Source organism: Streptomyces sp. NPDC012466 (assembly GCF_042955215.1).
Classification (GTDB): Bacteria; Actinomycetota; Actinomycetes; order Streptomycetales; family Streptomycetaceae; genus Streptomyces.
On the sequence record NZ_JBIBEQ010000007.1, the window covers coordinates 425,410 to 481,325 of the forward strand.

Sequence of the window (55,916 nt, forward strand, 5' to 3'; positions counted from 1 at the left end):
AGACCAACCCGGCCACCCAGATCAAGTGGGGCCTGAGCTACATGAACGACCGCTACGGCAGCCCCTGTGAGGCCTGGACGTTCTGGCAGGCCAACCACTGGTACTGAGCCGACCGGCCCCACGGCCGATCCCGTTGCCTCACGAGAGCCCCGCACCGTCGTCCGGTGCGGGGCTCTCGCCCTGTACGGTCGGACGGGATCGACTCCCGGGGGGAGTGGTGCGCTGAGACGGGGGAAAAGGACGGATCATGTCGCGAGTGCCAGGGTGGCTCGGCCGGCTCGGTGCCGGGCTGACCGAGATCAGCGAGCGTTACAACGAACGCCGTGCCGAAGCCGAGCGGGAGCGGGACGACTCCGAATCCCCGGCCCTCTCCGACGAGTACGTGCCGCCGCCCCCGGACTACGCGCCCGACGTCGCCGCCCGGCCCGATCCGGCGCTGGCCGTGCCGTGGGGGGTGCGGGTCGCCGCCGAGGCCGGCTGGCGGCTCCTCGTCCTCGCGGGCACCGTCTGGGTGCTGATGCGGATCATCAGCGCCGTCCAGCTCGTGGTGCTCTCGTTCGTGATCGCGCTGCTCATCACGGCGATCCTGCAGCCGACGGTGGCGCGTCTGCGGCGTCACGGCGTGCCGCGCGGGCCGGCTACGGCACTGACGGCCATCCTCGGCTTCGTCGTCATCGGCCTCATCGGCTGGTTCGTGACCTGGCAGGTCATGGAGAACATCGACGACCTCTCGGGCCAGATCCAGGACGGCATCGACGAGTTGCGGAACTGGCTGCTGAACAGCCCCTTCCACGTCACGGACAAACAGATCAACGAGATCGCCAAGAACCTGCGCGAAGCGGTCGGGGCGAACACGGACCAGATCACCTCGGCGGGCCTGGAAGGCGTGACGGTCGTCGTCGAGGCGCTCGCCGGGATCCTGCTGGCGGTCTTCTCGACGCTGTTCCTGCTCTACGACGGCAAGCGGATCTGGGAGTGGACGCTGAGGCTGGTGCCGGCGGCGGCGCGGCCGGGGGTGGCCGGGGCCGGTCCGGCGGCGTGGCGGACGCTGACGGCGTATGTGCGGGGCACGGTCGTCGTCGCGCTGATCGACGCGATCTTCATCGGGCTCGGCATCTACTTCCTCGATGTGCCGATGGCGGTGCCGCTGGCGGTGTTCATCTTCCTGTTCGCGTTCATCCCGCTGGTCGGTGCGGTGGTCTCCGGTGCGCTCGCCGTGGTTGTCGCGCTGGTCACCCAGGGGGTGTTCACGGCCGTCATGACGCTGGTGGTGGTGCTCGCGGTGCAGCAGATCGAGGGGCACATCCTGCAGCCGTTCATCCTGGGACGGGCCGTGCGGGTGCATCCGCTGGCGGTCGTGCTGTCGGTCGCGGCGGGCGGCATGGTGGCCGGGATCGGCGGTGCGGTCGTCGCCGTGCCGCTGGTGGCGGTGACCAACACGGTCGCCGGATATCTGCGCTCCTACTCGCAGAAGGCGGCGCTGCGGCATTCGGTGCGGCCGCGCGGGGCCACGGCGGTGAGTGCGGAGCCCGCCCCCAAGACGCCGCCGGAGTAGCCGGCACCGACACACCAGCAGGGCCCCGTCCACCGGTCAGGTGGGCGGGGCCCTGCGGTACGAGGCGTGCGGCCGGGGATTACTCGGCCAGGACCGCCTCGGCGTCCAGCGTGACGCCGACCGCCTGGATCACGGAGGCGATCTTGAACGCCTCCTGGATGACCTCGCGGTCGAGGCCGGCCTTGCGCAGAACCTGCTCGTGGGAGTCCAGGCACATGCCGCAGCCGTTGATGGCGGAGACCGCGAACGACCACAGCTCGAAGTCGACCTTGTCGACACCCGGGTTGCCGATGACGTTCATCCGCAGGCCCGCGCGCAGCGTGCCGTACTCGTGGTCCGAGAGGAGGTGACGGGTGCGGTAGAAGACGTTGTTCATCGCCATCACCGCGGCGGCGGCCTTGGCCGCCGTGTACGCCTCCGGCGACAGGTTCGCCTTCGCCTCCGGCTCCAGCTCGCGCAGCACGATCGGGGAGCGCGAGGCGATCGCCGTCGACAGCACCGTGCCCCACAGCTGCTGGGCCGGCAGGTCGGAGTTGCCGATGACCGAGCCCAGGTTGAGCTTCAGGTCCTTGGCGTAGTCCGGTATGGCGGACTTCAGGGCATCCAGCGACATGTCAGATCACTCCCCGGAGAGCAGCGCGACCGGGTCGAGGGTCTCGTCGCCCTTCGACCAGTTGCAGGGGCACAGCTCGTCCGTCTGGAGCGCGTCCAGGACCCGGAGGACCTCCTTCGGGTTACGGCCGACCGAGCCCGCGGTCACCATCGAGAACTGGATCTCGTTGTTCTGGTCCACGATGAACACGGCGCGCTTGGCGAAGCCGTCCTCGCCCTCGATGCCGAGGTCGCGCATCAGCTCGTGCTTGGAGTCGGCCATCATCGGGAACGGCAGGTCACGCAGGTCGTCGTGGTCCTTGCGCCAGGCGTGGTGGACGAACTCGGAGTCGCCGGAGAAGCCGAGGACCTGGGCGTCGCGGTCGGCGAACTCGTCGTTCAGCTTGCCGAAGGCGGCGATCTCGGTCGGGCACACGAAGGTGAAGTCCTTGGGCCACGCGAAGATGACCTTCCACTGACCCTCGTAGGTCTTGTGGTTGATCTGCTGGAACTCCTTGCCCTTCTCCAGCGAGACGCAGGCGGTCAGGTCGAACTCGGGGAACTTGTCACCGACGGTGAGCACACACACTCCTTGCAGCGAAGAAACACCCGGATTGCGGGCGTTTCCCATGGGTTGGACTGTGTTGATGTTGGCACAGGCTCGATTGATTACGGAAATAGCTACACTCGGTCGGGTTGATCGGAGGTAGTTATCAGTGACGGTCGGTAATAAGCGCAGGCAGCCCAGCCTGGCCCAGCTCCGGGCCTTCGCGGCGGTGGCCGAGCACCTTCATTTCCGGGACGCGGCCGCGGCGATCGGCATGAGCCAGCCCGCCCTCTCGGGTGCCGTGTCGGCCCTGGAGGAGACACTCGGAGTGACGCTCCTCGAGCGTACGACGCGCAAGGTGCTGCTCTCACCCGAGGGTGAGCGGATCGCCGTACGGGCCAAGGCGGTCCTGGGGGAGGTGGGCGCCCTCATGGAGGAGGCCGAGGCGGTCCGGGCGCCCTTCACCGGGGTGCTGCGGCTCGGGGTGATCCCGACGGTCGCGCCCTATCTGCTGCCGACGGTCCTGCGGCTCGTCCACGAGCGGTACCCGCACCTCGACCTCCAGGTGCACGAGGAGCAGACCGCCAGCCTCCTCGACGGCCTCGCCGGCGGCCGGCTCGATCTGCTGCTGCTCGCCGTACCGCTGGGCGTGCCGGGCGTGGCCGAACTGCCGCTGTTCGACGAGGACTTCGTCCTCGTCACCCCGCTCGACCACCGGCTCGGCGGACGCGAGGGCATCGCGCGTGAGGCGCTGCGCGAGCTGAACCTGCTGCTGCTGGACGAGGGGCACTGCCTGCGCGACCAGGCCCTCGACATCTGCCGGGAGGCCGGCCGCGACGACGTGCCGGTCACCACGACCGCCGCCGGGCTGTCCACACTGGTGCAGCTCGTGGCGGGCGGACTGGGAGTCACCCTGCTGCCGCGCACCGCCCTGAAGGTCGAGACCTCCCGCAGCAACCAGCTCCTCACCGGGTACTTCGCCGACCCGGCCCCCACCCGGCGGATCGCCCTGGCGATGCGGGTGGGGGCCGCGCGCGGCGCGGAGTACGAGGAGCTCGCGGCCGCCCTGCGGCAGGCGCTGCGCCCGCTGCCCGTACGGGTGCTGGAGCAGGACGCCTGACGACCCGTACGGTCCGCGGGGCCCGTTACTCGGTGCGCAGCCCGTCCGGCCGCATCAGCTTCAGCAGGGGCGGCAGGCTGAGCAGCGTCACCACGAGGACGACACCGGCGCCGATGCCCGTCATCGACAGCACACTCGGCCAGTCCACCCGGACCGACGTGTTGGTCATCCGCAGCAGGACCGCGCCCAGGGCCGTGCCCACCGTCGCGGCGAGCACCAGACCCAGCCCGATCGGGATCGCCGTCTGCCACAGCACCGACAGGCTGAGGGTGCGGCGCCGGGTGCCGAAGGCCACCAGGGCCGACAGCAGCTTGCGGCGTTCGCGCAACTGCTCCAGCTGCGAGACCAGCAGGCTCGCTCCGATCAGCGCGAGCACACAGGCGGCGCCCACGGACAGGCCGGTGCGGATGGTGGCGTAGCGGTCGTCGCTCTCGATGCTGTGCCAGGTCATCGGCTGGGCCGTCGGGTCGAGCCGGGCGGCCGTGTTGCGCACGTGATCGTAGGCGTCCGGTACCGAGGGGTCCACGCTCAGGAAGAGCCGCGTGGAGGTCAGCGCCCCGAGCTTCTCGGGCAGCGCGCCGGGGGTGAGGAGGATGCCGCCGCGCTCGTACCCGGTGGGGTCCTCGCGGGACTGGGCCTGCCGGATGTTCTGCGGCACGGTCCAGGACACCGGGCGGTCGCCGGGGCGGTCGGAGTCGTCCGGCTCGGCCCACAGGGTCGTGCCGGGCTTGGCCAGGTGGGTGGTTTCGTTCTCGTACTCCGAGCCGTTGGCCGCGAAGACGTCGCCGTCGTGGCAGGAGGGGAGCGTGGCCACCTCGCGCAGCGACGCGCAGTCGGCCACGGTCACCTGGACGATGGCCTCCGCCTCGCCGCGACGGTCGCCGAGGTGGACGTCGGACAGGGCGGTGACCTTGCGCACGCCCTCGGTGTCACGGTACGTGGCGACGGTGGACGCGGTGTCGCCGCCGTCCGGTACGTCGACGCTCATCTGGGCCCGGCTGACGTCGTACTGCGACGCCCTGGTGTAGGTGCCCTCCACTCCCGCGAACAGCATCTGCAGCGCGATCGCCCCGGCCACCGCCACCGCGATGCCGTTGACCATCCGGGCCGCCGCACCGCTGCTCAACTGAAGCCTGCGCACTGCCAGTTGCCAGGCGATGCCGCCCGAGCCGAGCCGGGCCACGACCGTCTCCACCACCCAGGGCAGCAGGGCCGTGACGCCGACCAGAAGGAGCATCACGCCGCCGACGACGAGGTACTGGTTGAACTCCCCGCCGTCGTCGCCCTGTCCGATCATCGGGAAGAGCAGCGCGAGCCCGCCGAGCGGCAGCAGCAGCCGCCACCACAGCCGGCGCCGCGCGGGCTTGGCCGTGCGGACCACGCCGAGCGGCTCGATGACCACCCCGCGCAGGGCGAGGATCGTCACCACGACCGCGGCCGCCGGCACCGCCAGCGCGACCAGGACGGCCAGCACGGGTGAGGGGTTCAGATAGCTCGGGAACACGCTGACGCGGAACACCTCGACGGACGCCGCCAGTTGCCGCCCCAGCAGGAAGAAGCCGACGCCGAGGACGAGCCCCAGCACCGAACCGGCGAGCGCCTCGCCGGCGGCGATCCGCCGGGTCATCCGGCTGTCGGAACCGACCAGCCGCAGCGCCGCCAGCCGGCGGTCGCGCCGCTCGCCGCCGAAGCGCACGGCCGCGGCGATGAACACGGCGACCGGCATCAGCAGCACCACGAAGACGACCAGGACCAGCAGGAGCAGCACCGGGTCCCAGGGGTCGGACGACCCCGGATCGTCGCTGCCGAAGCTGTCGATCCGGGCCCCGCTGGCGGGGCCCTCCAGCAGCTTCGCGAGCCCCGTGCCGCCCGCGAAGTAGGCGAGTTCCCGCGAGCCGACCAGCCCCTGCTCGCCGATGGTGCCCGTGATCCGGTAGTTCAGCCGCTCCCGCAGCAGCTTGCCGTCGTCGGAGGCGAGCAGCTCCTTCAGCGCGGGGGAGACGACCATCTCGCCCGCGGCCGGGAACCGCGCGACCCCCGGGGGCAGCGGAGCCCGCGGGCCCTCCGCCTCCAGCATCCGGCCGCGCACGTCCTGGTCCCGGAACGTGGTGTCCGAGTCCAGGACCATCAGGGTGTCGTCGGCCTTCGGTATCTTCTGCTGGCTGAAGGTGTGGTCGCTGCGCGCCTCCTCCCGCCGGTCCCGCTCCGCCAGGGCGTTCGGGATGGCGGTGGTGAGCAGCAGCAGCGCCACCCCCAGCCCGACGCCGACGGCCGTCAGCAGCGCCCGGGTCCACCCCTCGCGTCCGCCGGCGAAGGCGAACCGGGCCCCCATGGCCAGGTCCCGGGCCCACTGCCTGACGCTCATACGACGCGCTCCATGTCCCGCGACCTGCCGTCCCGTACGACGATCTCGCGGTCGGAGTACGCGGCCACCCGCGCCTCGTGCGTGACGAGCACCACGGCGGCGTTGGCCGACCGGGCGGCGTCGGTGAGCAGCTCCATCACGCGCTCGCCGTTGAACGAGTCGAGCGCGCCGGTCGGCTCGTCCGCGAACAACACCCGCGGGTTCGTCACCAGCGAGCGGGCGACGGCGACCCGCTGCCCCTGGCCGCCGGACACCTCGCCGGGCCGCTTCTTGCGGAGGTCGTCGACCTCGAGCCGTTCCATCCAGGCCAGCGCGGTCCGCTCGGCCTCCTTGCGGGACGACCCGTTCAGCCGCAGCGGCAGCGCGACGTTCTCCACGCAGGTGAGTTCCGGCACGAGCTGCCCGAATTGGAACACGAACCCGAACTCGGAGCGCCGCAGCGCACTGCGCTCGGCGTCGCTCATCGCGGTCACCTCGCGCCCGTTGTACGTGATCGAGCCCGAGTCGGGCATGACGATCCCGGCGAGGCAGTGCAGCAGCGTGGACTTGCCCGAGCCGGACGGGCCCATCACGGCGACGACCTCGCCCGGGTGGATGGAGAACCCGGCGCCGTCGAGCGCGGTCGTCGGTCCGTACGTCTTGCGCAGGTCCTGGGCGGTGAGGAGCGAACCAGCGGGAATCGTCACCGGGCCACCGCCTCACGGAGCTTGTCCAGGCGCGCCGCGGTCAGCTCCAGCCAGCGCAGGTCCGCCTCCAGGTGGAACAGCGCGTGATCGCAGATGAGCTGGTCGGCCAGATCGCCCTTGCGCTTGCGGTCGGTGAGGATGCGCATGCTGCGCAGGTGCTCCGAGCGCTGGGTGTCGAGGATGTCGCCGGCGTCGCGGTGGGTGAGCAGCGCGAGGACGATCTTGGTGTAGAGGGTCGACTGGAGGTACGGCTCCGGCTTCTCCGGCGTGGCGAGCCAGCGCGCGACGTCGGTGATGCCGGCCTCGGTGATCGCATAGCGCTTGCGCTCGGGCCCGCCACCCGCCTCGATGCCGTCGACCTCGACGAGCCCGTTCTTCAGCAGGCGGGACATCGTCGAGTAGACCTGGCCGTAGTGGAGCGGCCGGTCGTGACCGAACTTCTCGTCGAAGGCCCGCTTCAGGTCGTAACCGTGCCGCGGGCCGGACTCCAGGAGTCCCAGGAGAGTGTGACCGATGGACATGTGATGACTCTACATACCGTGTATACGCCGGATGTATACGCCGAGTGTGTAGGCCAGGGCTGGCGGTACCGCCGTGCAGGTCGGGCCGGGTTGTCACGGTTTCGCAACAGCCCCGGAAGCCGGTCCGTTCAGGCCGGTGGGGATCCGGGGGGCGAGCCACCGGGAGACCCGGGCGGCCGTCCCCGCCGGGGCAGCGGCCCGGTCTCCCGCGGCAGCCGGCCCGCCTCCGCCAGCGCCCTGCGCAGCAGGAACTCGATCTGCGCGTTGGCCGACCGCAGCTCGTCCCCGGCCCACCGCGCGAGCGCCTCGTACACCGCCGGGTCCAGCCGCAGCAGCACCTGCTTGCGCTGCTGCTGCGGCCGGCGCTGAGGGCCCGGACCCTCGGGAGGGACCGTCACTGGTAGAGGGACCCGGTGTTGAGGACCGGCTGCGCGGCACGGTCACCGCACAGCACGACCATGAGGTTGGAGACCATCGCCGCCTTCCGCTCGGAGTCCAGCTCCACGATGTCCCGCTCGGTGATGCGGGCGATCGCGGCCTCCACCATGCCCACCGCGCCGTCCACGATCTGGCGCCGCGCCGCGACCACCGCTCCGGCCTGCTGCCGCTGGAGCATCGCCGAGGCGATCTCGGGGGCGTAGGCGAGGTGCGTGAAGCGGGACTCGATGATCTGCACGCCGGCCGCCTCCACGCGCGCGTGCAGTTCGACGGCGAGCTTCTCGGTGATCTCCTCGGCGTTGCCGCGCAGCGAGAGGCCGTCCTCCTCGTGGGCGTCGTAGGGGTACTCGATGGCGATGTGCCGCACGGCCGCCTCGGTCTGGGTGGAGACGAACTCGATGTAGTCGTCGACCTCGAAGGTGGCCTGGGCGGTGTCCTCGACGCGCCACACCACGACCGCGGCGAGCTCGATCGGGTTGCCGTAGGCGTCGTTGACCTTCAGGACGGCCGTCTCGTGGTTGCGCACGCGCGTCGAGATCTTGGTGCGCGAGGTGAAGGGGTTCACCCAGCGCAGGCCGTCCTGCCGGATCGTGCCCCGGTAGCGGCCGAAGAGCTGGACGACCCGGGCCTCGCCCGGCGCCACCATGTTCAGCCCGCACATGGCGAGGAAGGCCGCGAGCGCGACCAGGATGCCGCCGATGATCAGCCCCGCCTGCGCGCCGGTCGCGTCCACGGAGGTGGCGACCGCGATCAGCCCGGCGCCGGCCAGCAGTCCGAGGAGGCCGAGCAGCAGGGCGAGCCCGCCGCCGATGCTGTGTGCGGTGAACTCCCGCACCCGTGGCGCCGGCATCTCGGGCACGTCGGCCGTGACCTGCGTGTCGTGCGTGGACATGGGTGGTCCCCCGTTCTTCGGTCGAAGCCACTCCTGCATAGCTTCTGTCTAGCTAAGTGATATCACTTTATCGCGTCCTGGCAACCCTGGGCGTGTCTCGTACGTCGGTTCCGTTGGGATGGGTGCTGATTGTCACGTCCGCAAAGGGCCGGATCGGCAGCCCTATCTCTTATCTCCCGGTGTTAGCTTTCTGAGCTGACCTGAGCGGCGAACCTGTGTGACATGTGAGCACACATGAACGAAGCGGAGCGGATCGGACCCATGGGACGAGCGGAAGAGAGACGCGCCCGACAGCGCGGTGGGCGCCGGGCGGCACCCAAGCGCCGCCGTTCGTCGGAAGCGGCCGGGAAGAGCGGCATACGCAGGCTCTTCACCTGGAAGAAGATCCTCGGCACCTTCTTCGGCCTGTGCCTGCTGGGCATGGGGGCCTTCATCGTGCTGTACATGGTGATCGACATCCCCGAGGGGAACGCCGACGCCAAACGGCAGAGCAACATCTACAAGTACAGCGACGGCTCGATCATGGCCCGCGACGGCAAGGTCAACCGCGAGGTCGTCGACCTGTCCAGGGTCCCCAAGGGCGTGCGGCTCACGTTCGTGGCCGCCGAGAACAAGACCTTCTACAAGGACGCCGGCGTCGACCTCAAGGGCACCGCCCGAGGCGTGTTCAACACGCTGTCCGGCCGCGGCGCCCAGGGCGGTTCGACGATCACCCAGCAGTACGTCAAGAACTACTACCTGACGCAGGAACAGACCGTCTCCCGCAAGCTGAAGGAACTGGTCATCTCGCTGAAGCTGGACCGGGAGAAGTCCAAGGACTACATCCTCGCCGGCTACATCAACACCAGCTACTACGGCCGCAACGCCTACGGCATCCAGGCCGCCGCCCAGGCCTACTACGGCAAGGACGCCGAGAAACTCACCGTCGCGCAGGGCGCCTACCTCGCCGCGCTGCTCCAGGCCCCGAGCCAGTACGACTGGGCCGTCGCCTCGGAGGACGGTAAGAAGCTGGTGAAGGCCCGCTGGAACTACGTCCTGGACAACATGGTCGACGAGGGCTGGCTGAGCAGCTCCGAGCGGGCCGGCATGACGTTCCCCGTGCCGAAGGAGCCCAAGCCCGCCCCCGGCATGGAGGGCCAGAAGGGCTACCTGGTCAACTCGGCCAACGTGGCGCTGGAGAGGCAGCTCGTCGCCGACGGCACCGCCGACAGCACCAAGGAAGCCGAGGCGCTGGTCAACGCCGGCGGCTGGACCATCACGCTGAACATCGACAAGAAGAAGCAGGCGGCGCTGGAGAAGTCCGTCAAGCAGCAGCTGACCAGCAAGCTCGATCCCGAGAAGCGCAAGGTCGACGGGGACGTCCAGGCCGGTGCCGCGTCCGTGAACCCGAAGACGGGCGCCGTGGTCGCGATGTACGGCGGCGTGGACTACTTCAAGCACTACATGAACAACGCCACCCGCGCCGACTACCAGCCGGCCTCCACCTTCAAGCCGGTCATCCTGGCCGCGGCCCTGGAGGAGCAGGCGAAGACGCAGGACGGCAAGCCGATCACCGCGAGCACGGTCTACGACGGCACGAGCAAGCGCCCGGTCGTGGAGGACGGCACCAAGGTCGGCTTCGCCCCCGAGAACGAGGACGACCGGAACTACGGACCGATCTCCGTCCAGACGGCGATGAACAAGTCCGTCAACTCCGTCTTCGCGCAGATGGGCGTCGACGTCGGCATGTCCGAAGTGGTGAAGGTCGCCGGCGAGCTCGGCATGAACACCGAGAACATGGAGGCCGTGCCCGCCCAGACCCTGGGCAGCATGGGCGCGAGCCCTCTGCAGATGGCCGGGGTCTACGCGACGCTCGACAACCACGGCAAGAAGGTCACCCCGGCCCTCGTGAAGTCGGCGGAGCACCTGAACCAGGACGTCACCATGCCCGACCCGGTGGGCGGCCAGGTCATCAGCCGCGAGGCCGCCGACTCCGTCACCTCGGTGCTGACCGGCGTGGTCGACGACGGCACCGCCCAGGCATCGGTGGCCAACAACCCCCTGCGCGACGGCCAGCAGGTCGCGGGCAAGACGGGCACGTCCGACAACAACAAGTCGGCCTGGTTCACCGGCTACACGCCCGGCCTGGTCACCTCGGTGGGCCTGTTCGGCGAGGACGCCAAGACCCATGCCCAGGTCCCGATGTACAAGGCGGCCGGCGAGCCCCGGATCAACGGCGGTGATTTCCCGGCGCAGATCTGGGCGGCGTACACCTTCGGTGTGATGGGCGACGTCACCAAGTTCGACCTGGAGACCCGGCAGGGCGCGGCCGTCCAGCCGACCTGGACGCCGACGCCCTCGCAGACGCCGACCAAGGAGCCCACGCAGGAGCCGACGACCGAGGAGCCGTCGTCGTCCCCGCCGCCCACGTCCGAGAAGCCGTCCTCGTCCCCGCCGCCGAGCCCGTCGACGACACCGCCCACCTTCACCCCGCCCACGGCCCCGCAGACGACACCGCCGGGCGACGGCGGCGGTGACCCGTTCGACCCGATCAAGCCGGGCGACGACGACGAGTAGGAGACGCCGAAGGGCGCCCGGTGCACACCGGGCGCCCTTCGGCTTGTTCGTACGGCTGCGCTTCCCACGGCTCCGTCAGCCGTGGTTGAGCTCGAACCAGACCACCTTCCCGGTACTGAGCCGGGTCGCGCCCCAGCGCCGGGCCAGCCGGTTCACCAGGTACAGCCCGCGCCCGCCCTCGTCGGTGGCCCGGGCCTGCCGCAGCCGCGGCAGCTGCGGCACGTCGTCGCCGACCTCGCACCGCAGCACGTCCGTGCGCAGCAGCCGCAGGGTCACCGGCCGGGACGCGTAGCGCACGGCGTTCGTCACGACCTCGCTGACCAGCAGCTCGACGGAGTCGCTGAGCTCCTCCATGCCCCAGCGCTGCAGCGCGCGGCGGGCCAGGCGGCGGGCCCGGCCGGGGGCCGCGTCCTCCGGCTCCAGGAACCAGTACGCCACGTCGCTGGGCGCGATCCCGTCGAAGCGGGCGGCGAGCAGCGCGATGTCGTCGTCCCGGTCGCCGGGGCCGAGCATGTCGAGCACCTCGTCGCACAGCGCCTCCAGGGGCGGCGGATGGTCCGGCCCGGTGAGCTGCGCGACCGCGGCGAGCTTCTCCCGCAGCTGCTCGATGCCGGTCCACACGTCGCGCAGCCGGGACTCGACCAGCCCGTCGGTGTAGAGGAGCAGGGTCGCACCGGCGGGCGCGTCCAGTTCCACGGCCTCGAAGTCCACGCCGCCGACCCCGATCGGGGCACCGGCGGGCACGCGCAGGACCTCCGCGCGGCCGCCCAGGTGCAGCAGGACGGGCGGCGGATGGCCGGCGTTGGCGATGGTGATGCGGTGCGATACCGGGTCGTAGACCGCGTAGAGGCAGGTCGCCATGCGGTCCACGCCCAGACGCTGGGCCTGTTCGTCGAGGTGGTGCAGGACCTCCTGCGGCGGCAGGTCCAGGCCGGCGAGGGTCTGGGCCGTGGTGCGCAGCTGGCCCATGATGGCGGCCGAGGTCATCGAGTGGCCCATGACGTCACCGACGACCAGCGCGACCCGGCTGCCGGGCAGCGGGATCGCGTCGTACCAGTCGCCGCCGACCCGGGCCGTCTCCGCGGCCGGCAGGTAGCGGGAGGCCAGCCGCACCCCCGTCGGGCGGGGCAGCGTCTCGGGCAGCATGGTCCGCTGCAACTCGTCCGCGATGTAGGCCTCGCGGCCGTACAGCACGGCCTTGTCGATGCCGAGGGCGCTGTGCGTGGCGAGCTGGGCGGCCACCAGCAGGTCGTCCGGCTCGAACGCGATGCGCTCGGGACGGCGCAGGAACAGGGCGGCGCCGATCACCCGGCGCCGGCCGCGCAGCGGGGCGAGGATCGCGCGCTGTCCGTCCGGAACGGCGAACTCGCCGCCGTCGCCGAGCAGTTCCGGCAGTGCGGCGCGGGCCGCGGGGGCGTCGGTGAACACCGGGCGCACACCCCGCAGGACCTCGGCGAGCGCGCTGCCGGGCCGCACCTCGCACAGCTCGGCGCCGACCGTGTCCAGTTCGTTCGGCTCGGGCTGCGCGGCCGGCAGGAAGCCGTTCTCCGTGTCGCGCTCCGCCGGTATCCGGTCGGTGCGGCGCAGCCGCAGCACCAGCGGACCGGTGGGCCGCTCGTCGCCGACGGGCAGCGGGTCGCGCAGATAGACCAGGATCGCGTCGGAGAAGGTCGGCACGGTGGCCCGGCACAGCCCCATCACGATCTCGTCGAGGTCGATGCCGCGGGCGATCCGCCGGGTGGCGGCCCCCACGAACCGGAGCCGGTCGCCGTCCCGCCGCATGGGCGTGGGCCGGCCGGGCGGCAGGCTCTGGCCGCTGCGGCGTTCCTGCCCGTCGGCGTTCACCCCCGGCCGGTCCTGCTCGTCGGCCGGCTGGACCGGAATGCCCTCGGGGGCGGGGCGCGGCCGAGGGGTCTCGCGCTCGGCGGTCTGCTCGGCACCCGGCTGGGAGTGCTCGGATGCGGGGTCGCTCACGGTGTCCTTGCCCTTGCCGAACGGCGTGGAGGTGCCCGGCTCCGACGTGCCCGGCGTGCTGTGTGCCGTCGTGACCGGAACGGTGACGTCGCCGCCGGGGCGGCCCTGTACCGGTAAGGTGCCCGCGCCCGGCGCTCGCGCCGGTGTCGGGGTATGCGCGAACGCCCCGCGGGGATCCGCGGGGTCGACGCCCCCCTGGGGGCGTTCGAACGAGGTCGGCTGCTCCGTCACGCGTGTCGAATCCATCCGTCCGGGGCTGCGCGCCGCGCGCGCAGTTGGTCCCGCCGAAACTCCGATACCCGGAATACGTGCCCCAGGAACGGAATTCCCGCGTGGTCAGAGGTTGTTCCTGTGCCACCGGCAGGCCGTCTGCGGCCTGTGGCGCAGGCCCCGCCGGTGTTGCCCTCGTACCCCTCGCTCACGTCCTGCCGCCCCTCGGTGACGATCGGTCAAGCCCAGCGCGTGCTCAGGTAGTTGCCGCCGCGCGCCCTTGCGGAGGACGATCCTACGTTTCTTGCCCGGGGGCGCATCAAGGGTCTCATGAGGACACATGCGCGGTCGTACGATCCCAGTCCTCCGGCAGTGACGGTACCGCCCACGACGGATCCGGGCGCCAGTGCTGCCAGCCTTCCGAGAACGGCGGCCCCCAGGCGCGGATCACCCGGACCGCGTCCCGCCCCGCGGCCCGTACCTTCTCGGCCTGCTGGTCGTCCATCAGCCCGTCCCGGCGGGCCTGGGCGAACTCGTCCTCGTCCCGCCAGTGCCAACTGCGGTCGGGATGCACGGAGATGTCCAGGAAGTGGTCGACGGAGTCGACACCGCCCGCCCAACGGGCCAGCGGCTCCTCCAGGTTCACGTACCAGTTCTTGAACTGCCAGCCGGGCTCCCAGAACAGCCACACCGACCAGGGCTCGCCGGGCCGGGCCAGCTTCAGCACGCCCGTGCCGAACCACCGGTCGCGCTGCACGGTCCGCGGCTTGGTGTAGCGCGACTCCAGCGGCTCCAGGTGCACGGGCGTGCCGTCGGCGAGCACGGGCTTCACGCACTCGGTGCCGGGGGCCAGCCACACGGCGAGCAGGTCGGCGTCGTCCCGGACGACGGTGACGGGACGCGCGATGTGCACATGCGTGCCGCCGTTCTCCCGGTACCGCCACAGGATCCGGCTCCCGGGCGCCCAGAAGCCCGCCGCACCACCCGTTTCCACGCGTCTCATCGCTTCACCCTCTGCCATGAACAGATATTAGGTGCCGTAGGCATACGACGCTGCGGCGCGTGTCACGGTTCACGCGCCGGGCACACGCCTGCGTCCCCTCGTCACGGATGCGTCATCCGCAGGACATCCAGCGCCTCGTCGAGCTGCTCCGCGGTCAGGTCGCCGCGCTCCACGTACCCGCCGTCCAGGACGACCTGACGGATCGTCCTGCGTTCGGCCAGCGCCTTCTTGGCGACCTTCGCGGCCTCCTCGTAGCCGATGTACTTGTTGAGCGGCGTGACGACGGAGGGGGAGGACTCGGCGTACTCCCGCGCCCGCTCGCGGTCGGCGGTGATGCCGTCCACGGTCCGGTCGGCGAGCAGTCGCGTCGCGTTGGCGAGCAGCCGGATCGACTCCAGCACGTTCTTCGCGATGACGGGCAGCATCACGTTGAGCTCGAAGTTCCCGGCGGCGCCCGCGGTGGCGACGGTGGCGTCGTTGCCCACGACCTGCGCGGCGACCATCAGCACGGCCTCCGGGATGACCGGGTTCACCTTGCCCGGCATGATCGAGGAGCCGGGCTGGAGGTCGGGCAGGGCGATCTCGGCGAGGCCGGTGCGCGGCCCGGAGGACATCCACCGCAGATCGTTGGCGATCTTCGTCAGGCCGACCGCGATGGTCCGCAGCTGTCCGCTGGTCTCGACGATGCCGTCCCGGGCGCCCTGCGCCTCGAAGTGGTTCCGGGCCTCGGTGAGGGGCAGCCCGGTCGTACGGGCGACCTCCTGGATCACCGCGGCGGAGAACCCGGGCGGGGTGTTGATGCCGGTACCGACGGCCGTACCGCCGAGGGGCAGTTCGGCGAGCCGGGGCAGGGAGGCCTCCAGACGCTCGATGCCGTACCGCACCTGGGCGGCGTACCCGCCGAACTCCTGGCCCAGCGTCACGGGGGTGGCGTCCATCAGGTGGGTCCGCCCGGACTTCACGACGTCGGCGAACTCCTCGGCCTTGCGCTCCAGGGAGGCGGCGAGGTGGTCCAGGGCCGGCACGAGGTCGCGTGTCACGGCGGCGGTGGCGGCGATGTGGATCGAGGAGGGGAAGACGTCGTTGGACGACTGGGAGGCGTTGACGTGGTCGTTCGGGTGCACGGGCCGCCCGAGCCGCTCACCGGCGAGCGTGGCGATGACCTCGTTGGTGTTCATGTTGGACGAGGTCCCGGACCCGGTCTGGAACACGTCGACCGGGAAGTGCTCGTCCCACTCGCCCTCGGCGACCTCCCCGGCCGCCTCCTGGATCGCCCCCGCGATGTCCTGGTCCAGGACCCCCAGCTCGGCGTTGACCTTGGCCGCCGCACCCTTGATCCGGGCCAGCGCCTCGATGTGCGCGCGCTCGATGCGCTGCCCGGAGACCGGGAAGTTCTCCACGGCGCGCTGGGTCTGGGCACGCCACTTGGCGTGGGCGGGCACCCGCACCTCGCCCATGGAGTCGTGCTCGGTGCGGTACTCGGTCCTGTCCTGCTCGTCGGTCATCGACGATCACCTCCACGTGTCACAGCGTCAGCGCCGCGACCACTGTTCCCCGTGGAGGCGAATCGTCACCGCCCTTCTCAGGCGAGTCCGGGACCGCGTACCGGAATGGAGGTGAACGTCGGCGCCGGCGCCGGGTCCTGGAAGAAGTCGTTGCCCTTGTCGTCGACGACGATGAAGGCCGGGAAGTCCTCGACCTCGATCTTCCAGACGGCCTCCATGCCGAGCTCCTCGTACTCGACGACCTCGACCTTCTTGATGCAGTCCTGGGCGAGGCGTGCGGCCGGGCCGCCGATGGAGCCGAGGTAGAAGCCGCCGTGGGCGTCGCAGGCGGCCGTGACCTGCTTGCTGCGGTTGCCCTTGGCCAGCATCACCTTGGAGCCGCCCGCCGCCTGGAACTGCTCCACGTAGGAGTCCATCCGGCCGGCCGTGGTCGGGCCGAAGGAACCCGACGCGTAGCCCTCGGGCGTCTTGGCCGGACCGGCGTAGTACACCGGGTGGTCCTTCAGGTACTGCGGCATCTCCTCGCCCGCGTCCAGCCGCTCCTTGATCTTGGCGTGCGCGATGTCGCGGGCCACGACCAGCGGGCCGGTCAGGGACAGGCGGGTCTTCACCGGGTACTTGGTGAGCTCGGCGAGGATCGTGTCCATCGGCTGGTTCAGGTCGATCCTGACGACATCGCTCTCGTCGAGGTGCTCGTCCGTCGTCTCCGGCAGGAAGCGCGCCGGGTCCGTCTCCAGCTGCTCCAGGAAGACGCCCTCGGCGGTGATCTTCGCGACGGCCTGGCGGTCGGCGGAGCAGGACACGGCGATGGCGACCGGGCAGGAGGCGCCGTGCCGGGGCAGACGCACCACGCGCACGTCGTGGCAGAAGTACTTGCCGCCGAACTGCGCCCCGATGCCGATCTTCTGCGTCAGCTCGAAGACCTTCTGCTCCAGCTCCTTGTCCCGGAAGCCGTGCCCGAGCTCGGAGCCCTCGGCCGGGATCTCGTCCAGGTAGTGCGCGGAGGCGTACTTGGCGGTCTTCAGCGCGTACTCGGCGGACGTGCCGCCGACCACGATCGCCAGGTGGTAGGGCGGGCAGGCCGCGGTGCCCAGCGAACGGATCTTCTCCTCCAGGAACTTCATCATGGAGGACTCGTTCAGGACGGCCTTCGTCTCCTGATAGAGGAACGACTTGTTGGCCGAGCCGCCGCCCTTCGCCATGAAGAGGAACTTGTAGGCGCCGCCGTCGGTCGCGTACAGCTCGATCTGCGCGGGGAGGTTGGAGCCGGTGTTCTTCTCCTCCCACATGGTGAGCGGAGCCATCTGCGAGTAGCGCAGATTCAGGTTCTTGTACGCGTCGTAGATGCCGCGGCTGAGGGCCTCCTCGTCGCGGCCCCGCGTCAGCACGTTCTGTCCGCGCTTGCCCATCACGATCGCGGTGCCCGTGTCCTGGCACATGGGCAGCACGCCGGCCGCCGCGATGTTGGCGTTCTTCAGCAGGTCCAGCGCCACGAACTTGTCGTTGCCCGACGCCTCGGGGTCGTCGATGATCCGGCGCAGCTGCGCGAGGTGGGCCGGGCGCAGGTAGTGCTGAATGTCGTGGATGGCCTCCTCGGCGAGCTTGCGCAGCGCCTCCGGCTCCACCTGGAGGAAGGTCCGCCCGTCCGGCCCCTCGACCGTGGAGACACCCTCGGAGGTCACCAGCCGGTAGGGGGTGGTGTCCTCTCCCTGGGGGAGCAGATCGGTGTACGCGAACTCAGGCATCTCAGCCCATTCCTCACTCGACGGACGGCGGCCCGCCTCCGTTGGCGAGCGCCCACCAGCGTAGAACCTGCCGCCGACGGCGAGCTTGTGAGGTAAGGCTCAGTTCGTCACACTCGGCCACGCTCCCGGGGGTGTCGCGATCTATCGTGTTTCGGTACGCTGCTGCCGTGGACCTTCAGAAGCAGGACCCTCACCCGCAGGCCGCGCCCGCCGGCTCCGAGCTCCGCGCCTCCGACGCCGAGCGCGACCGCATCGCCGACATCCTGCACGACGCCCTGGCCGAGGGCCGCCTCACCGCGGACGAGCACGCCGAGCGCGTCGAGGGGGTGCTGCGCGCCAAGACGGTCGGCGAGCTGGAGGTCTTCATCCGGGACCTGCCCGCGGCCCACCGCCTGGGCCCCGGCCCGATCCACACCCCGGCACCCCGGCGCCCCACGGCCGGAGCCATCCCGATCGACCCCGACGACAACGTGGTCGCGGTCTTCAGCAGCGCCGTCCGCAAGGGCCGCTGGCGCGCGGGCCGCCGTATCCACGCGTACGCGATCTTCGGCAGTGTCGAGATAGACCTCAGCGAGGCCCTCTTCGACCACCAGCAGGTGGTCGTCAAGTCGTTCGCGGTCTTCGGCGCCGTCGAGATCCGCGTCCCGGAGAACGTGTCGCTGCGCGGCATGGGCGGCGGCGTCCTCGGCAGCTTCGAGGTGGCCACCCTCGACTCGGGCGAACCGGAGGCCCCCATCGTCTACGTCGACGGCTGGGCCGTCCTGGGCAGCGTCGAGGCGCGGCCCCGGCGCGGCAAGGTCGTCGCGGACATCCTGGACCGGGTGCAGCGCAAGGTCGACAAGGGTTTGCGCAAACACCTGGGTCATTGACAGTCGCGAAGCCTCCCCAACCGGCGGTTCGGAACTCAGTGCATAGGCGCGCGCACAGCGGGTAGGCCTTGCTGCATCGTCTCTCGCTCGCGAAGCCGTCGTCAGGAGTAGACCGTGCTGCAACCGCCGCATTCGTCCCTGCAGGTCGCTGCCGTTCCGGCCCCGCGGGTGCCAGCGCGAGACAGGGACCAAGACGCCCCGTGGCACACCGAGGCGGTGTGCCGGCGTGACGAGGCCGGCCTGTTCTTCGCCCCCTCCAAGGAGCCCACCGCCGCGAGGCTCTCCCGGGAAGAAGCGGCGAAGCGGGTCTGTGCCCGCTGCCCGGTGATGGTCGAATGCCGCGAGCACGCCCTGCTCCAGCCCGAGCCCTACGGCGTCTGGGGCGGGCTCACCGCCGCGGAGCGCCGGGTGGTCCTCGCCCGCCGCCGCCGGCGCGACATGGAACTGAAGAAGGCGGTCCGTCCGGAGAGCCGGATAGCGGCAGCAGGCTGACGGCCGAGCACACCGCAAGGGCGTACGAAAAAGCACAGCGAAAAGGGCGTCCCCACCGCACCGGGGACGCCCTTTCGCTGTGCCGGTCCGCTCCGCCTCGGGGCTACTTCCCCTTGTCGAAGTCGATCGCGCTGTAGGCGCGCAGCTTGCTCAGCCGGTGCTCGGAGTCGATCCGGCGCACCGTGCCCGACCGCGACCGCATCACGATCGAGTCGGTCGTGGCGGTCTCCGCCCGGTAGCGAACCCCCCGCAGCAGCTCCCCGTCGGTGATCCCGGTGGCCACGAAGAACACGTTCTCCCCGGTGACGAGGTCCTCGGTCGTGAGCACCCGGTCGAGGTCATGCCCCGCGTCGATCGCCCGCTGCCGCTCCTCGTCGTCCTTGGGCCACAGCTTGCCCTGGATCGTGCCGCCCAGGCACTTCACCGCGCAGGCCGAGATGATGCCCTCCGGCGTACCGCCGATGCCGAGCAGCAGATCGACGCCCGTGCCCTCGCGCAGTGCCAGGATCGAGCCGGCCACGTCGCCGTCGGAGATCAGCCTGATGCGCGCCCCGGTTTCCCGGATCTCCTTGATGATGCCCTCGTGCCGCGGCCGGTCGAGGATCACCACCGTCACGTCCTCCGGCGCGGACCGCTTCGCCTTGGCGACCCGGCGGATGTTCACCGACACCGGCGCGTTGATGTCGACGAAGTCGGCCGCCTCCGGTCCGGTGACCAGTTTGTCCATGTAGAACACGGCGGACGGGTCGAACATGGACCCGCGCTCGGCGGCGGCCAGCACCGCGATCGCGTTCGTCATGCCCTTCGCGGTCAGCGTGGTGCCGTCGATCGGGTCGACGGCGATGTCGCACTCGGGCCCGGTGCCGTCGCCCACGCGCTCCCCGTTGAACAGCATCGGGGCTTCGTCCTTCTCGCCCTCGCCGATGACGACGACGCCGTTCATCGAGACGGTGGAGACGAGGGTGCGCATGGCGCGCACCGCGGCACCGTCGGCGCCGTTCTTGTCTCCCCGCCCGACCCAGCGGCCCGCGGCCATCGCCGCGGCCTCGGTGACCCGGACCAGTTCCAGGGCGAGGTTGCGGTCGGGGGCCTCGGAGGGCACATCGAGTTCGGACGGCAAGTGATGATGCTCGGTCATCGGAGCGCACCTTTCTGTACGACGACGGCCGGATGAGGGTGTTGCTCGCCCGACTCTATCGCCGTGCCCGCAAAATGAGCAGGGGCCCCCACGGATGAGCGCGGCAGGGACCTGCGACGATGGGGGCGTGGCAGGCAAGAACGGCAAGCAGAAGACGGCGCGGGACATGATCCTCTCCATGGGAGTCATCGTCCTGGTGGCGGGCTTCGTGTACCTCTTCATCCCGCACGACGACAGCGCGCCCGACGTCAAGGCCGTCGACTACCGGGTCGAGCTGCTCACGGCGCGGCGCGCCGCCTCGTACCCCGTGGCCGCGCCCCAGGGCCTGCCCGACGCGTGGAAGGCCACCTCCGTCCGCTTCCAGGGGGACAAGTTCGACGCCTGGCACCTCGGCTTCCACGACCCCGAGGGGGAGTACGTGGCGGTCGAGCAGTCCACTCAGCGGCGCCCGGTCTTCCTCGACGAGGCGACGCAGGGCGCGCGGGAGACCGGGAAGGCCGAGAAGATCGACGGCCGGACGTGGACCCGCTACGAGGGCGGCCGGTACGACGCGCTGGTCCTCGAGGGCACCAAGGGCTCGACCACGGTCGTGACGGGCACCGCGTCGTTCGCGCAGCTGACGAAGATGGCGCAGGCGCTGGAGACGAAGTGAGCGCGCAGGAGCAAGGCCCCCGGCGATGACGCCGGGGGCCTTTGTCGTGTTCGTCGCTCAGACGGTCGTGACGACCTGGTCGAACTCCAGGCGCGGGGAGCGCGGGTACCAGGCGTCCGGGCCGGGGCGGCCGATGTTGACGACCATCAGCGGGGTGTGATCGTCGTCCAGGAACTCCTTGCGGACACCCTCGAAGTCGAAACCGGTCATCGGGCCGGCGGCGAGACCGGCGGCGCGGACGCCGACGATGAAGTACGCGGCCTGCAGGGCGGCGTTCATCGCGGCGGCGCTCTCCCGCGCGGGGCGCTCGGCGAAGAAGGCGTCCTTGGCCTGCGGGAAGGCCGGGAACAGGTGCGGCAGCTCCTCGTGGAACTCGTTGTCCGCGGAGAGGATCGCCACCAGCGGGGCGCTCGCCGTCTTGGCCCGGTTGCCTTCGGCCATGTGCGCGACCAGGCGCTCGCGGGCCTCCGGCGAGCGGACCAGGGTGATGCGCAGCGGGGTCTGGTTGAAGGCGGTCGGACCGTACTTGACCAGGTCGTAGATCGCCTGCACCTGCTCGTCGGTCACCGGCTCGTCGGTGAAGGTGTTGGCGGTGCGGGCCTCACGGAACAGGAGGTCCTGGGCGGCGGGGTCAAGAACGAGGGACATCGATGCACTTTCTCGCGGCTGGTCCGGAAGATCGGCTGACAGCTTCGACCGTACGCGAATGAAGTTCAACGTTCAACTAATATGAGGGTGTCGTACGTCACCCGAACCCGAACGGTCCCGGTTACTCCGCCTCCTCGCCCTCCGCGGCCTCCTCCGCCAGCGCCGCGTCCAGCCGCGCCCGGGCCCCGTCGAGCCAGCGCCGGCACACCCTGGCCAGCTCCTCGCCGCGCTCCCAGAGCGCCAGGGACTCCTCCAGCGTCGTACCGCCCGCCTCCAGGCGCCGGACGACCTCGATCAGCTCGTCCCGCGCCTGCTCGTACCCGAGCGCCTCGCTCATGCCCGGTGTCTCATCAACCTCGCTGGTCATCCACCCACCCTATGTGTCCACTCGTACGGAGAACTCGCCCTCGGAGACCCGTGCCCGCAGGGCCTCGCCGGCCGTCACCTCGCCGGGGTCGCGCACGGCGTGCCCGTCCGCCCTCTGCAGCACGGCGTACCCGCGCTTCAGGGTCGCGGCGGGGGACAGGGCCACCACGCGCGCGTGCGTGTGCGTCAGCTCCGAGTCGGCCCGGTCGAGCTGGTGCCGCAGACAGCGCCGGCCCCGGTCGAGCAGGTCCGCCACCTGGTCGGCGCGCTCGTCGATCATCCGGTGCGGATCCTCTATCGACGGCCGCGCGAGCGCGTGCGCCAGCCCGCGCTCCTCACGCTCCACCAGCGCCGCCACACACCGCCGCGCCCGGTCCCGCAGCAGCCGCACCCGCTCGTACTCCTCGCCGACGTCCGGCACGACCTTCTTCGCGGCGTCGGTCGGGGTGGAGGCGCGCAGGTCGGCGACGTGATCCAGCAGCGGGTTGTCCGGCTCGTGCCCGATGGCGGACACCACGGGCGTACGGCACTGGGCGACCGTGCGGATCAGCTGCTCGTCGGAGAACGGCAGCAGGTCCTCCACGCTGCCGCCGCCCCGGGCGACGATGATCACGTCCACGTCGTCGATCGCGTCGAGCTCCTTCACGGCCTGCACGACCTGCGGCACGGCGTGCACGCCCTGCACGGCGACATTGCGCACCTCGAAGCGCACGGCGGGCCAGCGGTGCCGGGCGTTCTCCAGGACGTCCCGCTCGGCGGCCGAGGCCCGGCCGCAGACCAGCCCCACCAGCTGCGGCAGGAACGGCAGCGGCTTCTTGCGCTCCGGCGCGAACAGCCCCTCCCGCGTGAGGGCCTTCTTCAGCTGCTCCAGACGTGCGAGCAGTTCACCGACGCCGACGGGCCGTATCTCGGCGGCCCGCAAGGACAGCTGCCCCCGGGGGGCGTACCACTCGGGCTTCGCGAGGACGACGACCCGGGCACCCTCGCTCACCACGTCCGCGACGGCGTCGAAGACCTGCCGGTAGCAGGTGACGCTCACGGAGATGTCGTACGACGGGTCCCGCAGCGTCAGGAACACCACACCGGCGCCCGGCCGCCGCGACAACTGCGTGATCTGCCCCTCGACCCACACCGCCCCGAGCCGGTCGATCCAGCCCCCGATGAGCCGCGACACCTCACCGACGGGCAACGGGGCTTCCGGAGTCGTGTTCACAGCCATGCCCGCGAGCGTAGTGGCCACCGCCGACAACACGGCCCACCCGGTGGCCGCGGGGGCCGCCGTCGCGGTCTCGGACTGCGTCCCTGCGCTCCCGCTCCGCGTCACTCGCGTCGCGCCGCGTCAGTCTTCCCGGGGACTCCACGGACAGGCGATCTTCGACCCGCCGGACACGGCCTTACGATGGGACGCATGTCTGCTTCGCCTGGCCGCCGTGTCCTGCTCGCCGCCCCCCGTGGCTACTGCGCGGGTGTGGACCGCGCCGTGATCGCCGTCGAGAAAGCCCTGGAGCAGTACGGCGCTCCGGTGTACGTCCGCCACGAGATCGTCCACAACAAGTACGTCGTGCAGACCCTGGAGAAGAAGGGCGCGATCTTCGTCGAGCGGACGGAGGAGGTCCCCCCGGGCAACATCGTGATGTTCTCGGCGCACGGGGTCGCCCCCGTCGTGCACCAGGAGGCCGAGCGCGGCAAGCTCGCCACCATCGACGCCACCTGCCCGCTGGTCACCAAGGTCCACAAGGAAGCCGTCCGCTTCGCGAACGAGGACTACGACATCCTCCTGATCGGCCACGAGGGCCACGAAGAGGTCATCGGCACCTCCGGCGAGGCCCCCGACCACATCCAGCTCGTCGACGGCCCCGGCGATGTGGCGAAGGTCGAGGTCCGCGACCCGTCCAAGGTCGTCTGGCTCTCCCAGACCACGCTGTCCGTCGACGAGACCATGGAGACCGTCGACGCCCTGAAGGACAAGTTCCCGCAGCTCATCTCCCCGCCCAGCGACGACATCTGCTACGCCACGCAGAACCGCCAGCTGGCCGTGAAGCAGATGGGCGCCGAGTCGGACCTGGTCATCGTCGTCGGCTCGCGCAACTCCTCCAACTCCAAGCGGCTCGTCGAGGTCGCCAAGATCGCGGGCGCCCGCGAGGCGTACCTCGTGGACTTCGCCGACGAGATCGACGAGGCGTGGCTGGAGGGCGTCACCACGGTCGGCGTCACCTCGGGCGCCTCCGTCCCGGAGATCCTGGTCGAGCAGGTCCTGGAGTTCCTCTCCCGGCGCGGCTTCGAGGACGTCGAGATCGTCAAGGCGGCCGAGGAGTCCATCACCTTCTCCCTGCCGAAGGAGCTGCGCCGCGACCTGCGCGAGGAGGCGGCGGCCCTGGTCGCCCAGCGCGGCGGCAGCGCCGGGTCCGGTGAACATTCCGGGGAGTGATCGGGTACAGGCCGGGCAGCACCGCCGTCCGGCCTGTGACCGTCAGTCGTTCGTCGTAACGTAAGGCCATGCAGATCTTCGGAGTGGACATCGGCGGATCCGGGATCAAGGGTGCGCCGGTGGACCTGGACAAGGGCGACCTGGCGCAGGAGCGCCACAAGGTCCTCACCCCTCACCCGGCCACGCCCGACGCGGTGGCCGACGGCGTCAAGCAGGTCGTCGACCACTTCGGCTGGACGGGCCCGGTCGGGGTCACGTTCCCGGGCGTGGTCACCGACGGAGCCACGATCCGCACAGCGGCCAACGTCGACGACGGCTGGATCGACACCGACGCGCGTGCGCTGCTCGGCGAGCGACTGGGCGGACTGCCGGTGACGGTGGTCAACGACGCGGACGCGGCGGGCGTCGCCGAGATGAACTTCGGCGCGGGCCGCGGCCGCCGGGGCACGGTGATCCTGCTGACCTTCGGCACCGGCATCGGCAGCGCGGTCTTCGTCGACGGCGTCCTCGTCCCCAACACCGAGCTGGGCCACCTCGAGCTCGACGGGCACGACGCGGAGAAGCGGGCCTCCAGCAAGGCACGCGAGGACCACGACATGACGTGGGAGCACTGGGCGACGCACCGCGTGCGCACCTACCTCGCCCATGTCGAGATGCTGTTCTCGCCCGAACTGTTCATCATCGGCGGCGGCGTCAGCCGCAAGTCCCACAAGTTCCTGCCCTACATCGAGGGCATCAAGGCCGAGATCGTCCCGGCACAGCTGCAGAACAACGCGGGGATCGTGGGCGCGGCGATGCGGGCGGCCGGACACTAGGGCGGTCGGCACCGCTGCGACCGCCCGGACAACAGGGCGGTCGGTCTCCCTCGGGCGGTCGGACCGAGAGCTGTCACACCGGTGGCCGGACCCCTGCCGTCCGCCGCCGGTGCACCAGCCGGATCCGCCGGACGATCACGATCAGACCGGCGATGAGCGTCCCTCCGTACAGCCAGCCGGCCTGTGTGGCGAGCCCTGTCACCAGGCCCATCAGCCTGCCGCCCGTCCCACTCTCGCCGTCGGCCACCGGCAGCAGTCCCACGGCGAACGCGATCGGCACGACGACGGGCGCGGTCATCAGATCCCCCGGGCGCACCCAGAGGGCGGTCAGCACGCACACCGGCAGGAACAACACGTCGTACGCCGTCAGGGACGCCCCGAACAGCGCCGCGCAGAGCGCGCCGAGCAGGAACATCACCGCCGCGCAGAACAGCCCGCTGCCCAGGCCGGTCAGCCGGGGGCTGGGCAGCCGGGCGACGACGGACGCCGGTGCGGGCGCGGGGCGTGCGGGGCCTGCGGGGCGCGCGGGGCTTCGTACCGGTGCCGGGCGGCGCTGCGGCCCGGGCGGCCCGGGCGGCCCGGGCGGCCGGGCCGCGCGCACGGGCTCGCCCCCCGCTCCCCGTCCCGCCTGGGACGGCACGGGTTGCCGGGGCGGCCTGGGCCGGTCCCGTCGCGGTCCGTACTGGGGAGATCGCGTCCTGTATTGCTCCACCGCACCAACTTAGGTCGTTCAATATGCCGAATAGCCCGTCAGACACGCCGATGACCGCGGCTTGGCCAAGCGTTCGATACGTCGCCTGGGCGGATCCGGACACGCCGTAGACTGGTGGATCGGCCGGTCCCCTGGCCTTCTGGCCCTCCACTCACGGGAAGTCGCAACGTGTCGCTCACGATCGGAATCGTCGGTCTGCCGAATGTCGGCAAGTCGACCCTGTTCAACGCCCTGACCAAGAACGACGTGCTGGCGGCCAACTACCCGTTCGCCACCATCGAGCCGAACGTCGGCGTGGTCGGCGTCCCGGATCCGCGCCTCACCAAGCTGGCCGAGATCTTCTCCTCCCAGCGCGTCCTGCCCGCGACCGTCGACTTCGTCGACATCGCCGGCATCGTGCGCGGTGCCTCCGAGGGTGAGGGCCTGGGCAACAAGTTCCTCGCGAACATCCGCGAGTCCGACGCGATCTGCCAGGTCATCCGCGCCTTCAAGGACGAGAACGTCGTGCACGTCGACGGCAAGGTCTCGCCCAAGGACGACATCGAGACGATCAACACCGAGCTGATCCTCGCGGACCTGCAGACCATCGAGAAGGTCCTGCCGCGCCTCCAGAAGGAGTCGCGCATCAAGAAGGACATCGCGCCGAAGGTCAAGGCGGTCGAGGAGGCCAAGGAGATCCTGGAGAAGGGCGACACGCTCTTCGCGCACGGCCTCGTCCAGGGCAGCGAGCGCGCGGAGCTCCTGCACGACCTGCACCTGCTCACCACCAAGCCGTTCCTCTACGTCTTCAACGTCGACGAGGACGAGCTGACCGACGAGGACTTCAAGAACGAGCAGCGTGCCCTGGTCGCCCCCGCCGAGGCGATCTTCCTCAACGCCAAGCTGGAGGCGGACCTCGCCGAGCTCGACGAGGAGGAGGCGCTGGAACTCCTCCAGTCCGTCGGCCAGGAGGAGCCGGGCCTCGCCACCCTCGCCCACGTCGGCTTCCGCACGCTGGGCCTCCAGACGTACCTGACGGCCGGCCCCAAGGAATCCCGCGCCTGGACCATCAAGAAGGGCGCGACGGCCCCCGAGGCCGCCGGTGTCATCCACACCGACTTCCAGAAGGGCTTCATCAAGGCGGAGGTCATCTCCTTCGACGACCTGGTGGAGACGGGCTCGGTCGCGGAGGCCCGCGCGAAGGGGAAGGCGCGCATGGAGGGCAAGGAGTACGTCATGCAGGACGGGGACGTGGTGGAGTTCCGCTTCAACGTCTGATCGCATCACCACAGGCGGCCTGACCTGCGAGAACGCGGGTCGGGCCGTTGTGCTGTCCGCGACGGTCCGCAGAACCGCTCCGCAGGCCGGCGGGAGCGGCTGCGTGTCGTGGACCGTGGAGCGGTGTCCGACGTGCACGGCCCACACCCTCAGCTCCCCGCCGTCGATCGTGTACACGAGAGGGTGGTCGCCGACCCGTAGGCGGCGGCGCTCGGAAGTCTCGTCATCCTCGCGGCTCGTCGCCGCTACTGACCGTTCGGGCGGTGAGGCTTCCGGGGATGCCGTCCGTGCTTCGGCCGTCTCAGGGGTGCCTCCCCGGCCAAGTGGACCCGCAGTCCCGCTCGGCGGTGACGGTGCCCGCGGCTTCCGTCGTCTCCCTCACCGGCCGGTGATCCCGGCGACGCAGCTTCGGAACCCCTGGTTCAGCCCGACTGCGCCACGTCGGCCATCGAGGGTCTGCGCGCGCGGGAGGCGGTGAGAAGAGCGCCGTGGACGGCTGAGGACGCTGCCCGTCTGATGTAGCGGTCGCTATCCGGAGGCCATACGTCACGCTCTTGGTGGATCAGAAGAGAAACCGCACCGTGCACGCTGGCACACAACACTCTGGCGGTTTCGGTCCTACTCGTAACCGGCACCCCGGCGGCAACGCAGGCTGCGACCTTGTCCCGGAAATAGCGGAAGCATTCATCTTCGTTCTGGCGGCTGGCTTCGGTGGCCTCACCGGCCATCACCAGCCGGTACTGGGAAGGATGGCGAAGACCAAAGGCGATATAGGCGACGCAGGTTTCATAGAGCGCCGTCACAGGATCCGGCTGTTCCCGGGACACTGCTTCCAGCTCGATGAACAGTGAGCTCCACACGCGCAGACACGTCTCATGGACGAGTTCCCTCTTCGAGGCGAAGTGGAGGTAGACGGCCGGCGGGCTGACTCCCGCACGTGTGGCTACCGCACGGATGGTAAGAGCGTCGACGCCTCCGTCTTCCAGCAGCTGATCGGCGATGTCGAGAAGCTGGTTTCGGAGCAGACCGCCCTGGCCCTTGGCGGCGCGAACTCGGGAACCTGTCACGGATGGAGCCTTAGCGAGAGGGCGGCGATGCGCGGAGGGCGGGAATTTCCGCCTCGCCGCGATGTTTTGACGATGTGTGACGAGGCGTCACGGTGCCTTCGGTTTGACGGTGGTGACCACTTGGGTTATCCGGGCGCACAGTTCACCCTTGTCATCATGAATGTCGACCTCGATGACAGTGTTGCGCCCCAGACGTAGGGGACGAGCTGTCGCCACGACGCTCGTGCGTGCGGGCCGGAGGAGGTGCGTGCTCGACTCCACGGTGGCGGGTGCGGCGCCGGCCGGACCGTTGAGGGCGGCGCACACGGCGGCGCACACATCGGCGAGCCCCATCAACGCCCCTCCGTGAAGGCCGCCGCCCACCGTGGAGAGGGAGAGGTCGTGCGTCAGTCTGGCCCGCACGCCGGCGGCCGTCATCTCCTCGAACTCGACGCCGAGCGTCTTGGCGTATGGCGCGAGCGCGTAGACGTCTTCGGCTTCCAGTGCGACCACAGTTCACTCCCATCCTGGTTAGCGGCGATAACTTATCGCCGTTAACTCAGGTCGTCAACAGGGGTGACTTCTGATCGGGGCGCTCGGCCACCGAGGTGCCTCCAGTTGTCTGCCGAGGGCGTCCAGGGCCCGGCCGGCAGTGGATTCGACCGCCCACGGGGATTGCGAGTGCCGACGATCCGGGCCTCGGTGTGCTCTCAGGAGTCGGGCTCCGGGCCGGGCCACGGGTAGTCCGGCGGCGGGGGTGCGCCGGTCTCGCGGGCGACCTCTCGGGTGATGTGGCGCCAGACGTGCTCCGGGGGCGGAGTCGGCAGGTCCACCGTCTCCGCGGTGCGCGCGGCGGTCACCAGGCGGGTCAGCATGCGGAGGTCGTCGCGGCAGGCGTCGCACTGTCCGACATGCCGCAGGGCCTCGGCGTCCGTGTCGGTCGGGATGGCGTTGCGCAGCGCCAGTTCCACCAGGTGCGCGGGGTCTACGTGGGCCACTGCGTCCTCCCGACGGGTTCCGCCGTGACGACGAGGTTGGACAGGTAGCCGCCCCGCTCGGGGACGTACGGGGGCGCGCAGGTGATGAGCGTGAGGACGGGGGCGCCGGAGCGGCGGAACGTCGAGGGGGGCAGCTCGTCCTTCGGCACGGTGACGCGTGCGACGACGCGGTAGCGCACCGGCTCGTCCCCCGCACGGTGCACCTCGACGCGGTCACCGCGCCGTACGTCGTACAGCGCCAGGAACTCGCCGAGGTCGCCGGTGTCGGTGTCGACGTGTCCGACCAGCACGGCCGAGCCCCGGGCACTGCCCGGCGCGGGGCCGTGGCGGTACCAGCCGGCCACGGAAGGGTCGTCGGGGACGGCCATGTCCCCCTGATCCGTCACGCCTACCGGGCTGACCCGGGCGTCGAGGCCGGCGCGGGGTACGAGCACGCGCCGGGGCGGTGGATTCCGCGCCGTGCCGGGCGCGGGTGCCGTCTCCGCGGCCACCGCGCCCCCGCGCTCCGACGGCGCGGCCGCGAAGTCGGGCGCGGGCGCGGCCGGTTGCGACGGACGGTCCGGAAAACCGAGGACGGCTGCCAGAGCGGCAGCCGCCACGATCGGTCCCGTCAGCCGTCGCGTGCCCTCAGCCACGCCGGCCGGCGGCCCGGCGAGCCACCAGCAGGCCCGTCACCGCGACCGCTCCGGCCGCCGCGGCCCAGGCCGGCCCCAGGTCGGAGGAGTTCGGGGTGACGGCGGCACCGCTGCCGCCCGCGGGGACACCGCGGGGTGACGACGCCATGCCGCTGAACGTCTGCGTCGCCAGGGCGAGGTTCTTGTCCTCGGCGCTGCCCCAGGCGTAGACGACGGTGCCGGTGCCTTCCGAGAGCTTCAGGTCGGCCGGGCCGATGGCCACGGTGTCCGTACCGGCGAGCACCACGTCGGTGTTGAGGGTGCCCGCGTCGACCTCGGCGGTGTCCTCCTTCGGGTTGGTGAGGTTGCTGAAGACCGGCTGTCCGCCCGCCCGGACGTCGACGGCGGGTGCCGCCGCGACATGGCGGACCGTCAGACGCGACTTGCCGGCCTCGACCTGTGAGACGTCGTTGGTGAAGGCCGTGAGCTGCGGTGTGCCGTCGGCCGAGAGGTGGGCGGCGACCGTGGCGTTCGCGCCCTCGGGTACCTGGATCTCCTTCTCCAGAGCCGGAGTTCCGCCGGGCCCCTTGCCCGCTTCGAAGATCTGGATGTCGTAGGTTCCGGCGTCGAGGGACTGCGGGTCGGTCACCGTGCCGGGCTTGAAGTCGCCGATCAGTTCGTCGCCGTTGGCGTACACGTCCACGGTCATGCCGGGGATGCCGTGGAAGACGGACACCATGGCCTTGTCCTGCTGGCCGGCCAGGGCGGGAGCGGAAACGCCGAGGGCCAGGGCACATGCTCCGGCCGAGGCGGCGATGGCGAGTCGGGTGTGGGAGGTCATGGGAATCATCCCTTCGGAATCCCTGTGAAGGGGGCTCCGTACGATGCGGAGTCTCGGTCCTGTTTCGGGCGCGGGTGCCGCCCTGGATGCGGACGCCGGTATCCGTCAGAAGTCCGTGTCGGGGACCGGGGCCTGCTCGATCACCGTCCGCAGCCGGTGCAGGCCGCGCCGCGCGTGACTCTTGACGGTGCCCAGGGGCATGCCGGTCCGCTCCGCGATCTGCGCCTGGGTCAGGTCCTCGTAGAAGGCCATGCACAGCACCTCCCGCTGGTGGCGCGGCAGCCGCGCCAGGGCGTCGATGAGCAGGACCCGGTCCAGGACGCGGTCCGGTGCCGTCTCGTCGGGGCCGCCGGTGTCCGCGTCGCGGCCGGCCGAGTCGATGAGTGTCAGGCGCCGCGTCCTGGCCGCCAGCGCGTCGACGATCTTGCGGCGGGTGATGCCGACCAGCCAGGCGCCGAGCGGGCCCCGTTCGGGGCGGAAGCCGGCCCGGCCGTGCCAGGCGCCGAGGAAGACCTGCTGGGTCACGTCCTCCGCCTCGTAGGTGTCACCGAGCAGTCGGGTGGCCATGGTGTGGACGAGTGAGCCCCAACGCCGGTAGATCGCGGCGAACGCCTCCTCGTCGGCGGCGACGAGGCCACGGGCCAGTTCCTCCTCGTACCGCGTTTCCTCCGCGGGGGCGGTGGGGGCGGTGAGTCGCGTATTCGTGATCATGGCCGGGTTCCTCCTGCAGTGCGTCGTGCGGGGACGGAAGGCCGTCTGCCGAACCGCACCGGTCGCGCTGTGCCGAGCCGCGACCATGCGCTCGAAGCCAGTGTTCGGTGCACAAACGACGCATCTCAACATGCGTCGTTTGTGCGTCGTACAGTCGGAGGCATGGGTGTACACGAACGAGACAGCGAGGACCGCGGACGTGAGGGCTCGCCGCTCGGTGGCGGGCTGACCACGGGGGAGGTGGCCAGACGCCTGGGGGTGGCGCCCACCACGGTCCGGACGTGGGACCGGCGCTACGGCCTGGGGCCCAAGGCGCACACCGGTGGGCGGCACCGGCGGTGGACCCCCGGGGACGTGGCACGGCTGGAGCGGATGTGCGCCCTGACGGCGACCGGGATACCGCCCGCCGAGGCGGCGCGCACGGTGCTCGGCGAAGCGACGCAGGAGGCCGGTGCGGGCGGGCGCGCCGCCCCGGCGGCACCGGAGGCGGCCAAGGCCGGGCAGGCTGCGCCGGCGCCCGTTGAGGCGGGCCTGGCCCGGCGGGCCGCCGAGGGGGCACCGGGGCCTGCTTTCCCCGACCGGCCGGTCGCCGGCGCGCCACCGCGGTCCTCCGCCCCCGCCCGCAGCCGGGCGGGCAGCGGGCTGCGCCTCGGTGATGTGCGCCAGGAATGCAAGGGCATCGCCCGTGCCGCTCTGCGTCTCGACGCCGCCGCGCTGGACGACCTGCTGGAGACCGCGATCGCGGAGCACGGGCTGGTCGCCGCCTGGACCGAGGTCATCATGCCGACCCTCCAGGCGGTCGGCCGCAAGTGGGAGAGCTCGGGCGAGAAGTACGTCGAGGTCGAGCACTTCCTGTCCTGGCACGTCTCGGGCGCCCTGCGGCGCGGCACCCCGCCCGCGGCCGCCGACGGCCCGGGCGCGACCACCGTCCTCGCCTGCGTGCCGGGGGAGAACCACACGCTGCCCCTGGAGGTGCTGGCCGCCGCGCTCGCCGAACGCGGCCTGCCGGTGCGGATGTTCGGCGGTGCCCTGCCCGTGGAGTCACTCGTCACGGCCGTACGCAGAACGGGGCCGGCGGCGGTGGCGCTGTGGGCGCAGTCCCGGACCACCGCCAGCCGGCCGCTCGCCCAGCACGTGGCCGCGATGGAGTGGGGCGTGCGGGGTGCCCGCCGCAAGCCGGTCGTCCTGACGATCGGGCCGGGCTGGACCGGCCGGACCGTCGCCGGCCTGCCGCGTCCGACAGGGCTCGCCCAGGCCGTTGCCGTTCTGGAATCGGTCGTGTCGCGGTAGCTCCGGCATCGCTGCATCCGAACGCGGCCGTCCGCCCGAAGCGGTGAACGGACGGAACACAGTCGACCGGGTGGCCGGGAGCGTGGTGTGCGGATGAGCGGCGCGTGGTGGACCCGGTGACCCGGGGGCCCGCCGGCACGTCGGACGTGGTGGTGGTCGGGGGCGGCGCGGCCGGCCTCAGCCTGGCGAACCGGCTGGTCGGGACCGGCGTCGCGACCGTGACCGTGGTGGAGCCGCCGGACGGTCCCGCGCGGCCGGCGGAGCGGACCTGGTGCTACTGGGACCAAGGCGGCGACGACCTCGACGAGGCGGTCACCGCCACCTGGCCCCTGCTGCGGGTGCACGGCCCCGACGGCAGCCCGCTCACCGTCGACCCGGCCCCCTCGCGCTACCGCATGGTGCGCTCCACGGCCTTCGAACGGCTGGTGCACGCGCGGCTGGAGGGCGCGCCCGGCGGGCGGCTGCTGCGCGCGACGGCCGACACGGTGCGGGACGTGCCCGGGGGCGCCGAGGTCCGCTGCACGACACCCGGCGGCCGGACGCTGACCCTGCGCTCCCGGTACGTGTTCGACTCGCGGCCGCTGCCCGCCCTGCCCCCGGCCAGGACGCAGCTGCTCCAGCACTTCCGCGGCTGGTTCGTGCGCACCCGCGCCGGCCGGTTCGACCCGGCGGTCGCCGACCTCATGGACTTCCGGGTGCCCCAGCCGCGACACGGGCTCGCCTTCGGCTACGTCCTCCCGCTGGCCCCGGACCGGGCACTCGTCGAGTACACCGAGTTCTCCCGGACCCCCCTGACCACCCCGCAGTACGAGGCGGCGCTCGGCCACTACGCCCGCGCGGTGCTGCGCCTGGGCGAGTTCACCGTGGACTCCGCCGAGCAGGGCGTCATCCCCATGACCGACGCCCGCTTCCCCCGGCGAACGGGGGCCTCGGTCTTCCGCATCGGGACGGCGGGCGGCGCCACCCGCCCCGCCACCGGCTACACCTTCGCGGCCGTACAGCGGCACAGCCGGGCCATCGCCGACGCCCTGCGCGACGGCCGCGCCACCGTGCCCCGGCCGCACGGGCGGCGGGCGCTCGCCATGGACGCGGTGCTGCTGCGCGCCCTGGACACCGGGCGGATCGACGGCCCCGCGTTCTTCACCGGCCTGTTCCGCCGCACGCCCCCGCAGCGCCTGCTGCGCTTCCTCGACGGCGCCACCTCGGTCCGTGAGGAGTGGGGCATCGGACTGCGCACCCCCGTGGGCCCGATGCTGCGCACCGCACTCGAAGTCCCCTTCCTGCCCCGCCGCACCCACCCCGCCCCAGGAACCCGGGAGAGCCCCCCATGACCCTGCTGCACGACCGCGACCTGGCCCACGCCTTCGACCACGCGTCCGGCACCTACGACCGTCTCACCGGCCTCAACCCCGGCTACCGCACCGACCTGCTGCGCTCGGCCCGCCGGCTGCGGCTGCCCGGGGACGGGGCCGGTCTGCACCTGCTCGACCTCGGGTGCGGCACCGGCGCCTCCACCCGGGCCCTGCTGCGGGCCGCGCCCCGGGCGCGGATCACCGCGGTGGACGCCTCCGCCGGCATGCTGCGGCGGGCACTGGCCAAGCCGTGGCCCGACGGGGTGCGCTTCCTGCACCTGAGCGCCGAGGAACTGCCGACGGCCGGCGAAGGCCCGTTCGACGCGGTCTTCGCCGCCTACCTGTTCCGCAACGTCTCCGACCCGGACGGCGTCCTCGCCGGCGTGCGGTCCCTGCTGCGGCCGGGCGGGCGCCTCGCCGTCCACGAGTACAGCCTCGGCGGCTCGCCCGCGCACCGCGCCCTGTGGACGGCCGTCTGCCAGGGGGTGATCATCCCGGCGGGCACGCTCACCGGCGACCGTGCCCTGTACCGGCACCTGTGGCGCAGCGTCCTCGACTTCGACACCGCTCCCGTCTTCACCGGCCGGCTGACGCGGGCCGGGTTCACGCGTGCCCGCGCCCTGCCCCTCGCCGGATGGCAGACCGGCATCACCCACACGTTCGTCGCCCGCAACGGCGTCGCCGAGCCGGCGGAGGCCGCCCGATGAGCACCCGTCCCACCGTCCGCCGCGGCCGGGACCGCAAAGCCGAGGTGTTGATGCCCGAGCCCGGCCGGGACGGGCTCGGGCCCGCGGACGCGCCGTCCGTCGCCGTGGTGGGCGGCGGCATCGCCGGACTCGCCGCGGCCACCGGCCTGGCCGAGCGCGGCGCCCGGGTGACCCTCTACGAACGGGAGGAGTCCCTGGGCGGCCGTCTCGCCGGCCACCGCACCCTGCTGGCGGACGGCTCCGAGGTGACCATGAGCCGGGGCTTCCACGCCTTCTTCCGCCAGTACTACAACCTGCGCGGCCTGCTGCGGCGCACCGACCCCGCCCTCGCCCGCCTCACCCCGCTGCCCGACTACCCCCTGCGACACAGCGGCGGACTCACCGACAGCTTCGCCCGCGTCCCGCGCACCCCGCCCCTCAGCGCCCTCGGTTTCGTCGCCCTCAGCCCCACCTTCGGCTGGCGCGACCTCACCGCCCTGGACGCCCGGGCGGCACTGCCGCTCCTGGACGTACGCGTGCCCGAGGTGTACGCCCGCTTCGACCAGGTCGGCGCGACCGAGTTCCTGGAACGCGTCCGCTTCCCCGAGGCCGCGCACCACCTGGCCTTCGAGGTGTTCTCGCGCAGCTTCTTCGCCGACCCGCGCGAACTCTCCGCCGCCGAACTGCTGCTGATGTTCCACATCTACTTCCTCGGCTCCTCGGAGGGACTGCTCTTCGACGTGCCCGACGAGCCCTTTCCCCAGGCCCTGTGGGAGCCGCTCGGCGACTACCTCCAGCGCCTCGGCACGACCGTCCGCCTCGGCACACCCGTCCACGGCGTGGAACCCGCCGGCGCCGGGGGAGCGGAGGTGCGCACCGGCACCGGCACCGACCGGCACGACGCGGTGGTGCTCGCCCTGGACACCGGGGGACTGCGCCAGGTCGTCGCCGCCTCGCCCCGCCTGGGCACCGCCCCCTGGCGCGAGGGCATCGCCGCCCTGCGCACCGCCCCGCCGTTCCTCGTCTCGCGGCTCTGGCTCGACCGGCCGGTCCGCGCCGACCGCCCCGGCTTCCTCGGCACCAGCGGCTACGACGGCCTCGACAACATCAGCGTCCTGGAACGCTACGAGGGCGAGGCCGCCCGCTGGGCCGCGAAGAACGGCGGTTCGGTCGTGGAACTGCACGCCTACGCCGTCGGCCCCGGCGCGGACCGGGAGAGCGTGCAGGACGCGCTGCTCGGGCAGGCGCGGCGGGTCTACCCGGAGATCGGTCAGGCGCGGGTCGTCGACGCCCGGCACGAGTGGCGCTCGGACTGCCCGCTCTTCCCGGTCGGCACCCACCACCGGCGCCCCACCGTACGAACCCCTCACCCGTGGCTGACGCTGGCCGGTGACGGACTGCGCTGCGACCTGCCCGTGGCGTTGATGGAACGTGCCGCCACCACCGGCTTCCTGGCGTCCAACGCGCTGCTCGCCGGGTGGGGGGTGCGCGGCCAGGTGCTGTGGACCGTGCCGCGGGCCGGCCGCTCCCCGGTGCTGCGGGCACTCGGCGCGCTCGCGAGACCTCCGGCGCACCGGTGACTTCCCGCGGCCGGGCGGGCCCGGGACGACCCCCCGAGACCCCTTGGGCGGGTTCACCTCATCCGGGGAACCGCCCGGTGCTGCGCAGCGCCCAGCGCCTCTCGGCGTAGGCGAGGTCGTCGCGCCACAGGCGACCGGCGGTGCGCCGCATCAAGGGGCGCAGCACGGGGGCGGCGGCCCGGGCCAGGGCGAAGCCGCGCCGGTCCGAAGCGGCGACGACCGCCTCGATCACGGCCGTCCGCGGCTGCGCCGCGTCCGCGGCGGTCAGCGGCGTGGCATGCGTCTCCACCACGGACGTGGCGCCCTCGCCCTCGGTGATGCGCATGACGACGGTACGCGGCTCCGGCGCGGTGAACTCGGCCCTGACGGGCACCACCAGACGGCCCGCCACCCGGAAGGACACATCGACCACGAAGGCGTCGTCCGTGTCGCCCAGCGGTTCCCGCGTCACCGTCAGATCGACGAAGGAGTACGGATGGAACCAGGACCCGTGCCACGGATCGAGGCGGTTGGCCACCACGTCCTGCGGTTCGCACCGCCCGGCCGCCGTGAACACGGCGTCCACCCCGGCCGTCGCCGCGGGACGCGCCGGAACCACCGGCTGCTCCGACGGCTCCTCCCCGCCGACCGCGTCCAGCCGGACCCACACCAGCACCCCGTCGTCGTGGGCGGGGTACGGCTGCCAGCCGGCGAACGGCGAGCCGTCCAGCGCCAGCCCGTGCCAGTGGCACACCAGCGTGCCGCACACCACCCGGCTGTCCCGCAGGGGAGCACCGAGGTGCGGGCAGACACCGGACCCCGCCCGGAGATCACCCGACCGCGAGCGCCACAGCACCACCTCGACGCCGCCGACGGTCCTGCCGCAGGGGCGGCCGGGGCGCACGTCCCGGGAGGCGCCGACCACGAACCAGTTACCGGAAGCCCGGGCGGACGCCCGTTTGAGGGCGTCGGCGATCAGCGCCGGCCGTGCCGCGCGCCAGGTCGGCGTCTGCTCCGCCCAGCCGGGGCCGCGGCGCCGCCGCAGCGGTGAGGTCCAGCGTGCCTTGTCCGCTCGGTCAGCCACGACCCGCTCCCTTCCGTTGCGGTGCGTCGCGATCCGCCGCGGGCGCCGCGCGCCACCGCGCGCGGGCCACCTTCAGGACACCCGCCGCGGCGGTGGCCGCCCGCCGGCGGCGGGGCACCACCGCACGGTGATGCAGCACGGTGTAGTCCTGCCGCGCGATCGCGTCGAGGATGCCGCCGTACAGCGTGAACGCGGTGCCGATGCAGGGGCGCACCCTCGGGTCGAGCATCGCGATGCCCGGCCGGGCCGTCCGGTACACGTCCCTCGTCATGGCCTCGGCCGCGACCAGTGCCGCCCGGATGCGCGGGTCGCGGCGGCCGGTCCGCCGGCTCCAGAGCAGGAGCGAGCGGTCCACGCCGTGCGCCGCGAGCAGGTCGGCGGGCAGGTAGACGCGACCGCGGTCCAGGTCCTCGCCCACGTCCCGCAGGAAGTTGGTGAGCTGGAACGCCACCCCGAGGGCCGCCGCGTGCGGCGCCGCGTCCTCGCGCGGGACGACCGTGCCCAGCACGGGCAGCATCTGCAGGCCGATCACCGCGGCCGAGCCGTGCATGTAGGCCCGCAGATCGGCGTAGGTCGGGTAGTCCGTGACGGTCAGGTCGGCGCGCATCGAGGCGAGGAAGTCGGCGAACAGGTCCACCTCGATGCCGTAACGGTCGGCGGTGTCCGCCACGGCCCGGACCACCGGCTCGGTTCCGCCGCCGGTGCGCAGCGCGTGCCCGAGGTCGCCCTCCAGCCGCTTGAGCAGCAGGTCCCGCTCGTCGGGGGTCAGACGCCGGTCCAGGTCGTCGACGATGTCGTCGGCCCAGCGGGCGAAACCGTACAGCGCGTGCACCGCCGCACGGCGTTCCAGCGGCAGCAGGCGCGTGGCGAGGAAGTAGGTCCGGCCGTGCCGGGCGTTGAGCTGCCGGCACCGGCCGTAGGCGGCGCGCAGGCCGGGGTCGGTGATCCCGGCGGCGTCCAGTTCACGACGGGTCATGGGCACCTGCTCCGGTCGGGGCGGACGGGCGGCGGTCCGCGGGCCGGACCGCCCGGGCCGGCCGGGTGCGGCCCCCGGTGACGCGGGCGGCGGCGAGCTTCCCGCTGATGAGCACGGTCGGTACACCGACACCGGGTGTGGTCCCGCAACCCGCGAGGACCACGTTGTCCAGTCCGCGTACGAGATTGCGCGGCCGGAAGGGGCCGGTCTGGGCGAAGGTGTGGGAGACGGAGAAGGGACTGCCCGCCGCGTGGCCCTGGGCCGTCCAGTCGAGCGGGGTCACCAGCAGTTCCTCCTCGACGCTGTCCGCGAAGCCGTCGAGGCCGCGGCGTTCCAGCTCGGCGAGCAGGCTGTCGCGGTAGCGCGGGCCCAGGTCCCGCCAGGCGGCGGCGGAGGGGCCGACGGCGGTGTTGGGGCAGGGCGCCAGGACGTAGTGGAGGTGGCGGCCCAGCGGCGCCAGCGAGGCGTCGTGCGTGGTCGGACGGGTGATCAGCAGAGACGGGTCGCTCATCAGCGCCCCCGAGCGGGTCAGTTCGTCGAAGGTGCGCTCCCACGCGGCGCCGAAGGACAGCGTGTGGTGGGCGAGACGGGGCCAGGTGCGGTCGGTCCCGGCGTGCAGCACCACCGCGGACGGCGAGTGCCGCAGCGGCACCGGGCGCCGCGGCGCACGGCCCAGCAGCCGGTGCGCGGCGGGCAGTTCGCAGGTCAGCACCACCGCGTCGCACGGGATGCGCTCACCCGAGGCGAGCCGGACGGCCCGTACCCGGTCTCCCGAACGTTCCAGCGCGCTCACCTCGGCCGACCAGCGCAGCTCGGCACCGGCACCGGCCGCCACGTCCGCCATCGCCCGGGGCAGGGCGTGCATGCCGCCCTTGGGGAACCAGACACCGGCCACCGTGTCCATGTAGGCGATCACCGCGTAGGCCGCGAGCGCCCGGGCCGGTGCCACCCCGGCGTACAGGGCCTGGAAGGAGAAGACGCGGCGCAGCCGGGCGTCGGAGAGGAAGCGGCCGATCCGGCCGTCGAGACGCCCGAAGCCGCCGAGCGCCGCCAGCCGGGCCAGATCCGGGTGGGCCAGCTGGAGGGGCGAGTCGAAGTTGGTGTCGATGAAACGGCGCATCTGCGCCCGGTACAGCCGCTCCAGCCACTCCCGCAGCCTGCGGTAGCCCGCCGCCTCCGCCGGTCCGGCGAAGCGCCGCACCTCCGCCTCCATGGCGTCGCCGTCGGTGTGCACGTCGAGCGAGGTCCCGTCCGCGAAGCCCGCCCGGTAGGCGGGGTGCAGGGGCACCAGCTCGACGTGCCGTTCGAGGCTCTCGCCGACGGCCGCGAACGCCTCGTCGGCCAGGTGCGGCATCGTCAGCACGGTCGGCCCGGTGTCCACCAGGTAGCCGCCGAGTCGTACCCGCCCGGCCCGGCCGCCGGGGCCGGCGTCCCGCTCGACGAGCGTGACCCGGCGGCCGGCGCCCAGCAGATGCAGGGCGCACGCCAGACCGGACAGGCCCGCGCCCACCACGACGACATGGTCCGTCGGCCCCGTCACCGTCCTCATACGAGCTCCTCGGCGGTCTGCGGGGTGATGCCCGAGGCCCGCTCGACCAGGGCGGCGAACTCCCGCCGTACGACGGGTGCGGCCCCGGTCGCCTCGAAGTGCCGCAGGCCGGCGGCCGCCAGTTCCGCGATCCGTGCCTCGATCTCGGCCCGGGCGCCCGTCCGTTCCAGCGCCGCCCGCATCCGCTCGACGGTGTGCTCCGGGCGGGCGCCCGCACCCGGGGCGAGCACGGCGGCGGCGTCCCGGTCGCCGCGGGCGTCGGCGAGCCGGACGGCGGCGGCGAGGAGCGGAGTGAGCTTGCGGGAGCGCAGATCGTCGTCGGCCGGTTTGCCGGTCAGCTCCGGGTCGCCGAAGGCGCCGATGAGGTCGTCGCGCAGCTGGAAGGCCAGCCCCGCGCAGCGGCCCGCCGCCCGCAGCGCGTCCAGGACGGGTGTGTCCGCGCCGGCCAGGGACGCGCCCAGCGCCAGGGGCCGCGCGACGGTGTACCGGGCGCTCTTCAGCACGGCGATGGTCCGGGCCTCCTCGGCGTCGGACGAGCCGCTCGCCTGCGCGCGCAGATCGCGGTACTGACCGGCGACCATCTCGGTGCGCATGGCCCGCCATTCGTCGGACAGCCGAGCGCCGTGCGGTGCGGCGAGCGCCGTCTCCGTCAGCAGGTCGTCCGCCCACGCAAGCGCCAGGTCGCCCGCGAGCACGGCGGCCGACGTCCCGAACGAGTCGGCGGACCCGGCCGCCCGGCCGGCCCGGTGGTCCCGGGCGAAGTCCACGTGCATCGCCGGCGCGCCCCGGCGCAGCGGGGAACCGTCCATCACGTCGTCGTGGATGAGCGCGCAGGCCTGGAGCAGTTCGAGGGCGGCCCCCGTGCGCAGGACCGCCCCGGGGTCGCCCGAGCCGCCCGCTGCCCGCCAGCCGCACCACACGAACGCCGTGCGCAGCCGCTTGCCGCCCCGCCGGACGAACGCGGCGACGCGGTCGGCCATGTCGTGGGCGAACACCGCGTCGGTCTCGCGGGCCTGCCGCAGTCGCGTGTCCAGCACCCGCTCCAGGACGTGCTCCACGGCGCGCGTGGCCCCGGGAGCGGTGAGCGGGGCGTGGTTCGTCTCCGCCGGTCCGGCCGGCGTCGGCCACGGTCCAAGCATGCACAACCCCTTCTCGCTTCCGGTCATCCGCACATCAGTGCTTCCACAGGGGGAGGTGTTTCGGATGCGCGCGTGTCGTGCCGTCAGCCGCGGCTCCGGGCCTGCCGGAAGCGGGCCAGTCCCTCACCGAGGTCGAGGAGCGGCGCGGGATAGCGGAGCCGGGCCCGCTCGTCCGCCGGGAGCCGCCAGGGCTCGTGCACCGCCGCGCCGTCGACGTCCGCCAGTTCGGGCACCCACCGGCGTACGTAGGTGCCGTCCGGGTCGTGGCGCTTGCCCTGGAGCACGGGGTTGAGGACGCGGTGGGGACGGGTGTCGGTGCCGGTGCCGGCGACCCACTGCCAGTTCAGCTGGTTGTTGACGAGGTCGCCGTCCACCAGGTACCGGAGGAAGTGCCGGGCACCGATCCGCCAGTCCACGTACAGCGTCTTGGTCAGGAAGCTCGCCACCAGCAGCCGGGCCCGGTTGTGCATCCAGCCCTCGTGGCGCAGCTGGCGCATGCCCGCGTCGACCACCGGGTAGCCGGTGCGGCCCTCCCGCCACGCGGCGATGTCCTCGGCGGCCTCGTCCTCGCCGCGCCACCGGTCGCCCCGGGTGCGGTAGTCCCGCACGGCCGCCTCGGGCCGGGCCGCGAGGACCTGGTGGTGGAAGTCGCGCCAGCACAGCTGACGGACGAAGGCCTCCGCGCCGGCGCCGCCCTTCTCCCGGGCCCGCCGTACGACCTCCACCGGCGAGAGCGCCCCGAAGTGGAGGTACGGCGACAGGCGTGAGGTCGCGTCACCGGCCAGGTCGTCGTGCCGTTCCTCGTACCGGGACAGGCCGGTGTCGATCCAGCGCGCCAGCCTCTCGCGCCCGGCCGTCTCCCCGCCGTCCGGGAGCCGCGGTGACAGGTCCGTCATGCCCGTCCGGGACGGTGGCTCCTCGCCGCGCACGGCGTCGGGGACCCGCACCGCGCGCGGCGCGGGCAGGGGGTCGCGCAGCCGTTCCTCGGACCAGCGGCGCATGTAGGGGGTGAACACGGCGAAGTGGTCGGAGCCGAACGGTGTCACGGCCCCCGGCGCGACGGCGGTGACCACGGTGTCGTGCACCCGCAGGGCGACACCGCCGGCGTCGAGTTCCTTGCGCAGCCGCTCCTCACGGCGGTGGGCGTAGCCGGTGACGCCCGCGGCCATGTGGACCTCCGTGGCGCCGCAGGCGGCGGCGACCGCGCGGACCTCCCGGGCGACCGGCCCGGTGCGCACCACCAGCCGTCCGCCGCGCCGGCGCAGCGCCGCGTCGAGGTCGGCCAGGCAGTCGGCGAGGAAGGCGGCGCGATTGGGCACGTCGAAGCCGGCGGCGTGCACGGCGGGGTCGCGGACGAACAGGGGCACCACCTCGTCCGCCGAGTTCAGCGCGGCGTGCAGGGGCGGATGGTCGTGCAGACGCAGGTCCGAGGTGAACAGGACGACCGCGGCGGTCATGGCGTCACTCCTGGTGCGGTGGTGCGGATTGCGTTCGCTGCTCCCGGACACTTCGGTGCCGGCGGGCCCGCCGGACGCGCGCGGCGCTCCTGCGTCCGCTCGTGCCCTCGGACGCGGCCCGTGCGATGTTGCGGGCCATGCCGCCGAACACGACGGAGTGGAACGGGGCGACGCTCCACCAGTAGGCGTGGCCCAGCAGACCGCGCGGATGGAACAGGGCCCGCTGCCGGTAGCGGGTGCGGCCCTCCTCGTCGGTCTCGGCGTACATCTCCAGCCAGGCGAGGCCGGGCAGCCGCATCTCGGCCCGCAGCCGCAGCAGATGACCCGGTTCGATCTCCTCCACGCGCCAGAAGTCCAGTGAGTCGCCGACCCGCAGACGCTCGGTGTCACGCCGTCCCCGGCGCAGTCCCACACCGCCCGCGAACCGGTCCAGCCAGCCCCTCACCGCCCAGGCCAGGGGGGAGGAGTACCAGCCGTTGTCGCCGCCGATGCCCTCGACCACCCTCCACAGCGCCTCCCGGGAGGCGTCGACCGGCCGCTGCCGTTCGTCCTGGTAGAGGCTGCCGCCCGCCCAGTCGGGGTCCGTGGGCAGCGGGTCGCTGGGCGCCCCGGGCACCGAGGCCGAGGACCAGCGCGTGGTGACCTGCGCCTCCCGCACCCGGCGCAGTGCCAGGGCCAGCGCCTCGTCGAACGGCAGCGGCCGGCCCGGGGTGTCCGGCACGTAGCGGGCGATGTCGTGCTCGCGGCACACGACCTCGTGCCGCAGCGACTCGGTCAGCGGCCGGGCGAGGGAGGCGGGCACCGGGGTGACGAGGCCGACCCAGTGGCTGGACAGCCGTGGCGTGAGCACCGGGACCGGCACGATGAACCGCCGCCGCAGCCCGGCCACGGCGGCGTAGCGCCGCATCATGTCGCGGTAGGTGAGGACGTCCGGCCCGCCGATGTCGAAGGCCCGGTCGACGTCGTCCGGCATGCTCGCGGACCCGACGAGGTAGCGCAGCACGTCCCGTACCCCGATGGGCTGGGTGCGGGTGTGCACCCAGCTGGGGGTGACCATGACGGGCAGGCGTTCGGTGAGGTAGCGCAGCATCTCGAACGACGCCGAGCCCGAGCCGATGACGACGGCGGCGCGCAGCACCGTCGCGGGCACGGGGGAGTCGAGGAAGATCTGCCCCACCTCGGCCCGGGACCGCAGATGCGGGGAGAGCGAGTCCTCGGGGACGCCGCGTGGCGTGAGCCCGCCCAGGTAGACGATCCGCCGCACACCGGCGGCCCGGGCCTGCTCGGCGAAGGTCCGGGCGGCGGCGCGGTCGGTGTCCTCGAAGCGGGAGCCGGAGCCGAGGGCGTGCACCAGGTAGTAGGCGACGTCGATGCCGCGCATCGCGGACGCCAGCGACTCCGGGTCGGTGACGTCGCCCCGGACGGTCTCGGCGTGCGCCGCCCAGGGGTGGTCGCGGAGCTTGGCGGGGGAGCGGGCGAGGCACCGGACGCGGTGGCCTTCCTGCAGCAGCTCGGGCACCAGACGCCCCCCGATGTAGCCGGACGCCCCGGTGACCAGGCAGTGCAGCCGCCGCCCGTCCGTCGTCATGGTCGTGCCTCCGTCCGCCGACGCCGTCGCCGTGCTGTCGGTTCACGGGCGGCCCTGACGCGAACACTTCCCGTCCGGCGCCCGCGGCGGATGCACGACACGGGCGCCGGCGACGGTTCAGCCGGAGGGGGTACCGCCGTCCGGCCCCCGCGGGGCCGTTGCCAGGGCGCTCGGCCACCACGCCCGCGGGCCGATGTCGATCATCAGCGCGGGCACCAGCAGCGAGCGCACCACGAGCGTGTCGAGCAGCACCCCGAAGGCGACGATGAACGCGATCTGCACGAGGAACGCCAGGGGGATCACCATCAGCGCCGCGAACGTCGCGGCGAGCACCACACCGGCCGAGGTGATCACACCGCCGGTGGTGGTCAGCCCGCGCAGCACCCCCTGCCGGTTGCCGTGCGCGAGCGCCTCCTCCCGGACCCGCGACATGAGGAAGATGTTGTAGTCGACGCCGAGCGCCACCAGGAACACGAAGCCGTACAGCGGCACCGACGCGTCCGTGCCGCTGAACCCGAGCAGGTGCTGGAAGACCAGCGCCGACACCCCCAGGGTCGCCAGGAAGTTGAGCCCCACGGTCGCGACCAGCAGCACCGGCACGAGCAGGGAACGCAGCAGCAGCATCAGGATCAGCAGGATGACGGCGAGCACGATCGGCACGATGACCGTCCGGTCCCGGGCGGCGGTGCGCTGGGTGTCGTACTGCTGGGCGGCGTACCCGCCGACCAGCGCGTCGGCCCCGGGGATCGCGTGCACCCGCGTGCGCAGCCGCTCGACGGTCTCCTTGGCCGCGTCGCTGTCCGCGGTCGCCTTGAGGGTGGCGTCGATGCGCACCCGTCCGTCGACGACGAGCGGCTTGCCCGCCCCGGGCCGTCCGGAGGCGGCGACCGCACCGGCGGAGGCCACGCCCTCGGTGCTCCGCGCGGCGGCCGTCACCTCGGCGGTCCGGTCGGCGTCGGCGATGATGACGGCGGGGTTGCCGGACCCGCCGGGGAAGTGCGCGCCGAGCGCCGCCTGCGCGGACACCGAGGGCGCGTCGTTCACGAAGATCTCGTCCAGCGGCACGCCCTTGGAGGCCAGGGAGGGCGAGAAGGCCGCGAGGACGGCCAGGACGAGTGCCGTCACCGCCCACGTCCGCCGCGGCCGGCCGTTCACCGCCCCGGCGACCCGGCGCCACACGCCGGTTCCCTCCCCGGGCTCCTCGGGGGGCCTGGGCCGGGACGGCCAGTAGGCGCTGCGGCCCAGCAGGGCCAGCGCGGCCGGCAGGAAGGTGAGTGTGGCGAGCACGGCGCAGCCGATGCCGATGGCGCCGACCGGCCCGAGGGCACGGTTGTTGGTGAGGTCACTGGCGAGCAGGGCCAGCAGCCCGAGCGCCACGGTGGCCGCGCTGGCGGTGATCGCACCGAACGACCGGCGTACGGCGGCCGTCGCGGCCCCGGAACGGTCTTTGTGCAGGGCGAGTTCCTCGCGGAAGCGCGCGGCCAGCAGCAGGGCGTAGTCGGTGGCGGCGCCGATCACCAGGATCGACAGGATGCCCTGCACCTGTCCGTCGACCCGGACCGCGTCCCGCTCCGCCAGCGCGTAGACCACGGCGCAGGCGAGGCCCAGGGCGAACACCGAGCCCAGGATGATCAGGAACGGCAGCAGGACACTGCGGTAGACCAGCAGCAGGATCAGCAGCACGGCGCCGAGGGCCACGCCCAGCAGCAGCCCGTCGATGCCCGCGAACGCGTCCGACAGATCGGCCTGGCTCGCCGCCGGTCCGGCGATCCGCGCCGTGGTGCCGGGCACGGCCCGGGCCGCCTCGCGCACCGCGTCGAGGGCGGTGGGCAGTTCGTCGCCGAGGTCGGGCTTCAGCTGGACGACGGCCTGTATCGCCTGACGGTCGTCGGAGAGCAGGGCGGGCGAGGGGCGGCCGACGACGCCGGGCTTCCCGGCGAGCGCGCCGACGGCCCGGGTGGCCTCGGCTCGCCGGCCCTCGGTGAACCGTTCCCCGTCCGCCGTCCAGACCACGATGGCCGGCACGGTCTCGGACTGGTCGAACGCCTTCCGGGCGTCGAGGACGCGGGTGGACTCGGCGCTGCGGGGCAGGAAGGCGGCCTGGTCGTTGGTGGCCACTTCGCCGAGCTTGCCCGCGTAGGGGCCGAGTGTTCCGCCCACGCCCAGCCAGACGAGGAGCAGGACGAGCGGTACGAGCCACCGGGCCCGTCGCTGTGCGGTTCTCATGCGCATCCCAAGCCGTAGAGGAAGTGACTCACTCATAAAGTATCTCAATGATTGAGAGATACTAGGCTGGGGGGATGAACGGCTCCGGTGCATCCATGGCATCTCTTCCGGCGGACGACCCCACCGGGTTGCAGACCTTCGCCGTTCTGTTGCGCCGGATGAACAGCGAGTTCAACCGCATCGCCCAGGAGTTCGCCCAGGAACAGGGCCTGCACCTCACCGACATGCAGGCCCTGATCGCGATCCTGGACGCCGACTCCGACCCGGACGCGGGCGACGAGCCCATGACGCCCGGCCGGCTGCGCGGGCAGCTCAACCTCACGTCCGGCGCGGTGACGGCGTGCCTCGACCGGCTGGAGAGGGCCGGCCACATCCGCCGGGTCCGGGACGCCGGGGACCGCCGCGTGGTGCACCTGCACTACGCCGACGCGGCCAGAGGCCTGGCCCGGGACTGCTTCCGGCCCCTGGCCCGGAGCACCGAGGCGGCCAGGGGCCGGTTCAGCCCCGAGGAGCTGGAGGTGGTCGTCCGGTTCCTCGCCGAGATGAACGCGGAACTCGCCCTCCTGCGCCGGGGCTCCGGCTGACGCCGCGCCCTACCGGTCGAACCCGGTGTCCCGGCTGCGCTTCTCCCACGCGAGGACCTCGTCCCGGACCTGGTCGAGGTGGCCGAGGACCGCGCTGACGCCGTCGTCGCCGAGGGGCAGGCGCAGGGGCGTGGAGTCGGCGTCCAGCGCGGCCAGGATGAGAGCGGCCGCCTTGGCCGGATCGCCCGGCTGCGTGCCGTCGCCACCGGCGATGAGACCACGGGTCTCGCTCACCTTCCCGTACACCCCGCTGTCCGCGCTGGTCCCGGCCCGCCCGGTCTCGAACAGGCCGGTGCGGAAGGCGCCCGGCTCCACGATCAGCACCTTGACGCCGAACTCCGCGACCTCGTCCGCGAGTCCCTCGGACATGCCCTCCAGGGCGAACTTCGTCGCGCTGTAGGCCGAGAAGCCCGCGAAGGACATCTGCCCGCCCATGCTGCTCATCTGCACGATCGCGCCCGAGCGCCGCTCGCGCATGTGCGGCAGCACGGCCCGGGTCAGCGCGGCCGGGCCGAAGACGTGCACGTCGAACAGGGCCCGCAACTCCTGCTCGGTGGTCTCCTCGAACGCCCCGACATGGGTCCGGCCCGCGTTGTTGACCAGGACGTCGATCCGCCCGTGCCGCGCCACGACGTCCGCCACGGCGGCCTCGGCGGCGCCGGTGTCGGCGACGTCCAGGCGCACCGCCTCCACCCGGTCCGGGTGGGCGGCGACCAGGTCGTCCAGGGCCTCCGGGCGCCGGGCCGCCCCCACCACCACGTCGCCCGCCGCGAGGGCGGCCTCGGCGATCGCCCGCCCGAACCCGCTGCTCGCGCCCGTGATCAGCCATACCTTGTTCATGACAGCTCCCCGTCTCGTGTCGTTGACACCAACCACCCTTGTCCCTCGGGCCGTTGTGCGTCCAAGACATTTGGTGATAACCGATGGTCATGACCATGGACGTTCACCTGCGGGACCTGCGCTACTTCGTCGCGGTGGCCGAAGACCTGCACTTCACCCGCGCCGCCGAGCGCCTCTACGTGTCCCAGCCCGCACTCAGCAAACAGATCCGGGCCCTTGAACGGCAGACGGGCGTCGAGCTGTTCCGGCGCGACCGGCACGGCGTGGCCCTCACCGACGCCGGTGCGGCACTGCTCCCGCACGCGCGCGGGGTGCTGGACGCGTGGGAGGAAGGCGCGGCCGCGGTGGACACCGTCCGGTCGGCGCGGCGCAGCACGCTCGTCGTCGGCATGAGCACCAGCCCGGTCCGCGGCGGTCTGCTGCCCGCGATCCGCTCCCGCTTCACGGCGGAACACCCCGAGGCGGTCCTGCGGCTGCGGCAGGTGAACTGGGACGACCCGACGGCGGGCCTGGCCGACGGTGCCGCGGACATCGCGTTCGTCTGGCTGCCGCTGCCCGGCCAGGAACGCTACGACTGGACGGTCGTCGCCGAGGAACCCCTCCTGGTCGCCCTCCCGGACACGCACGCCCTCGCCGCCCGGGCCGCGATCGACTTCGCCGACCTGCTCGACGAGCCCTTCCTCGCGCTGCCCGAGAGCACGGGCCCGCTGCGCGACTTCTGGCTCGCCCTCGACGCCCGCGGCGGCCGCCCGCCCCGCATCGGCGCCGAGATCGCGAGCACGGAGGAGACGTACGAGGCCCTCACCGCCGGTCTCGGCGTCTGCCTCGTGGCCGCGGGCAACGTCCCCCTGCTCACCCTGGGCGGCGTGACGGCCCGCCCGGTACACGGCGTCACCCCCAGCCGCTACGCCCTGGCCTGGCGCCGGGAGGAGGGGGAGCGGACCCTGGTACGGGCTTATGCGGAGGCGTGCCGGCGGGTGACGGGCGGGCGCGACGGTTGAGGCACGGCCGCCCCGGGCGGGCGGTCGGACCTCAACCTCCCGACATGTCCAGCACGTAGGCGTCCTCGTCGTCCGGAATGGGCTTCGGCTCGGTGACCCGGCCACCGGCGAGGACGAGGCCCGTCTTGCGGTGGGACGTCGCTCCCCCCGGCCCCGATGACCTCCGCGGGTGGCAACTCACCGCGCTGGTCGCCCGCATTCCGCCCCCGTGATCCGCCGCTTACGATGCGCCTCAGCCGTTCGTCGATCACGGACGGCCGCTCTCTCCCGCCGCCTCAGCCAGGAGCACCGTACCCGTGTCGATACCCCCGCCCCCCGGGAGCGAGCACCCCCAGGGCCCGTACGGCCCGTCCCCCGCCGGCCGGCCGCAGGTCCACCGCCCCTACGGCAGCCCGGTTTCCGTCAACGCGCTCGCCGTCGCCGCTCTCGTGCTCGGTGTGCTCTGCTTCCTGCCCGCCGCCGGGCTCGTGCTGGGGCTGATCGCGCTGCGGCAGATCCGGAGGTCCGGGCAGAGCGGGCGGGGCATGGCGATCGCCGGCGTGGTCCTGTCGGCCGTCGGGATCGTGCTGTGGGCGGTGGTGCTGTCCAGCGGGGCCGTGTCCAAGGCCTGGGAGGGGTTCAAGGACGGCGCGCGGGGCAACGAGAGCCTGTCGCTGCAGAAGGGCGACTGCTTCGACGCGCCCCGCGGGCTGGAGAGCGACACCTACGACGTCGACCGGGTGCCCTGCGAGGGCGGACACGACGGCGAGGTGTTCGCGGTCGTCACGCTGCCCGGCGGCGCCTTCCCGGGCGACACCAGGATCACCGACCTCGCCGACGAGAAGTGCTACGCCCTCCAGGACCAGTACGCGATGGACACCTGGGCGATGCCGGCCGACGTCGACGTGTACTACCTGATGCCGTCCCGGGACAGCTGGCGCTACGGCGACCGCGCGATCACCTGTCTCTTCGGCGGCACCGGGACCGGCAGCGAGCTGACCGGCTCCCTGCGCGGCGACCCCACCACCCTCGACACCGACCAGGTCGTCTTCCTGTCGACGGCCAACGCTCTCGACGCGGCGCTCTACGAGGAGCCCGGGAAGACCCCCGAGGAGGACCTCGCCGCGCACCGGGCCTGGGCCACCGAGGTCCACGACGTGCTCGGCGAGCAGCTCGGGGCCCTGCGCGCGCACCCCTGGCCGTCCGGTGCCCGCAGGCCCGTCGCCGAGCTGGTCGACGACCTGGAGGACGCCAGGGAGGAGTGGAAGAGGGCGAGCGCCGCCGACGACGTGGACACCTACTACGCGCACTACGACAAGGCGTACCGGCCCGTGGACGGACCGGCGACCGTCACGGCGCGCAAGGCCCTCGGACTGGCGGCGACCCCGCCGGCCTCCGAGGAGGGCGAGCGGCCGGACCCCGACGCGCAGGTGTGACGGCGGCTATAGCGGGGAGAAAGTGCCTGCGTAAAGCCTTCAGGGCCCCCATGTCATCACATCGAGTGATTCTCTGGCCTTTGCTTGCACCGCACAACCTACGGTTGCCACGCTGTTGCTGTCTGTACAACCTGATGGGAGCGGCCAGTGACATTCGGTGAGCAGCCGGCGTACCTGCGCGTCGCGGGTGATCTCCGCCAGAAGATCGTCGACGGTCAGCTGCCACCCCACACCCGTCTCCCCTCCCAGGCCAGAATCCGCCAGGAGTACGGGGTCTCGGACACCGTCGCGCTGGAGGCCCGCAAGGTGCTCATGGCGGAAGGCCTGGTGGAGGGCCGCTCCGGCTCGGGCACCTATGTGCGCGAGCGGCCGGTGCCCCGGCGCATCTCCCGCTCCGGCTTCCGCCCGACCGGCGGGGCCACCGCGTTCCGCCAGGAGCAGGCCGACGGCGAGGGGCGCGGCACCTGGGAGTCCAGCAGCGAGCAGTCCGAGGCGAGCGTCGCGGTCGCCGAGCGGCTGGGCATCGAGCCGGGCGAGCGGGTCATGTGCACGAGATATCTCTACCGCGAGGGCGGTGAGGCGATGATGCTCTCCACGTCCTGGGAACCCCTCGCCGTGACGGGGCGTACGCCCGTGATGCTGCCGGAGGAGGGGCCGGTCGGCGGCATGGGCGTCGTCGAGCGCATGCGTGCCATCGACGTGATCGTGGACAACGTCACGGAGGAGGTCGGCGCCCGGCCCGGCCTCGCCGAGGAACTGCTCGTCCTGGGCGGCGTCCCGGGGCACGTGGTCCTGGTCATCCAGCGCACGTTCTACGCCTCCGGCCGCCCGGTGGAGACGGCCGACGTGGTCATCCCGGCCGATCGGTACCGGGTCGCCTACCACCTTCCGGTCAAGTAGCGAACGCTCACATCCGCCCCGCGGTGCGCTCCCCGCGCGCCCCGCTCACAGAATCTCCATGCGGCCCGACGCGGGCCGGGGTCGTGCGCCTCCCGTGGCCGGCTGTCGTTCACGCAGGTCGAGGTGCGTGTATGCGGTATGCCTCCGCCTGATTGCGCCGAGGTGCGCGAACGGCGCGTTCATGGGCGTGCGCCCCCTGCGTTCTGGCTGGTTGCGTACCTCTTTGTGAAAAGCCGTATTCGCTGCGTAAAGGTTAGGCGTAGGGTCGGGCATATGCGCATTGCGGTTTCCTTGGCGGGTGGGGCACGGCACAGGCCGCGGGTGGGAAGTGGAGGGGCGCGATGAACGACAGCACGGTCACTCTGCCCTGGCTCGTGATACGAGAAGACGACAACGGCAACCGCTACCGAGTGGGCCGGTACGCGACCCGGGCCGAGGCCCAGAAGATCGCGGACAGCCTCGACGGTCGCGGCCACAAGCAGCTGTACTGGGTCGAGCGGCTCGGTCAGAGCGGGTCGGCCGTGGTGCACGACTGACTGCCGCCGTCCCGTGGAGGGCCCTGGCGGCCGGCGAGGCTCCCGTAGGCTCCCCGCATGAGTGAGCGGATCGTCGTAGCTGCCGCACTGGTCGAGGACGGCCGGCTGCTGGCCGCCCGGCGCAGCGCCCCCGCCGAGCTGGCCGGGCGCTGGGAGCTGCCCGGCGGCAAGGTCGAGCCCGGGGAGGCGGCCGACGCGGCGCTCGTGCGGGAGCTGCGCGAGGAACTCGGCGTCGACGCCGAGGCGGGCGGGCGCGTCCCGGGGGAGTGGCCCCTGAGACCGCCGTACGTCCTGCAGGTGTGGACCGCCCGACTGCGGCCCGGCTCCGCCGCTCCCGCGCCCCTGGAGGACCACGACGAGCTGCGCTGGCTCGGTCCCCACGAGATCTGGGACGTGCACTGGCTCGACCAGGACGTCCCGGCCGTACGGCAGGCCCTCGCGCACCTGGGAGTCGCGGAAGACCTCGCATCCGGCCCCTCTGTCTCCGGCGGACCGCAAGAGCCCGGCGCCTGAAGCCGGCCGGGGGCGCGCGGCCTCGACACCGTGCTGTACGGGCGCTCCTTACGCCGTTCGTGCCACAGCGCGCCGCTCCGCGCGGTACTCCGCCCCGGATATCGGGTATGTGCCCATTAACCCCATGAAACCGGACATGGGCGGGGCTCCTGCCTGGGAAGTGATCGGCGTGATCGACACCGAAGGTGACTGCGCCGGGTGGACCTTTCCCGCCGAGCCGGGCGCCGTGCGCACCGCCCGGCAGGCCGTTCGCGGCCAACTCCGCGCCTGGGGCCTCGACAGCCTCGCGGATCTCGCGGCACTGCTGGTCAGCGAGCTGGTCACGAACGCCCTGCGGCACGCCACCGGCCCCATCGGAGTCCGTCTGGTCCGCCCCTCCGGCCTCGGCACCGTCCTCCTGGTCGAGGTCTCCGACCCGCTGCCGGACCCGCCCCGCGAGCGCGCCGCCCGCCCCGAGGACGAGAGTGGCCGCGGACTGCACCTGGTGGCGTCCTCCTCCCGCCGCTGGGGCACCCGGCCGGGCGTCACGGGCAAGACGGTGTGGTTCGAACTCGCGCTGCCGGAGTGAAAATCCGGTGTACGTACGTCTTACCGCTGTAGAGCGATTGGTTCAGGCCAGTGGCGGTTGCCGGCCGACGGGATTCGACGACGTGTCCCCTGGTTAGAAGACTGGAAGTGTTGTCACGGTCCGGACCGAAAACCATCGGGACCGTGCTGTGATCGTGAACACCGTGTTGTGCGGCACCGTAGTGCTGGATACTGCGGGCAGCCGCCCCCGGTGACCGGTGCCGGGCGCGGTGAGCTGGAGGGGACGGTTCGCGTGAGCGAGATACCAGCGAAGGCCACGGAGTCCGAGGACCCGTCGGCGGGCGCGAGGGCGAGGGCCGTCGACGGCCTGGCCTCCGCGGTGGGAGGTGCGCTCGCTGCCGACGGGGTGCGCTCCGGGGACGCCATGTGGCAGAGCAGTCCCCCCGGATCCATCTACGACTACATCAAGGTCGCGTCCTTCTCCATCGGCCCCGACGGGCTGGTCGAGCAGTGGAGCCTGCGTGCCGAGCACCTCTTCGGCATCTCCGCCGACAAGGCCGTCGGCATGGACCCCATCGAGGCGTTCATCGACCCGCGCCACCGCGAGCGCGGCATGCGCAAGATGGCCGAGATCCTCGACGGCCGCGAGTGGACCGGCGTGGTGCCCTTCCGGATGCCGAAGGGCGTCGAGGGGGAGTGCGGCCACGAAGGGCTCGCCGAGGTGTACGTCATGCCGACGCGCACCGAGGAGGGCGACAAGGCGGCCGTCTGCATCGTCGTCGACGTGCGCACCCTGCGCAGCATCGAGACCGACCTCGCCGCCTCGCAGGCTATTTTCAGTCAATCCCCGTTCGGTTTCCTGCTGATCGACCCCGACCTGCGGGTCCGCCGCGCCAACCAGCGGTTCGCGTCCATCTTCGGCGGCACGCCCGACGACCACCGCGGCAAGGGTGTCCACGACTACCTCCAGCGCGGTGAGGCCGAGCGGGTCGCCGCGACCCTGCGCCGCGTGCTGGAGAGCGGCAACTCCATCACGGACATGCACGTCACCGGTTTCGTGCCGGGCTCCGACGAGCGCCGTCACTGGTCCGTCAACCTCTACCGCGTGCACAGCGGTTCGGGCCGCCCCATCGGTATCGCCTGGCTCGGCACCGACATCACCGCCCGGCGCGCCGCCGCCCGCGAGGCGGCCGCCGCCCGGCGCAATCTCGCCCTGCTGAACGACGCGGGCGCCCGCATCGGCAACTCCCTCGACCTGGAGACCACCGCCCGCCAGCTCCTCGACGTCGTCGTCCCCGGCTTCTGCGACCTGGCCACCGTCGACCTCTACCAGGGCCTGCTGGTCGGCGACGAGACCCCGCCCGGGCTCGCCGACGGCAGCGGCGAACTGCGCCGCGTGGCCTTCGCCAGCGCCGTGTCCGACGAGCCCTTCGCCGGCACCGGCGTGCCCGTCGCGGTCGGTGCCGTCCACCACTACCCGTTCAACTCGCCCTGCGCGGACGCCCTGCGCACGGCCCGCCCCCAGACCGTCCCGGGCGAGGACGGCGGGCTGGTGCAGTCCACGCTCGCCGTGCCGATGGTCGCCCACGACACCGTCGTAGGACTCGTGCAGTTCGCCCGCACGAAGGGCAGCGAGCCGTTCGGCGACCGGGACCGGGACCTGGCCGTCGAACTCGCCGCCCGTGCCGCGGTCTGCATCGACAACGCCCGCCTCTACCGGCGTGAGCACGAACGCGCGTTGATACTGCAACGGTCCCTGCTCCCGCCCGGCGACCCGGAGGCCTCCGGCCTCGACATCGCCTGCCGCTATCTGCCCGGCAACGTCAACACCGGCCGGCCCAGCGAGGTCGGCGGGGACTGGTTCGACGTCATCGAACTCCCCGGGCACCGCACCGCGCTGGTCGTCGGCGACGTCATGGGCCGCGGCCTGCGCGCCGCCGTCGCCATGGGAGAACTCCGCACGGCGGTCCGCACCCTGGCCCAGCTCGACCTGGAACCGGCCGAGGTGCTCTCCCAGCTGGACGAGATCGCCCGCGGCCTCGGCGCCCCCGGTGGCGTGCAGCAGGCGACCCGGGCGGCCCGCCGCCCCCGGGAGGCGGACCTCTCGGAGGTGTACCTCGCCACCTGCGTCTACGCCGTCTACGACTCCGTCACCCGGCGCTGCACCTTCGCCAACGCGGGCCATCTGCCGCCCGTCCTGGTCGAGCCGGGCGAGCCGGCGCTGATGCTCGACGTGCCGCCGGGCATGCCGCTCGGTGTCGGCGGCGAGCCCTTCGAGGAGGTCGAGGTCGAACTCCCCGAAGGCGCCCTGCTCGCGCTCTACACGGATGGGCTGGTCGAAAGCCGCGATCACCCGCTGGACGAGGGCTTGCAAGCGTTCGTCAGCGCGCTCTCCGACCCGACCCAGCCGCTGGAGGACGTCTGCGACCACGTCCTCAACACCCTCGACACCCATCACGGCGAGGACGACATCGCGCTGCTGATGGCACGTGTACAGGGGCTGCCCACGGATTCCGTGGGCGACTGGACCCTGCCGCGCGAGCCGCGCAGCGTGGGCCGGGCCCGCGAGTACGCGCGGGCCCAGCTGCTCACCTGGGGCATGGAGCCCCTGGTCGACACCACGGAGCTCCTGGTCAGCGAGCTGGTCACCAACGCCCTGCGCTACGGCGAGGGCGAGATCCGGCTGCGCCTCCTGCTCGACCGCACCCTCGTCTGCGAGGTCTGGGACTCCGGCCTGGTCCAGCCCCGCCGCCGCCGCGCCCGCGACACCGACGAGGGCGGCCGGGGCCTCCAGCTCGTCGGCCTCCTCAGCGCGGCGTGGGGCTCCCGCCGTACGCCCCGGGGCAAGACGGTGTGGTTCGAACTGCCCCTCCCCGGAGGCGACACGAGGCTGACGGACCCGGCGGAGGCACTGCTGAGCCTGTTCTGAGAGCGGGCCGGCCGCCACCGTACGATCGCCCCGTGCCCGACACCACGACCCGGCTTCCGGCCGAGGCGACACCGACGGCCCCTGCCCTGGTCCTGCGCCCCTGGGATCCCGCGGACGCGGCCGGGCTGGCCGCGCTGGGCGGGGACGAGGACTTGCGCCGCTGGACGTCGTTCGCCGTCGACGACGCGTCGAGCGCGGCGCGTTGGCTGCGGGAGCAGCGGCATGGATGGGAGCAGGGCCGCCGCTTCGCGTTCGCCGTCGCGGAGGCCGGCCCCTCCCGTGCCGGTGGGCTGCCGGTCGGCCATGTGGTCCTCAAGGACGTCGTCCCCGGCGGCCCTTCCGCCGAGGTCGGCTACTGGACGGTGGCGCGCGCACGCGGCCGGGGCGTCGCGCCGCGCGCCCTGCGCGCACTGTCCGACTGGGCCTTCACGACCTTCGCCCGCGACGGCCTGACCCGCCTCGTGCTCCG

The 55,916-nt window shown here is 72.5% G+C and carries 54 protein-coding genes and 1 pseudogene (2 of these 55 only partly in view); 23 read left to right on the forward strand and 32 right to left on the reverse strand.

Annotation, left to right across the window (positions count from 1 at the left end; all coding sequences use genetic code 11):
- Nucleotides 1-107: the end of a transglycosylase SLT domain-containing protein gene (locus ACFY9E_RS26830; RefSeq protein WP_390988185.1), read on the forward strand. It extends 595 nt beyond the left edge of the window; 107 of the gene's 702 nt are visible here — the last part of the coding sequence; the start codon falls outside the window, past its left edge; the stop codon is at nt 105-107.
- Nucleotides 108-247: 140 nt separating this feature from the next.
- Nucleotides 248-1,555 (forward strand): AI-2E family transporter, encoded by a 1,308-nt coding sequence (locus ACFY9E_RS26835; protein WP_390988187.1) that lies wholly within the window; start codon nt 248-250, stop codon nt 1,553-1,555.
- A gap of 79 nt (nt 1,556-1,634) precedes the next feature.
- Here ACFY9E_RS26835 and ACFY9E_RS26840 read toward each other — a convergent pair whose 3' ends face one another.
- The gene (locus tag ACFY9E_RS26840; RefSeq protein ID WP_361301283.1) at nt 1,635-2,168 is read right to left on the reverse strand and encodes an alkyl hydroperoxide reductase; all 534 of its coding nucleotides are present in this window, start codon (nt 2,166-2,168) and stop codon (nt 1,635-1,637) included.
- Nucleotides 2,169-2,174: 6 nt separating this feature from the next.
- A complete protein-coding gene (locus ACFY9E_RS26845) occupies nt 2,175-2,729 on the reverse strand; it encodes a peroxiredoxin (protein WP_190195680.1) in 555 nt (184 codons plus the stop codon).
- Between the two features lie 133 nt (nt 2,730-2,862).
- On the opposite strand from ACFY9E_RS26845, the gene ACFY9E_RS26850 reads away from it, so the two are divergent.
- Nucleotides 2,863-3,813 (forward strand): LysR substrate-binding domain-containing protein, encoded by a 951-nt coding sequence (locus ACFY9E_RS26850; protein WP_390988189.1) that lies wholly within the window; start codon nt 2,863-2,865, stop codon nt 3,811-3,813.
- Between the two features lie 25 nt (nt 3,814-3,838).
- On the opposite strand, the gene ACFY9E_RS26855 is transcribed toward ACFY9E_RS26850, so the two are convergent.
- From ACFY9E_RS26855 to ACFY9E_RS26875, 5 genes are all read right to left on the reverse strand, one after another.
- A complete protein-coding gene (locus tag ACFY9E_RS26855; RefSeq protein ID WP_390988191.1) occupies nt 3,839-6,178 on the reverse strand; it encodes an FtsX-like permease family protein in 2,340 nt (779 codons plus the stop codon).
- Nucleotides 6,175-6,864: an ATP-binding cassette domain-containing protein gene (locus tag ACFY9E_RS26860; RefSeq protein WP_390988192.1), complete on the reverse strand. Its 690-nt coding sequence runs from the start codon at nt 6,862-6,864 to the stop codon at nt 6,175-6,177. Before ACFY9E_RS26860 ends, ACFY9E_RS26855 begins: the two co-directional genes overlap by 4 nt.
- Nucleotides 6,861-7,385, reverse strand: coding sequence for a helix-turn-helix transcriptional regulator (locus tag ACFY9E_RS26865; RefSeq protein ID WP_390988194.1), 525 nt, complete (start codon nt 7,383-7,385; stop codon nt 6,861-6,863). The genes ACFY9E_RS26860 and ACFY9E_RS26865 overlap by 4 nt, the downstream gene beginning before the upstream one ends.
- 128 nt (nt 7,386-7,513) lie before the next feature.
- Entirely contained in the window at nt 7,514-7,783 is a 270-nt protein-coding gene (locus ACFY9E_RS26870) for a hypothetical protein (RefSeq protein ID WP_390988196.1), read from the reverse strand.
- Entirely contained in the window at nt 7,780-8,715 is a 936-nt protein-coding gene (locus tag ACFY9E_RS26875; protein WP_390988197.1) for an SPFH domain-containing protein, read from the reverse strand. The genes ACFY9E_RS26870 and ACFY9E_RS26875 overlap by 4 nt, the downstream gene beginning before the upstream one ends.
- Before the next feature lie 261 nt (nt 8,716-8,976).
- Between ACFY9E_RS26875 and ACFY9E_RS26880 the strand changes: the two genes are divergently transcribed.
- Complete coding sequence (locus ACFY9E_RS26880) at nt 8,977-11,271, forward strand: transglycosylase domain-containing protein (RefSeq protein ID WP_390988199.1); 2,295 nt, start codon at nt 8,977-8,979, stop codon at nt 11,269-11,271.
- 75 nt (nt 11,272-11,346) lie between these two features.
- Here the strand turns inward: ACFY9E_RS26880 and ACFY9E_RS26885 are convergent, their stop codons facing one another.
- From ACFY9E_RS26885 to ACFY9E_RS26900, 4 genes are all read right to left on the reverse strand, one after another.
- Nucleotides 11,347-13,491, reverse strand: coding sequence for a SpoIIE family protein phosphatase (locus tag ACFY9E_RS26885; protein ID WP_390988200.1), 2,145 nt, complete (start codon nt 13,489-13,491; stop codon nt 11,347-11,349).
- 292 nt (nt 13,492-13,783) lie between these two features.
- On the reverse strand, nt 13,784-14,476 hold the full coding sequence (locus ACFY9E_RS26890) for a DUF402 domain-containing protein (RefSeq protein WP_390988202.1): 693 nt from the start codon (nt 14,474-14,476) through the stop codon (nt 13,784-13,786).
- Between the two features lie 83 nt (nt 14,477-14,559).
- Nucleotides 14,560-15,963, reverse strand: a complete 1,404-nt coding sequence (locus ACFY9E_RS26895; RefSeq protein ID WP_390988204.1) for an aspartate ammonia-lyase — start codon at nt 15,961-15,963, stop codon at nt 14,560-14,562.
- 77 nt (nt 15,964-16,040) lie between these two features.
- On the reverse strand, nt 16,041-17,708 hold the full coding sequence (locus tag ACFY9E_RS26900; RefSeq protein WP_390988205.1) for a FumA C-terminus/TtdB family hydratase beta subunit: 1,668 nt from the start codon (nt 17,706-17,708) through the stop codon (nt 16,041-16,043).
- Nucleotides 17,709-17,875: 167 nt separating this feature from the next.
- Here ACFY9E_RS26900 and ACFY9E_RS26905 point away from each other — a divergent pair, with 167 nt between their 5' ends.
- Together ACFY9E_RS26905 and ACFY9E_RS26910 are read left to right on the forward strand one after the other, a co-directional pair.
- Entirely contained in the window at nt 17,876-18,577 is a 702-nt protein-coding gene (locus tag ACFY9E_RS26905) for a DUF1707 domain-containing protein (RefSeq protein ID WP_390988207.1), read from the forward strand.
- Nucleotides 18,578-18,691: 114 nt separating this feature from the next.
- A complete protein-coding gene (locus ACFY9E_RS26910) occupies nt 18,692-19,069 on the forward strand; it encodes a WhiB family transcriptional regulator (protein ID WP_390988208.1) in 378 nt (125 codons plus the stop codon).
- Between the two features lie 103 nt (nt 19,070-19,172).
- Here the strand turns inward: ACFY9E_RS26910 and glpX are convergent, their stop codons facing one another.
- Nucleotides 19,173-20,207: a class II fructose-bisphosphatase gene (glpX, locus tag ACFY9E_RS26915; RefSeq protein ID WP_365094512.1), complete on the reverse strand. Its 1,035-nt coding sequence runs from the start codon at nt 20,205-20,207 to the stop codon at nt 19,173-19,175.
- Nucleotides 20,208-20,334: 127 nt separating this feature from the next.
- Between glpX and ACFY9E_RS26920 the strand changes: the two genes are divergently transcribed.
- A complete protein-coding gene (locus tag ACFY9E_RS26920) occupies nt 20,335-20,859 on the forward strand; it encodes a DUF4245 family protein (RefSeq protein WP_390988210.1) in 525 nt (174 codons plus the stop codon).
- A 57-nt stretch (nt 20,860-20,916) separates the two neighbouring features.
- Here ACFY9E_RS26920 and ACFY9E_RS26925 read toward each other — a convergent pair whose 3' ends face one another.
- The 3 genes from ACFY9E_RS26925 to xseA form a co-directional block, all read right to left on the reverse strand.
- Nucleotides 20,917-21,507: a malonic semialdehyde reductase gene (locus tag ACFY9E_RS26925; protein WP_390988212.1), complete on the reverse strand. Its 591-nt coding sequence runs from the start codon at nt 21,505-21,507 to the stop codon at nt 20,917-20,919.
- 121 nt (nt 21,508-21,628) lie between these two features.
- The gene (locus ACFY9E_RS26930; protein WP_390988213.1) at nt 21,629-21,874 is read right to left on the reverse strand and encodes an exodeoxyribonuclease VII small subunit; all 246 of its coding nucleotides are present in this window, start codon (nt 21,872-21,874) and stop codon (nt 21,629-21,631) included.
- Nucleotides 21,875-21,883: 9 nt separating this feature from the next.
- On the reverse strand, nt 21,884-23,092 hold the full coding sequence (xseA, locus tag ACFY9E_RS26935) for an exodeoxyribonuclease VII large subunit (RefSeq protein ID WP_283969491.1): 1,209 nt from the start codon (nt 23,090-23,092) through the stop codon (nt 21,884-21,886).
- Nucleotides 23,093-23,272: 180 nt separating this feature from the next.
- Here xseA and ACFY9E_RS26940 point away from each other — a divergent pair, with 180 nt between their 5' ends.
- Together ACFY9E_RS26940 and ppgK are read left to right on the forward strand one after the other, a co-directional pair.
- The gene (locus tag ACFY9E_RS26940; protein ID WP_390988215.1) at nt 23,273-24,301 is read left to right on the forward strand and encodes a 4-hydroxy-3-methylbut-2-enyl diphosphate reductase; all 1,029 of its coding nucleotides are present in this window, start codon (nt 23,273-23,275) and stop codon (nt 24,299-24,301) included.
- 68 nt (nt 24,302-24,369) lie between these two features.
- Nucleotides 24,370-25,116, forward strand: coding sequence for a polyphosphate--glucose phosphotransferase (gene ppgK, locus ACFY9E_RS26945; protein WP_390988217.1), 747 nt, complete (start codon nt 24,370-24,372; stop codon nt 25,114-25,116).
- Nucleotides 25,117-25,189: 73 nt separating this feature from the next.
- Here the strand turns inward: ppgK and ACFY9E_RS26950 are convergent, their stop codons facing one another.
- Nucleotides 25,190-25,828: a DUF6542 domain-containing protein gene (locus tag ACFY9E_RS26950; RefSeq protein ID WP_390988219.1), complete on the reverse strand. Its 639-nt coding sequence runs from the start codon at nt 25,826-25,828 to the stop codon at nt 25,190-25,192.
- 168 nt (nt 25,829-25,996) lie between these two features.
- Between ACFY9E_RS26950 and ychF the strand changes: the two genes are divergently transcribed.
- A complete protein-coding gene (gene ychF / locus ACFY9E_RS26955) occupies nt 25,997-27,085 on the forward strand; it encodes a redox-regulated ATPase YchF (RefSeq protein ID WP_352118740.1) in 1,089 nt (362 codons plus the stop codon).
- A gap of 102 nt (nt 27,086-27,187) precedes the next feature.
- Here ychF and ACFY9E_RS26960 read toward each other — a convergent pair.
- The 7 genes and pseudogenes from ACFY9E_RS26960 to ACFY9E_RS26990 form a co-directional block, all read right to left on the reverse strand.
- Nucleotides 27,188-27,298 (reverse strand): annotated as a pseudogene (locus ACFY9E_RS26960) (type II toxin-antitoxin system RelE/ParE family toxin); the annotation flags it as partial.
- Between the two features lie 209 nt (nt 27,299-27,507).
- Complete coding sequence (locus ACFY9E_RS26965) at nt 27,508-28,152, reverse strand: TetR family transcriptional regulator (RefSeq protein ID WP_390988221.1); 645 nt, start codon at nt 28,150-28,152, stop codon at nt 27,508-27,510.
- A gap of 87 nt (nt 28,153-28,239) precedes the next feature.
- On the reverse strand, nt 28,240-28,644 hold the full coding sequence (locus tag ACFY9E_RS26970) for a hotdog fold thioesterase (RefSeq protein WP_390988222.1): 405 nt from the start codon (nt 28,642-28,644) through the stop codon (nt 28,240-28,242).
- 197 nt (nt 28,645-28,841) lie between these two features.
- Nucleotides 28,842-29,129 (reverse strand): hypothetical protein, encoded by a 288-nt coding sequence (locus tag ACFY9E_RS26975; RefSeq protein ID WP_390988224.1) that lies wholly within the window; start codon nt 29,127-29,129, stop codon nt 28,842-28,844.
- On the reverse strand, nt 29,117-29,728 hold the full coding sequence (locus ACFY9E_RS26980; protein WP_390988225.1) for a sortase domain-bontaining protein: 612 nt from the start codon (nt 29,726-29,728) through the stop codon (nt 29,117-29,119). The genes ACFY9E_RS26975 and ACFY9E_RS26980 overlap by 13 nt, the downstream gene beginning before the upstream one ends.
- Before the next feature lie 28 nt (nt 29,729-29,756).
- Nucleotides 29,757-30,584: a DUF4397 domain-containing protein gene (locus ACFY9E_RS26985; protein ID WP_390988227.1), complete on the reverse strand. Its 828-nt coding sequence runs from the start codon at nt 30,582-30,584 to the stop codon at nt 29,757-29,759.
- A 105-nt stretch (nt 30,585-30,689) separates the two neighbouring features.
- Nucleotides 30,690-31,295 carry a sigma-70 family RNA polymerase sigma factor gene (locus tag ACFY9E_RS26990; protein ID WP_390988229.1) on the reverse strand — a complete coding sequence of 202 codons (606 nt, stop codon included), beginning with the start codon at nt 31,293-31,295 and terminating at the stop codon, nt 30,690-30,692.
- A 162-nt stretch (nt 31,296-31,457) separates the two neighbouring features.
- Between ACFY9E_RS26990 and ACFY9E_RS26995 the strand changes: the two genes are divergently transcribed.
- From ACFY9E_RS26995 to ACFY9E_RS27010, 4 genes are all read left to right on the forward strand, one after another.
- A complete protein-coding gene (locus tag ACFY9E_RS26995; RefSeq protein ID WP_390988231.1) occupies nt 31,458-32,585 on the forward strand; it encodes a MerR family transcriptional regulator in 1,128 nt (375 codons plus the stop codon).
- Nucleotides 32,586-32,692: 107 nt separating this feature from the next.
- Nucleotides 32,693-33,916, forward strand: a complete 1,224-nt coding sequence (locus ACFY9E_RS27000) for a lycopene cyclase family protein (RefSeq protein ID WP_390988401.1) — start codon at nt 32,693-32,695, stop codon at nt 33,914-33,916.
- Entirely contained in the window at nt 33,913-34,644 is a 732-nt protein-coding gene (locus ACFY9E_RS27005; protein WP_390988232.1) for a class I SAM-dependent methyltransferase, read from the forward strand. The genes ACFY9E_RS27000 and ACFY9E_RS27005 overlap by 4 nt, the downstream gene beginning before the upstream one ends.
- Nucleotides 34,641-36,203, forward strand: a complete 1,563-nt coding sequence (locus tag ACFY9E_RS27010) for an FAD-dependent oxidoreductase (RefSeq protein ID WP_390988234.1) — start codon at nt 34,641-34,643, stop codon at nt 36,201-36,203. Before ACFY9E_RS27005 ends, ACFY9E_RS27010 begins: the two co-directional genes overlap by 4 nt.
- 58 nt (nt 36,204-36,261) lie before the next feature.
- Here ACFY9E_RS27010 and ACFY9E_RS27015 read toward each other — a convergent pair whose 3' ends face one another.
- The 7 genes from ACFY9E_RS27015 to ACFY9E_RS27045 all read right to left on the reverse strand — a co-directional run bounded on the left by ACFY9E_RS27015 (nt 36,262) and on the right by ACFY9E_RS27045 (nt 46,201).
- Complete coding sequence (locus tag ACFY9E_RS27015) at nt 36,262-37,266, reverse strand: DUF5914 domain-containing protein (protein WP_390988235.1); 1,005 nt, start codon at nt 37,264-37,266, stop codon at nt 36,262-36,264.
- A complete protein-coding gene (locus ACFY9E_RS27020; RefSeq protein WP_390988236.1) occupies nt 37,259-38,242 on the reverse strand; it encodes a squalene/phytoene synthase family protein in 984 nt (327 codons plus the stop codon). Before ACFY9E_RS27020 ends, ACFY9E_RS27015 begins: the two co-directional genes overlap by 8 nt.
- Nucleotides 38,229-39,791 (reverse strand): phytoene desaturase family protein, encoded by a 1,563-nt coding sequence (locus ACFY9E_RS27025; RefSeq protein ID WP_390988238.1) that lies wholly within the window; start codon nt 39,789-39,791, stop codon nt 38,229-38,231. Before ACFY9E_RS27025 ends, ACFY9E_RS27020 begins: the two co-directional genes overlap by 14 nt.
- A complete protein-coding gene (locus ACFY9E_RS27030; RefSeq protein ID WP_390988240.1) occupies nt 39,788-40,930 on the reverse strand; it encodes a polyprenyl synthetase family protein in 1,143 nt (380 codons plus the stop codon). The genes ACFY9E_RS27025 and ACFY9E_RS27030 overlap by 4 nt, the downstream gene beginning before the upstream one ends.
- An 83-nt stretch (nt 40,931-41,013) precedes the next feature.
- Complete coding sequence (locus ACFY9E_RS27035) at nt 41,014-42,387, reverse strand: FAD-binding domain-containing protein (RefSeq protein WP_390988242.1); 1,374 nt, start codon at nt 42,385-42,387, stop codon at nt 41,014-41,016.
- Nucleotides 42,388-42,391: 4 nt separating this feature from the next.
- The gene (locus ACFY9E_RS27040; protein WP_390988244.1) at nt 42,392-43,975 is read right to left on the reverse strand and encodes a DUF2867 domain-containing protein; all 1,584 of its coding nucleotides are present in this window, start codon (nt 43,973-43,975) and stop codon (nt 42,392-42,394) included.
- 117 nt (nt 43,976-44,092) lie between these two features.
- A complete protein-coding gene (locus tag ACFY9E_RS27045) occupies nt 44,093-46,201 on the reverse strand; it encodes an MMPL family transporter (RefSeq protein WP_390988246.1) in 2,109 nt (702 codons plus the stop codon).
- Between the two features lie 95 nt (nt 46,202-46,296).
- On the opposite strand from ACFY9E_RS27045, the gene ACFY9E_RS27050 reads away from it, so the two are divergent.
- Nucleotides 46,297-46,785: a MarR family transcriptional regulator gene (locus ACFY9E_RS27050; protein ID WP_390988248.1), complete on the forward strand. Its 489-nt coding sequence runs from the start codon at nt 46,297-46,299 to the stop codon at nt 46,783-46,785.
- Between the two features lie 9 nt (nt 46,786-46,794).
- On the opposite strand, the gene ACFY9E_RS27055 is transcribed toward ACFY9E_RS27050, so the two are convergent.
- On the reverse strand, nt 46,795-47,625 hold the full coding sequence (locus ACFY9E_RS27055; RefSeq protein ID WP_390988249.1) for an oxidoreductase: 831 nt from the start codon (nt 47,623-47,625) through the stop codon (nt 46,795-46,797).
- Between the two features lie 83 nt (nt 47,626-47,708).
- Here ACFY9E_RS27055 and ACFY9E_RS27060 point away from each other — a divergent pair, with 83 nt between their 5' ends.
- Nucleotides 47,709-48,626, forward strand: a complete 918-nt coding sequence (locus ACFY9E_RS27060) for a LysR substrate-binding domain-containing protein (protein WP_390988251.1) — start codon at nt 47,709-47,711, stop codon at nt 48,624-48,626.
- Between the two features lie 31 nt (nt 48,627-48,657).
- Here the strand turns inward: ACFY9E_RS27060 and ACFY9E_RS27065 are convergent, their stop codons facing one another.
- Complete coding sequence (locus ACFY9E_RS27065; protein WP_390988253.1) at nt 48,658-48,825, reverse strand: hypothetical protein; 168 nt, start codon at nt 48,823-48,825, stop codon at nt 48,658-48,660.
- A 97-nt stretch (nt 48,826-48,922) separates the two neighbouring features.
- On the opposite strand from ACFY9E_RS27065, the gene ACFY9E_RS27070 reads away from it, so the two are divergent.
- The 7 genes from ACFY9E_RS27070 to ACFY9E_RS27100 form a co-directional block, all read left to right on the forward strand.
- Entirely contained in the window at nt 48,923-50,041 is a 1,119-nt protein-coding gene (locus tag ACFY9E_RS27070; protein ID WP_390988255.1) for a DUF4190 domain-containing protein, read from the forward strand.
- Nucleotides 50,042-50,188: 147 nt separating this feature from the next.
- A complete protein-coding gene (locus ACFY9E_RS27075) occupies nt 50,189-50,941 on the forward strand; it encodes a GntR family transcriptional regulator (RefSeq protein WP_390988257.1) in 753 nt (250 codons plus the stop codon).
- 341 nt (nt 50,942-51,282) lie between these two features.
- Nucleotides 51,283-51,477: an SPOR domain-containing protein gene (locus ACFY9E_RS27080; protein ID WP_390988259.1), complete on the forward strand. Its 195-nt coding sequence runs from the start codon at nt 51,283-51,285 to the stop codon at nt 51,475-51,477.
- Nucleotides 51,478-51,534: 57 nt separating this feature from the next.
- Nucleotides 51,535-51,990 (forward strand): NUDIX domain-containing protein, encoded by a 456-nt coding sequence (locus ACFY9E_RS27085; protein ID WP_390988260.1) that lies wholly within the window; start codon nt 51,535-51,537, stop codon nt 51,988-51,990.
- A gap of 124 nt (nt 51,991-52,114) precedes the next feature.
- Nucleotides 52,115-52,558, forward strand: coding sequence for an ATP-binding protein (locus ACFY9E_RS27090; protein WP_390988262.1), 444 nt, complete (start codon nt 52,115-52,117; stop codon nt 52,556-52,558).
- A gap of 252 nt (nt 52,559-52,810) precedes the next feature.
- Nucleotides 52,811-55,447: a SpoIIE family protein phosphatase gene (locus tag ACFY9E_RS27095; protein ID WP_390988264.1), complete on the forward strand. Its 2,637-nt coding sequence runs from the start codon at nt 52,811-52,813 to the stop codon at nt 55,445-55,447.
- A gap of 32 nt (nt 55,448-55,479) precedes the next feature.
- A protein-coding gene (locus ACFY9E_RS27100; protein ID WP_390988266.1) for a GNAT family N-acetyltransferase crosses the window boundary here: on the forward strand, nt 55,480-55,916 show its 5' portion. 142 nt of this gene lie beyond the right edge of the window; the window shows 437 of its 579 coding nt (coding positions 1-437); it begins with the start codon at nt 55,480-55,482; its stop codon lies beyond the right edge, outside the window.

Excerpts from the sequence above, each read along its gene's own strand:
- ACFY9E_RS26835 (WP_390988187.1), top strand. The coding sequence starts at position 248 with ATGTCGCGAGTGCCAGGGTGGCTCGGCCGGCTCGGTGCCGGGCTGACC.
- ACFY9E_RS26840 (WP_361301283.1), bottom strand. The coding sequence starts at position 2,168 with ATGTCGCTGGATGCCCTGAAGTCCGCCATACCGGACTACGCCAAGGAC.
- ACFY9E_RS26855 (WP_390988191.1), bottom strand. The coding sequence starts at position 6,178 with ATGAGCGTCAGGCAGTGGGCCCGGGACCTGGCCATGGGGGCCCGGTTC.
- ACFY9E_RS26865 (WP_390988194.1), bottom strand. The coding sequence starts at position 7,385 with ATGTCCATCGGTCACACTCTCCTGGGACTCCTGGAGTCCGGCCCGCGG.
- ACFY9E_RS26875 (WP_390988197.1), bottom strand. The coding sequence starts at position 8,715 with ATGTCCACGCACGACACGCAGGTCACGGCCGACGTGCCCGAGATGCCG.
- ACFY9E_RS26880 (WP_390988199.1), top strand. The coding sequence starts at position 8,977 with ATGGGACGAGCGGAAGAGAGACGCGCCCGACAGCGCGGTGGGCGCCGG.
- ACFY9E_RS26885 (WP_390988200.1), bottom strand. The coding sequence starts at position 13,491 with ATGGATTCGACACGCGTGACGGAGCAGCCGACCTCGTTCGAACGCCCC.
- ACFY9E_RS26890 (WP_390988202.1), bottom strand. The coding sequence starts at position 14,476 with ATGGCAGAGGGTGAAGCGATGAGACGCGTGGAAACGGGTGGTGCGGCG.
- ACFY9E_RS26895 (WP_390988204.1), bottom strand. The coding sequence starts at position 15,963 with ATGACCGACGAGCAGGACAGGACCGAGTACCGCACCGAGCACGACTCC.
- ACFY9E_RS26900 (WP_390988205.1), bottom strand. The coding sequence starts at position 17,708 with ATGCCTGAGTTCGCGTACACCGATCTGCTCCCCCAGGGAGAGGACACC.
- glpX (WP_365094512.1), bottom strand. The coding sequence starts at position 20,207 with ATGACCGAGCATCATCACTTGCCGTCCGAACTCGATGTGCCCTCCGAG.
- ACFY9E_RS26925 (WP_390988212.1), bottom strand. The coding sequence starts at position 21,507 with ATGTCCCTCGTTCTTGACCCCGCCGCCCAGGACCTCCTGTTCCGTGAG.
- ACFY9E_RS26930 (WP_390988213.1), bottom strand. The coding sequence starts at position 21,874 with ATGACCAGCGAGGTTGATGAGACACCGGGCATGAGCGAGGCGCTCGGG.
- xseA (WP_283969491.1), bottom strand. The coding sequence starts at position 23,092 with ATGGCTGTGAACACGACTCCGGAAGCCCCGTTGCCCGTCGGTGAGGTG.
- ACFY9E_RS26940 (WP_390988215.1), top strand. The coding sequence starts at position 23,273 with ATGGGACGCATGTCTGCTTCGCCTGGCCGCCGTGTCCTGCTCGCCGCC.
- ppgK (WP_390988217.1), top strand. The coding sequence starts at position 24,370 with ATGCAGATCTTCGGAGTGGACATCGGCGGATCCGGGATCAAGGGTGCG.
- ACFY9E_RS26985 (WP_390988227.1), bottom strand. The coding sequence starts at position 30,584 with ATGACCTCCCACACCCGACTCGCCATCGCCGCCTCGGCCGGAGCATGT.
- ACFY9E_RS26990 (WP_390988229.1), bottom strand. The coding sequence starts at position 31,295 with ATGATCACGAATACGCGACTCACCGCCCCCACCGCCCCCGCGGAGGAA.
- ACFY9E_RS26995 (WP_390988231.1), top strand. The coding sequence starts at position 31,458 with ATGGGTGTACACGAACGAGACAGCGAGGACCGCGGACGTGAGGGCTCG.
- ACFY9E_RS27005 (WP_390988232.1), top strand. The coding sequence starts at position 33,913 with ATGACCCTGCTGCACGACCGCGACCTGGCCCACGCCTTCGACCACGCG.
- ACFY9E_RS27010 (WP_390988234.1), top strand. The coding sequence starts at position 34,641 with ATGAGCACCCGTCCCACCGTCCGCCGCGGCCGGGACCGCAAAGCCGAG.
- ACFY9E_RS27020 (WP_390988236.1), bottom strand. The coding sequence starts at position 38,242 with ATGACCCGTCGTGAACTGGACGCCGCCGGGATCACCGACCCCGGCCTG.
- ACFY9E_RS27025 (WP_390988238.1), bottom strand. The coding sequence starts at position 39,791 with ATGAGGACGGTGACGGGGCCGACGGACCATGTCGTCGTGGTGGGCGCG.
- ACFY9E_RS27030 (WP_390988240.1), bottom strand. The coding sequence starts at position 40,930 with ATGCTTGGACCGTGGCCGACGCCGGCCGGACCGGCGGAGACGAACCAC.
- ACFY9E_RS27035 (WP_390988242.1), bottom strand. The coding sequence starts at position 42,387 with ATGACCGCCGCGGTCGTCCTGTTCACCTCGGACCTGCGTCTGCACGAC.
- ACFY9E_RS27040 (WP_390988244.1), bottom strand. The coding sequence starts at position 43,975 with ATGACGACGGACGGGCGGCGGCTGCACTGCCTGGTCACCGGGGCGTCC.
- ACFY9E_RS27045 (WP_390988246.1), bottom strand. The coding sequence starts at position 46,201 with ATGAGAACCGCACAGCGACGGGCCCGGTGGCTCGTACCGCTCGTCCTG.
- ACFY9E_RS27050 (WP_390988248.1), top strand. The coding sequence starts at position 46,297 with ATGGCATCTCTTCCGGCGGACGACCCCACCGGGTTGCAGACCTTCGCC.
- ACFY9E_RS27055 (WP_390988249.1), bottom strand. The coding sequence starts at position 47,625 with ATGAACAAGGTATGGCTGATCACGGGCGCGAGCAGCGGGTTCGGGCGG.
- ACFY9E_RS27060 (WP_390988251.1), top strand. The coding sequence starts at position 47,709 with ATGGTCATGACCATGGACGTTCACCTGCGGGACCTGCGCTACTTCGTC.
- ACFY9E_RS27065 (WP_390988253.1), bottom strand. The coding sequence starts at position 48,825 with ATGCGGGCGACCAGCGCGGTGAGTTGCCACCCGCGGAGGTCATCGGGG.
- ACFY9E_RS27080 (WP_390988259.1), top strand. The coding sequence starts at position 51,283 with ATGAACGACAGCACGGTCACTCTGCCCTGGCTCGTGATACGAGAAGAC.
- ACFY9E_RS27085 (WP_390988260.1), top strand. The coding sequence starts at position 51,535 with ATGAGTGAGCGGATCGTCGTAGCTGCCGCACTGGTCGAGGACGGCCGG.
- ACFY9E_RS27090 (WP_390988262.1), top strand. The coding sequence starts at position 52,115 with ATGAAACCGGACATGGGCGGGGCTCCTGCCTGGGAAGTGATCGGCGTG.